The 54,650-nt window shown below is 68.9% G+C and carries 60 protein-coding genes and 1 tRNA gene; 34 read left to right on the top strand and 27 right to left on the bottom strand.

Annotation, left to right across the window (positions count from 1 at the left end; genetic code table 11):
- The first annotated feature begins 139 nt into the window (after positions 1–139).
- Entirely contained in the window at positions 140–1,534 is a 1,395-nt protein-coding gene (locus FFS56_RS13030; protein WP_046748634.1) for an AAA family ATPase, read from the top strand.
- Positions 1,535–1,541: 7 nt separating this feature from the next.
- On the opposite strand, the gene FFS56_RS20810 is transcribed toward FFS56_RS13030, so the two are convergent.
- A complete protein-coding gene (locus FFS56_RS20810; protein ID WP_046748635.1) occupies positions 1,542–2,189 on the bottom strand; it encodes a biliverdin-producing heme oxygenase in 648 nt (215 codons plus the stop codon).
- Positions 2,190–2,285: 96 nt separating this feature from the next.
- Entirely contained in the window at positions 2,286–2,600 is a 315-nt protein-coding gene (locus tag FFS56_RS20815; protein ID WP_113680122.1) for a DUF2470 domain-containing protein, read from the bottom strand.
- A gap of 96 nt (positions 2,601–2,696) precedes the next feature.
- On the opposite strand from FFS56_RS20815, the gene FFS56_RS13045 reads away from it, so the two are divergent.
- The 3 genes from FFS56_RS13045 to FFS56_RS13055 all read left to right on the top strand — a co-directional run bounded on the left by FFS56_RS13045 (position 2,697) and on the right by FFS56_RS13055 (position 5,728).
- Entirely contained in the window at positions 2,697–3,989 is a 1,293-nt protein-coding gene (locus FFS56_RS13045) for a serine hydrolase domain-containing protein (protein WP_046748636.1), read from the top strand.
- A 35-nt stretch (positions 3,990–4,024) separates the two neighbouring features.
- Positions 4,025–5,041: a magnesium/cobalt transporter CorA gene (corA, locus tag FFS56_RS13050; protein WP_046748637.1), complete on the top strand. Its 1,017-nt coding sequence runs from the start codon at positions 4,025–4,027 to the stop codon at positions 5,039–5,041.
- Between the two features lie 93 nt (positions 5,042–5,134).
- Entirely contained in the window at positions 5,135–5,728 is a 594-nt protein-coding gene (locus tag FFS56_RS13055; RefSeq protein ID WP_127012793.1) for an isochorismatase family protein, read from the top strand.
- A gap of 14 nt (positions 5,729–5,742) precedes the next feature.
- Here the strand turns inward: FFS56_RS13055 and FFS56_RS13060 are convergent, their stop codons facing one another.
- A complete protein-coding gene (locus FFS56_RS13060) occupies positions 5,743–5,958 on the bottom strand; it encodes a hypothetical protein (RefSeq protein WP_046748639.1) in 216 nt (71 codons plus the stop codon).
- The gene (locus FFS56_RS13065) at positions 5,945–7,330 is read right to left on the bottom strand and encodes an APC family permease (protein ID WP_127012792.1); all 1,386 of its coding nucleotides are present in this window, start codon (positions 7,328–7,330) and stop codon (positions 5,945–5,947) included. Before FFS56_RS13065 ends, FFS56_RS13060 begins: the two co-directional genes overlap by 14 nt.
- A gap of 240 nt (positions 7,331–7,570) precedes the next feature.
- Between FFS56_RS13065 and FFS56_RS13070 the strand changes: the two genes are divergently transcribed.
- Complete coding sequence (locus FFS56_RS13070; RefSeq protein WP_046748641.1) at positions 7,571–8,221, top strand: aquaporin; 651 nt, start codon at positions 7,571–7,573, stop codon at positions 8,219–8,221.
- 76 nt (positions 8,222–8,297) lie between these two features.
- On the opposite strand, the gene FFS56_RS13075 is transcribed toward FFS56_RS13070, so the two are convergent.
- Together FFS56_RS13075 and FFS56_RS13080 are read right to left on the bottom strand one after the other, a co-directional pair.
- A complete protein-coding gene (locus FFS56_RS13075; protein WP_127012791.1) occupies positions 8,298–9,308 on the bottom strand; it encodes an NADP-dependent oxidoreductase in 1,011 nt (336 codons plus the stop codon).
- Between the two features lie 38 nt (positions 9,309–9,346).
- Positions 9,347–10,543: an MFS transporter gene (locus FFS56_RS13080; protein WP_127012790.1), complete on the bottom strand. Its 1,197-nt coding sequence runs from the start codon at positions 10,541–10,543 to the stop codon at positions 9,347–9,349.
- Between the two features lie 115 nt (positions 10,544–10,658).
- Here FFS56_RS13080 and FFS56_RS13085 point away from each other — a divergent pair, with 115 nt between their 5' ends.
- From FFS56_RS13085 to FFS56_RS13125, 9 genes are all read left to right on the top strand, one after another.
- Positions 10,659–11,120, top strand: coding sequence for a MarR family transcriptional regulator (locus tag FFS56_RS13085; protein WP_046748644.1), 462 nt, complete (start codon positions 10,659–10,661; stop codon positions 11,118–11,120).
- A gap of 10 nt (positions 11,121–11,130) precedes the next feature.
- Entirely contained in the window at positions 11,131–11,946 is an 816-nt protein-coding gene (locus FFS56_RS13090) for a sugar nucleotide-binding protein (protein WP_127012789.1), read from the top strand.
- A 44-nt stretch (positions 11,947–11,990) separates the two neighbouring features.
- A complete protein-coding gene (locus tag FFS56_RS13095; protein WP_046748646.1) occupies positions 11,991–12,626 on the top strand; it encodes a DUF1684 domain-containing protein in 636 nt (211 codons plus the stop codon).
- A 152-nt stretch (positions 12,627–12,778) separates the two neighbouring features.
- Positions 12,779–13,297: an Asp23/Gls24 family envelope stress response protein gene (locus FFS56_RS13100; protein WP_046748647.1), complete on the top strand. Its 519-nt coding sequence runs from the start codon at positions 12,779–12,781 to the stop codon at positions 13,295–13,297.
- Positions 13,294–13,482: a DUF2273 domain-containing protein gene (locus FFS56_RS13105; protein WP_046748648.1), complete on the top strand. Its 189-nt coding sequence runs from the start codon at positions 13,294–13,296 to the stop codon at positions 13,480–13,482. Before FFS56_RS13100 ends, FFS56_RS13105 begins: the two co-directional genes overlap by 4 nt.
- On the top strand, positions 13,482–13,874 hold the full coding sequence (locus FFS56_RS13110; RefSeq protein ID WP_046748649.1) for a hypothetical protein: 393 nt from the start codon (positions 13,482–13,484) through the stop codon (positions 13,872–13,874). The genes FFS56_RS13105 and FFS56_RS13110 overlap by 1 nt, the downstream gene beginning before the upstream one ends.
- Positions 13,871–14,455, top strand: coding sequence for a DUF6286 domain-containing protein (locus FFS56_RS13115; RefSeq protein ID WP_046748650.1), 585 nt, complete (start codon positions 13,871–13,873; stop codon positions 14,453–14,455). Before FFS56_RS13110 ends, FFS56_RS13115 begins: the two co-directional genes overlap by 4 nt.
- Positions 14,452–15,066: a hypothetical protein gene (locus tag FFS56_RS13120; RefSeq protein ID WP_046748651.1), complete on the top strand. Its 615-nt coding sequence runs from the start codon at positions 14,452–14,454 to the stop codon at positions 15,064–15,066. Before FFS56_RS13115 ends, FFS56_RS13120 begins: the two co-directional genes overlap by 4 nt.
- Before the next feature lie 37 nt (positions 15,067–15,103).
- Entirely contained in the window at positions 15,104–15,307 is a 204-nt protein-coding gene (locus tag FFS56_RS13125; RefSeq protein WP_045263865.1) for a hypothetical protein, read from the top strand.
- A 27-nt stretch (positions 15,308–15,334) separates the two neighbouring features.
- On the opposite strand, the gene FFS56_RS13130 is transcribed toward FFS56_RS13125, so the two are convergent.
- Positions 15,335–16,339 (bottom strand): LacI family DNA-binding transcriptional regulator, encoded by a 1,005-nt coding sequence (locus FFS56_RS13130; RefSeq protein ID WP_046748653.1) that lies wholly within the window; start codon positions 16,337–16,339, stop codon positions 15,335–15,337.
- Positions 16,340–16,501: 162 nt separating this feature from the next.
- Here FFS56_RS13130 and FFS56_RS13135 point away from each other — a divergent pair, with 162 nt between their 5' ends.
- From FFS56_RS13135 to rhaI, 6 genes are read left to right on the top strand one after another with little or no spacing between them, the layout of a single operon-like run.
- Positions 16,502–18,028: a sugar ABC transporter ATP-binding protein gene (locus FFS56_RS13135; RefSeq protein WP_046748654.1), complete on the top strand. Its 1,527-nt coding sequence runs from the start codon at positions 16,502–16,504 to the stop codon at positions 18,026–18,028.
- Complete coding sequence (locus FFS56_RS13140) at positions 18,025–19,044, top strand: ABC transporter permease (RefSeq protein ID WP_046748655.1); 1,020 nt, start codon at positions 18,025–18,027, stop codon at positions 19,042–19,044. Before FFS56_RS13135 ends, FFS56_RS13140 begins: the two co-directional genes overlap by 4 nt.
- Positions 19,041–20,093, top strand: a complete 1,053-nt coding sequence (locus tag FFS56_RS13145; protein ID WP_046748656.1) for an ABC transporter permease — start codon at positions 19,041–19,043, stop codon at positions 20,091–20,093. The genes FFS56_RS13140 and FFS56_RS13145 overlap by 4 nt, the downstream gene beginning before the upstream one ends.
- A gap of 46 nt (positions 20,094–20,139) precedes the next feature.
- The gene (rhaS, locus tag FFS56_RS13150; RefSeq protein WP_046748657.1) at positions 20,140–21,171 is read left to right on the top strand and encodes a rhamnose ABC transporter substrate-binding protein; all 1,032 of its coding nucleotides are present in this window, start codon (positions 20,140–20,142) and stop codon (positions 21,169–21,171) included.
- A gap of 58 nt (positions 21,172–21,229) precedes the next feature.
- Positions 21,230–21,592 carry an L-rhamnose mutarotase gene (locus FFS56_RS13155; protein WP_127012788.1) on the top strand — a complete coding sequence of 121 codons (363 nt, stop codon included), beginning with the start codon at positions 21,230–21,232 and terminating at the stop codon, positions 21,590–21,592.
- Entirely contained in the window at positions 21,589–22,755 is a 1,167-nt protein-coding gene (rhaI, locus tag FFS56_RS13160) for an L-rhamnose isomerase (protein ID WP_046748659.1), read from the top strand. The genes FFS56_RS13155 and rhaI overlap by 4 nt, the downstream gene beginning before the upstream one ends.
- Before the next feature lie 2 nt (positions 22,756–22,757).
- On the opposite strand, the gene xylB is transcribed toward rhaI, so the two are convergent.
- The 5 genes from xylB to FFS56_RS13185 form a co-directional block, all read right to left on the bottom strand.
- Positions 22,758–24,155, bottom strand: a complete 1,398-nt coding sequence (gene xylB, locus FFS56_RS13165; protein ID WP_127012787.1) for a xylulokinase — start codon at positions 24,153–24,155, stop codon at positions 22,758–22,760.
- Between the two features lie 118 nt (positions 24,156–24,273).
- Entirely contained in the window at positions 24,274–25,350 is a 1,077-nt protein-coding gene (locus FFS56_RS13170) for a substrate-binding domain-containing protein (RefSeq protein ID WP_046748661.1), read from the bottom strand.
- A gap of 65 nt (positions 25,351–25,415) precedes the next feature.
- Positions 25,416–26,423 carry an ABC transporter permease gene (locus FFS56_RS13175; RefSeq protein ID WP_045263874.1) on the bottom strand — a complete coding sequence of 336 codons (1,008 nt, stop codon included), beginning with the start codon at positions 26,421–26,423 and terminating at the stop codon, positions 25,416–25,418.
- The gene (locus tag FFS56_RS13180) at positions 26,420–28,012 is read right to left on the bottom strand and encodes a sugar ABC transporter ATP-binding protein (RefSeq protein ID WP_082108680.1); all 1,593 of its coding nucleotides are present in this window, start codon (positions 28,010–28,012) and stop codon (positions 26,420–26,422) included. The genes FFS56_RS13175 and FFS56_RS13180 overlap by 4 nt, the downstream gene beginning before the upstream one ends.
- The gene (locus tag FFS56_RS13185; protein WP_127012786.1) at positions 28,009–29,055 is read right to left on the bottom strand and encodes an NAD(P)-dependent alcohol dehydrogenase; all 1,047 of its coding nucleotides are present in this window, start codon (positions 29,053–29,055) and stop codon (positions 28,009–28,011) included. Before FFS56_RS13185 ends, FFS56_RS13180 begins: the two co-directional genes overlap by 4 nt.
- A 156-nt stretch (positions 29,056–29,211) precedes the next feature.
- Here FFS56_RS13185 and FFS56_RS13190 point away from each other — a divergent pair, with 156 nt between their 5' ends.
- Positions 29,212–30,144, top strand: a complete 933-nt coding sequence (locus tag FFS56_RS13190) for a sugar-binding domain-containing protein (RefSeq protein WP_046748663.1) — start codon at positions 29,212–29,214, stop codon at positions 30,142–30,144.
- Positions 30,145–30,163: 19 nt separating this feature from the next.
- On the opposite strand, the gene FFS56_RS13195 is transcribed toward FFS56_RS13190, so the two are convergent.
- The gene (locus FFS56_RS13195) at positions 30,164–31,612 is read right to left on the bottom strand and encodes an FGGY-family carbohydrate kinase (protein WP_127012785.1); all 1,449 of its coding nucleotides are present in this window, start codon (positions 31,610–31,612) and stop codon (positions 30,164–30,166) included.
- 53 nt (positions 31,613–31,665) lie between these two features.
- Positions 31,666–32,451, bottom strand: a complete 786-nt coding sequence (locus tag FFS56_RS13200) for an SDR family oxidoreductase (protein ID WP_127012784.1) — start codon at positions 32,449–32,451, stop codon at positions 31,666–31,668.
- Between the two features lie 117 nt (positions 32,452–32,568).
- Between FFS56_RS13200 and FFS56_RS13205 the strand changes: the two genes are divergently transcribed.
- The 4 genes from FFS56_RS13205 (at position 32,569) to FFS56_RS20570 (ending at position 37,065) form a co-directional block, all read left to right on the top strand.
- Positions 32,569–33,330: a DeoR/GlpR family DNA-binding transcription regulator gene (locus tag FFS56_RS13205; protein WP_046748666.1), complete on the top strand. Its 762-nt coding sequence runs from the start codon at positions 32,569–32,571 to the stop codon at positions 33,328–33,330.
- Positions 33,331–33,432: 102 nt separating this feature from the next.
- The gene (locus tag FFS56_RS13210; protein ID WP_046748667.1) at positions 33,433–35,469 is read left to right on the top strand and encodes a bifunctional rhamnulose-1-phosphate aldolase/short-chain dehydrogenase; all 2,037 of its coding nucleotides are present in this window, start codon (positions 33,433–33,435) and stop codon (positions 35,467–35,469) included.
- Positions 35,466–36,875, top strand: a complete 1,410-nt coding sequence (locus FFS56_RS13215) for a rhamnulokinase family protein (protein WP_127012783.1) — start codon at positions 35,466–35,468, stop codon at positions 36,873–36,875. Before FFS56_RS13210 ends, FFS56_RS13215 begins: the two co-directional genes overlap by 4 nt.
- 25 nt (positions 36,876–36,900) lie before the next feature.
- Complete coding sequence (locus FFS56_RS20570) at positions 36,901–37,065, top strand: hypothetical protein (RefSeq protein ID WP_164734125.1); 165 nt, start codon at positions 36,901–36,903, stop codon at positions 37,063–37,065.
- Here FFS56_RS20570 and FFS56_RS13220 read toward each other — a convergent pair.
- Entirely contained in the window at positions 37,058–38,599 is a 1,542-nt protein-coding gene (locus tag FFS56_RS13220; RefSeq protein WP_127012782.1) for a serine hydrolase domain-containing protein, read from the bottom strand. The two genes, FFS56_RS20570 and FFS56_RS13220, sit on opposite strands and share 8 nt — an antisense overlap.
- Before the next feature lie 163 nt (positions 38,600–38,762).
- Complete coding sequence (locus FFS56_RS13225; RefSeq protein WP_338068259.1) at positions 38,763–39,242, bottom strand: DUF1295 domain-containing protein; 480 nt, start codon at positions 39,240–39,242, stop codon at positions 38,763–38,765.
- Positions 39,243–39,464: 222 nt separating this feature from the next.
- Here FFS56_RS13225 and FFS56_RS13230 point away from each other — a divergent pair, with 222 nt between their 5' ends.
- On the top strand, positions 39,465–39,899 hold the full coding sequence (locus FFS56_RS13230; RefSeq protein WP_127012781.1) for a hypothetical protein: 435 nt from the start codon (positions 39,465–39,467) through the stop codon (positions 39,897–39,899).
- A gap of 463 nt (positions 39,900–40,362) precedes the next feature.
- A complete protein-coding gene (locus tag FFS56_RS13235) occupies positions 40,363–40,806 on the top strand; it encodes a hypothetical protein (protein ID WP_127012780.1) in 444 nt (147 codons plus the stop codon).
- A 79-nt stretch (positions 40,807–40,885) separates the two neighbouring features.
- On the opposite strand, the gene FFS56_RS13240 is transcribed toward FFS56_RS13235, so the two are convergent.
- Together FFS56_RS13240 and FFS56_RS13245 are read right to left on the bottom strand one after the other, a co-directional pair.
- Positions 40,886–41,809, bottom strand: a complete 924-nt coding sequence (locus tag FFS56_RS13240) for a DUF1295 domain-containing protein (protein WP_127012779.1) — start codon at positions 41,807–41,809, stop codon at positions 40,886–40,888.
- Positions 41,810–41,826: 17 nt separating this feature from the next.
- The gene (locus FFS56_RS13245; RefSeq protein ID WP_127012778.1) at positions 41,827–43,665 is read right to left on the bottom strand and encodes an AMP-dependent synthetase/ligase; all 1,839 of its coding nucleotides are present in this window, start codon (positions 43,663–43,665) and stop codon (positions 41,827–41,829) included.
- A 150-nt stretch (positions 43,666–43,815) separates the two neighbouring features.
- Here FFS56_RS13245 and FFS56_RS13250 point away from each other — a divergent pair, with 150 nt between their 5' ends.
- A complete protein-coding gene (locus tag FFS56_RS13250) occupies positions 43,816–44,496 on the top strand; it encodes a hypothetical protein (RefSeq protein ID WP_046748672.1) in 681 nt (226 codons plus the stop codon).
- 50 nt (positions 44,497–44,546) lie between these two features.
- Here FFS56_RS13250 and FFS56_RS13255 read toward each other — a convergent pair.
- Positions 44,547–44,620, bottom strand: a tRNA-Gly gene (locus tag FFS56_RS13255).
- Positions 44,621–44,722: 102 nt separating this feature from the next.
- Between FFS56_RS13255 and dcd the strand changes: the two genes are divergently transcribed.
- Both dcd and FFS56_RS13265 read left to right on the top strand, forming a co-directional pair.
- Positions 44,723–45,328, top strand: a complete 606-nt coding sequence (gene dcd, locus FFS56_RS13260) for a dCTP deaminase (protein ID WP_045263886.1) — start codon at positions 44,723–44,725, stop codon at positions 45,326–45,328.
- Between the two features lies 1 nt (position 45,329).
- Positions 45,330–45,839, top strand: coding sequence for a hypothetical protein (locus tag FFS56_RS13265; protein WP_046748673.1), 510 nt, complete (start codon positions 45,330–45,332; stop codon positions 45,837–45,839).
- A gap of 10 nt (positions 45,840–45,849) precedes the next feature.
- Here FFS56_RS13265 and FFS56_RS13270 read toward each other — a convergent pair whose 3' ends face one another.
- Complete coding sequence (locus tag FFS56_RS13270) at positions 45,850–46,881, bottom strand: FUSC family protein (protein WP_164734124.1); 1,032 nt, start codon at positions 46,879–46,881, stop codon at positions 45,850–45,852.
- A 43-nt stretch (positions 46,882–46,924) separates the two neighbouring features.
- On the bottom strand, positions 46,925–47,329 hold the full coding sequence (locus tag FFS56_RS13275; protein WP_127012777.1) for a hypothetical protein: 405 nt from the start codon (positions 47,327–47,329) through the stop codon (positions 46,925–46,927).
- Between the two features lie 70 nt (positions 47,330–47,399).
- Between FFS56_RS13275 and FFS56_RS13280 the strand changes: the two genes are divergently transcribed.
- Complete coding sequence (locus FFS56_RS13280; protein ID WP_046748676.1) at positions 47,400–47,822, top strand: MarR family transcriptional regulator; 423 nt, start codon at positions 47,400–47,402, stop codon at positions 47,820–47,822.
- A gap of 15 nt (positions 47,823–47,837) precedes the next feature.
- Here FFS56_RS13280 and FFS56_RS13285 read toward each other — a convergent pair whose 3' ends face one another.
- Positions 47,838–48,743 (bottom strand): NAD(P)-binding domain-containing protein, encoded by a 906-nt coding sequence (locus FFS56_RS13285; RefSeq protein WP_208644279.1) that lies wholly within the window; start codon positions 48,741–48,743, stop codon positions 47,838–47,840.
- Between the two features lie 24 nt (positions 48,744–48,767).
- The gene (locus FFS56_RS13290) at positions 48,768–50,228 is read right to left on the bottom strand and encodes an MFS transporter (protein ID WP_046748678.1); all 1,461 of its coding nucleotides are present in this window, start codon (positions 50,226–50,228) and stop codon (positions 48,768–48,770) included.
- A 116-nt stretch (positions 50,229–50,344) separates the two neighbouring features.
- Here FFS56_RS13290 and soxR point away from each other — a divergent pair, with 116 nt between their 5' ends.
- Entirely contained in the window at positions 50,345–50,785 is a 441-nt protein-coding gene (gene soxR, locus FFS56_RS13295; RefSeq protein ID WP_046748766.1) for a redox-sensitive transcriptional activator SoxR, read from the top strand.
- Positions 50,786–50,812: 27 nt separating this feature from the next.
- Here soxR and FFS56_RS13300 read toward each other — a convergent pair whose 3' ends face one another.
- Both FFS56_RS13300 and FFS56_RS13305 read right to left on the bottom strand, forming a co-directional pair.
- The gene (locus tag FFS56_RS13300; protein WP_046748679.1) at positions 50,813–51,139 is read right to left on the bottom strand and encodes an NIPSNAP family protein; all 327 of its coding nucleotides are present in this window, start codon (positions 51,137–51,139) and stop codon (positions 50,813–50,815) included.
- Between the two features lie 18 nt (positions 51,140–51,157).
- On the bottom strand, positions 51,158–52,015 hold the full coding sequence (locus tag FFS56_RS13305; RefSeq protein ID WP_127012775.1) for an alpha/beta hydrolase: 858 nt from the start codon (positions 52,013–52,015) through the stop codon (positions 51,158–51,160).
- A gap of 73 nt (positions 52,016–52,088) precedes the next feature.
- Between FFS56_RS13305 and FFS56_RS13310 the strand changes: the two genes are divergently transcribed.
- Positions 52,089–52,733, top strand: a complete 645-nt coding sequence (locus FFS56_RS13310; RefSeq protein ID WP_046748681.1) for a TetR/AcrR family transcriptional regulator — start codon at positions 52,089–52,091, stop codon at positions 52,731–52,733.
- Between the two features lie 75 nt (positions 52,734–52,808).
- On the opposite strand, the gene FFS56_RS13315 is transcribed toward FFS56_RS13310, so the two are convergent.
- A complete protein-coding gene (locus FFS56_RS13315; RefSeq protein WP_127012774.1) occupies positions 52,809–53,561 on the bottom strand; it encodes a hypothetical protein in 753 nt (250 codons plus the stop codon).
- 118 nt (positions 53,562–53,679) lie between these two features.
- Between FFS56_RS13315 and FFS56_RS20820 the strand changes: the two genes are divergently transcribed.
- Positions 53,680–54,267, top strand: coding sequence for a MarR family winged helix-turn-helix transcriptional regulator (locus FFS56_RS20820; RefSeq protein WP_231589720.1), 588 nt, complete (start codon positions 53,680–53,682; stop codon positions 54,265–54,267).
- 46 nt (positions 54,268–54,313) lie between these two features.
- On the opposite strand, the gene FFS56_RS13325 is transcribed toward FFS56_RS20820, so the two are convergent.
- Positions 54,314–54,631 (bottom strand): hypothetical protein, encoded by a 318-nt coding sequence (locus FFS56_RS13325; protein WP_127012773.1) that lies wholly within the window; start codon positions 54,629–54,631, stop codon positions 54,314–54,316.
- Positions 54,632–54,650 lie beyond the last annotated feature (19 nt).

Genomic DNA, 54,650 nt, shown 5'->3' on the forward strand with positions numbered 1-54,650 from the left:
GGCGCGCTCGCACGTGCCCGGTCCATGGCGTCAGTCTAGGAGGGCGTCCTGGGGGGACGCCGAGCGTCGGCGGCCGTGCGCGGATGCCGGGACGTAGCATGGACGAGCGCCCTGTCCGTCCGCTGCCCCTGTGAGAACCGTGTCCCTTCCCGCCCTGTCCGAGGAGCAGCAAGAGCTGTTCCGGCTCATCGAGGACACCGGTGAACACGTCTTCATCACCGGACGAGCCGGTACGGGCAAATCGACCCTCCTTCAGCACTTCGCCTGGAACACGAAGAAGCAGATCGCGATCTGCGCGCCGACCGGCGTCGCGGCGCTCAACGTCGAGGGGCAGACGATCCATTCGCTGTTCCGACTTCCGATCGGCCTGATCGGAGATGCGGACATCGATCAGAACGATGCGACCCGCCGCATCCTGAACGCGATCGAGACGCTCGTGATCGACGAGATCTCCATGGTCAATGCAGACCTGATGGACGCCATCGACCGCTCGCTGCGGCAGGCACGGGGCCGCAGGGGTGAGCCGTTCGGCGGCGTGCAGGTGGTCATGTTCGGCGACCCGTATCAGCTCGCTCCCGTGCCGCCGCGCGGCGACGAGGCCCGCTACGTGCAGGACCACTACCGCTCGTTCTGGTTCTTCGACGCGAAGGTGTGGGCGGGAGGCGGCGGTGGGACCGGCGAGTCGGATCAGGACGGCCTGTTCGCTGTCGACACGCGTGCCGAGCTGCACGTGCGCGAGCTCGTGCAGATCCATCGCCAGTCCGACGACGGGTTCAAGGCCATGCTGAACGCCGTCCGCTACGGGCGCGTCACCGCCGAGATCGCCGGGGTGCTCAACACCCAGGGCGCGCGGACGCCGCCCGATCCCGAGCCGGGTGAAGTGCCGATGATCACGCTCGCCACGCGCAACGACATCGTGAACAGCATCAACAGCCGACACCTGGCTGCGCTGCCGGGTAAGGAGCAGACCGCGCGCGCAGAGGTGAGCGGAGACTTCGGGAGGGGCGAGGCCGCGCTCCCCGCCGAGTCGGAGCTGAAGCTCAAGGTCGGCGCGCAGGTCATGTTCCTGCGCAACGACACCGCGATGTCTGGCGAGCCGCCGCGCTGGGTCAACGGCACGATCGGGACGGTGGTGCGCATCCTCGGAAGTGCCGTGCGGGTCGACATCGACGGCGAGGAGGTCGACGTCGAGCCCGCCGTATGGGAACGGTTCCGCTACGCGTACGACCAGAACACCAAGAAGCTCACCCGCGACGTGGTGGCCGAGTTCACGCAGTTCCCGCTGCGGCTGGCGTGGGCGGTCACGATCCACAAGTCGCAGGGCAAGACCTATGAGCGCGCGATCATCGACCTCGGCTCCGGAGCGTTCGCACCGGGACAGACGTACGTGGCTCTCAGCCGGCTGACCTCGCTCGAGGGGCTCTACCTGTCGCGTCCGCTGCGCCCCCGCGACATCCGCGTGGACGAGGACGTGCGTCGGTTCATGCGCGACGCCTGGCTGGCCGCATCGACGCCGGAGCTGCCGAAGAGCTGAGCGCGGGTCAGGCGGCGGCGCGTGCGCGGTCGAGGTCTTCGAACAGCTCGGTGTTGAAGCGGTAGGCGAGCAGCACCTCGTCGATCACGCGCTCGCGCTCGGCATCGTCCCACGGCGCGGCGTCGAGCTGCTCGCGGTACACGTCCTTGAACGCGGCGGGGTCGGCGATGTCGTCGAACAGGTAGAAGCCGATGCCGTTGGTCTCGAAGCCGAAGCGGCGAGCCATCACGCGTCCGATGAAGATCCCGCCGGACAGGTCGCCGAGGTAGCGGGTGTAGTGGTGCGCGACGAAGCCGCCGGCCCAGGTGGCGCCGACCTGCCGGATGCGGTCGACGTAGCGCTGCGTCGTCGGCAGGGCGACGATCCGCTCGCGCCAGTCGGCTCCGAGCAGGAACTCGAGGTCGGCTTCGAGCGCCGGGAGCCGGGTGAGCTTGTCGGTGATGAAGACGGAGGCCACGGGATCCTGGCGCATGCGGTCACCTGCGGATTCGAGCGCCTCGTAGATGAAGTAGTGCTGAGCGACGAGCGAGATGTAGTCCTCGCGAGACCCTTCGCCCTTCAGGAGGTCGGACATGAAGCCGGCGGTCTCGCTGCGGGAGTGCGATCCGGACGAACGCTCGCGCAGGGCGGCGGAGAAGGAGAGGATCTCGGGCATGAGGCAAGTGTAAGGCTTGCCTTACCTCAGGGGAAGTCCGAGTCGGCAGGCGTGCGCAGTCGTGAGGCGTGCGCAGTCGTCAGGCGTGCGCAGTCGTCAGGCGTGCGGTCGGGGCTCGACGCCCAGGCGCGCGCACGCGGCGTCGTAGAGTGCCACGACCTCCCGGCGCACGGACGGGCGGTCGGCGATCGGACCGCCGGGCCACGGCACGCGCAGCTCGGTCACGATGCCGTCGCGGGTGATGTCCCATGTCCCCGCCTCGCCGTCGAATCCGGTCATGACGGAGTCCGTGATGTGCGCGTCCGAGGTGTCGGCGAAGGCTCGTGCGATGAGCAGGTTGTCGTCGGTGTGGTCGCCGTTCATGTGGCGGAGGACGGCGGTGATCACGTCTGCGTCGAAGGTGTGGGGCACGCTCCCCACCCTATGTCGACCTCCGACCCCGTCGCGGGGCCGACTTTCAGCATCGGCGCTCTAGACTCGGGAGACACGTCTTCGGGGGTTCTATCCATGCAGCTTCTCTCGTCGCGCCGGTGGCGCGCCGCAACGGCGACGGCGGCCGTGCTCGCTCTCGTCCTCACCGGATGCTCTTCCGAGGAGTCCTTCTCCTACACGCCTCCCGCTCAGGTGGACGGCTCGCTTCCCGACGACACCGTCGCCGCGATGCAGGCGGCCGTCGAGAACGCGCTCACCGCGTCCGGGGCGTCCGGCGCCATCGTCGGCGTGTGGGCGCCCTGGAGCGGAAGCTGGGTGGCGGGCATCGGCACGCAGGATCGCGAGGGTGGAACCGAGCTGTCGACGGACATGTCGTTCCGCATCGCGGACGTGACCCGTCTGATGACCTGCGACGTCCTCTACGCCCTCGCCGACCGGAAGGTGGTCGAGCTGGATGCGAACGTCGCCGACTACGTCTCCGGCGTCGCGGACATGCGCGACGAGGGCATCACGCTCCTCGATCTCTGCAACGGGACCAGCGGTGCCGGATCCTCCGAGCCGACCGTGAAGTCGGCCTGGATGAACACCCCTGACCGGGTGTGGTCCCCGCTGGAACTCGCCGGGTTCGGGCTGGCGCGCGACCGGGTCGCCCCGCACACGACCTTCCGCGACTCCGACGCCGGATACCTGCTGCTCGGCCTGGCCCTCGAGCGCGCTTCGGGCATGACGGCCTCCGAACTGATCGCCGAGTACGTCACCGATCCGCTCGGGCTCCCCGATACCTCGCTGCCGGGACCGGCCGCCGCGAAGCCGGGGACCGGAGCTTCCCTGGACGGTCACTACCTCAACGCGGTCGAGGGAGGGTTCGACTGCGCGGCCCCCGTCGACATCACCACGCTGTCCTCCAGCACGGGCTTCACCGATTCGGGCGTCGTGTCGACCATCACCGATCTCGGCCGCTACGCGCAGGCCGAGGCGCAGCAGGCTCTTCGCACCAAAGACAAGCCGGACCGCTTCGGCGCTCCGCTGCCGGTCGCCGAAGGCGCCCCGTCGTGGTACCAGGCCACCGGCGGCGCCTACCTCGTCGGCTCGATGATCGGCCAGCACGGTTGGACACCCGGTTACGCCACCGCCGCATACTCCGATCCGGCGACCGGATTCACCGTGGCCGTGGTGCTCAACGACTCGACGGGCGGCGACGTGTTCTCCCAGCGGCTCTCCTGGGAGCTCGCGGCCATCGCGTCGAAGGCTCCGGCCGCAGCAGGGCAGACCGCGCCGGAGTTCGGTCTTCCTTTCACCGCCGAGCAGTACCACCAGGCGATCACCGATGCCGCGATCCCGTGCGTCGCCCCGCCGGCTGCGGAGTGACCCGCTTCGACTGAGAGGCACGCGAAGGGGCGACGATGGCGATCATCGACAATGCGATCTACGTGGATGGCGTCCGCACCGAGAACCCGGTGACGCTCAGCGAGACCTTCGAGCGCATGCGCGAGCGCGGCGGCATGGGCTGGATAGGCCTCTACCGGCCGAGCGAGGAGGAGATCCGCGAGGTCGCCGACGAGTTCGGCATCCATGCGCTCGTCGTGGAGGACGCCCTCTCCGGTCATCAGCGCGCCAAGCTCGAGCGCTACGGCGACGTGCTGTTCATGGTGCTGCGACCCGCCCGCTATCTCGATGACGTCGAAGAGGTCGAGTTCGGCGAGGTGCACGTCCTCGTCGGGCCGGACTTCGTCGTGACGATCCGGCACGCGGAAGCCCCCGATCTCGGTCGTGTCCGTCGGCGCCTGGAAGCCGACCCTGCGCTCCTCTCCCACGGTCCTGAGGCCGTGCTCTACGCCATCCTCGACGAGGTCGTCGACGAGTACACGCCAGTGCTCGCCGGACTCGAGAACGACATCGACGAGATCGAGAGCCAGCTGTTCGAGGAAGACACCGACGCCACGCAGCGCATCTACGACCTGGGCAGGGAGGTCATCGACTTCCAGCGTGCAACGCAGCCGCTCTCGGGAATGCTCGAGGCGCTCCTGCGCGGGTCCGACAAGTACGAGGTGGGCGAGGAGCTGCGCCGCTACCTTCGCGATGTGCTGGATCACACGCTGCGCGTGAGCGACCGCGCGACCACGTTCCGCACCGTGCTCGACAACGCGCTCACGGTGGAGTCGACCATCGTCGCGCGTCGCCAGAACGAGGAGATGCGGCGGATGACGGAGCTCAGCATCCGTCAGAACGACGAGGTCAAGAAGATCTCGGGGTGGGCGGCCATCCTGTTCGCCCCGACGCTCGTCGGCACGATCTACGGCATGAACTTCGACCACATGCCCGAACTGCACTGGCTGCTCGGCTACCCCATGGCGATCGCGATGATGGTCGCGCTGGGCTTCGGCCTCTACGCCGCGTTCAAGCGCAAGGGCTGGCTCTAGGCACCGTCGCGGTGGCCGGAGCTGTCCGGAATCGTATGCTCGGCGACGGTTCCTCTCCTTGCCGACGAACCAGGCACGGGTGACGATGAGCGGATGAACGCTCACTCCGACACCGCCCTGCTCGTCGTCGATGCGCAGGAGTCGTTCCGTCAGCGCGCCGATGACTGGGCGACCACCGCGAACCCCGCCGTGCTCGAGAACATCGCGCTCCTCGTCGCGCATGCCCGTCGCGTGGGGGACGAGGTCGTCTGGATCACCCACTCCGAGCCCGGGTCCGGCGGCGTGTTCGACCCGGTCAACGGGTTCGTGCGCGTGATCGATGCTCTCGAGCCTCTCGCCTCGGAGCCGGCGTTGACGAAGACCACCATCAACGCCTTCGCGTCGACCGACCTCGAGGAGAGGCTGCGCCGTGATGGCATCCGTCGGCTGGTGGTGTGCGGCATCCGCACCGAGCAGTGCTGCGAGACGACGACGCGGGTGGCTGCCGACCTCGGCTTCGAGGTCGAGTTCATCACGGACGCCACCACGACGTCGTCGATCCCGGCGGCGGGTGCTCTGGCGGCGGTATCGGGGGAGGACATCATGCGACGCACTGAGAGCATCCTCGCCGCCCGCGGTTTCGCCACGATCGGCAGCACCCGGGAGCGGGTGGGCGCATCCGTGGATGAGGCCTCCGCCGCGCCGTGACCCTGAGCAGGGACTCAGTCCTCGGGGTCGGCCTCTGGCATGCCGGGCCCCGGGCCCGGACGCACCGGCGCCTCGGGGGCGATGTCGATGCGGGTGTTGCCGTCGTGCTCGGTGACCTCGACGCGGGGGGCGGCGTCGGCCTCGGTGGCGTCGGGGGCTGATGTCAGCTGATCGTGTCGCTTCTCCGCGCTCGTCATCTCGTCGTCCGTCGTGTGTTCAGGCGTGCTCATGGTTCTCCTTCTGGTCGCCGGCGGGCTCTCCGCCGGAGGGGGCGTTCTTCTTGTCCGCATGTCTTCTGCTCCAGCGCGCCAGCGCGTAGAGCACGCCGCCGACCGCGAGCAGGATCGCCCCGAAGAGCCACACCGCAGGTCGCCGCTGGGTGAGCAGCAGGATGCAGGAGGCGATCCCGAGCACGGGCACGAAGGTCCAGACACGGAAGTGGTCGTGCTCGACGCGGTCGCGACGCAGCACCAGCACGGAGACGTTGACGCTCAGGAAGACGACGAGGAGCAGCAGCACCACGGTCTCGGCGAGGGTGGCCAGATCGCCGACGAGTGTCAGGCCCATCGCCACGAGGGTGGTGGTGAGGATCGCGACCCATGGGGTCTTGCGCTTCGGCAGCACGCGTCCGAGAGCGGCGGGAAGCAGCCCCTGCTCCGCCATGCCGTAGGTGAGACGGCTGACCATGATCATCGTGAGCAGGGCGCCGTTGGCCACGGCGACGAGCGCGATCAGGCTGAACAGCCACGACGGGATGCCTGCTCCCGTCGCCTCGACCACGGCCAGCAGCGGGCCGCTCGACTCCTGCAGCTCGGCGGGAGGCAGGGCGATCGAGCTCGCGAGACCCACCAGGATGTAGACGGCGCCGGCGGTGATGAGGGCTCCGAACAGGGCGCGGGGATACGTGCGACGCGGGTTCTTCACCTCTTCGATCATGTTGGCGGAGGTCTCGAAACCCACGAAGGAGTAGTAGGCGATGACCGCTCCGGACAGCACGGCGATGGCGACGCCGGTCCCCTCAGGGCCCTCGACGGTGCGGGAGGCATCGCCGCCGCCGCCGAAGAAGAAGACCGCCACCACGGCGATCACGATCACCAGGCCGCTGAGCTCGATCGCGGTCATCACGAGGTTGGCGCCCATGGATTCGCGGATTCCGCGGGCGTTGAGGAGGGCGACGAGTGCGAGGAAGGCGATCGCGACAGGGATGGTGGGGAGGTCGAGGAAGGTGCCAAGGTAGTCGCCGGCGAACGCGATGGCGAGTCCGGCCGCGCTGGTCACGCCCGCCGCGAGCATGCTGAACCCCACCAGGAACGAGACGAGGGGGCTGTGGAACGCGCGCTCCGCGAACACGGCAGCGCCCCCAGCGCGAGGGTACTTGGTCACGAGCTCGGCATAGGATCCGGCCGTGAGCATGGCGAGCAGCAATGCCAGGAGCAGCGGGGCCCACAGCATCCCCCCGACCTTCTCGGAGAGCACGCCCATCAGCGCGTAGATGCCCGCACCCAGCACATCGCCGAGGATGAACGCGAACAGGAGGGGGCCGGTGATCGCTCTCCGCAGGCGGGTCGGGGATTCAACCTGCGGCGCGGTCTCGGTGGTCATGCCAGCAGGCTAAACGGGTGCTCAACGGTCCGACCACGGGGTTGACATGGCCGGACCGGACGACGAGGCAGGCGGCCGTCTTCCGTGCCTCCGCCCCGGAGCACTCAGCGGATTCACAGAAAGTCCGCGCGGCTCCCGGAATCGCGGCCGGCGCGGCGATATCCTCGGTGCCGCACGAGGGGCGGACCGGCCGGATGCGCGGGCTTCCTCTCTCGAACTCCCAAGACAAGGGGCTCTCTCATGACCGGTACCGCACGCAAGGCGCTCGCAGAAGCGATCGCCACCTTCCTCTTCGTCCTCGCGATCATCGCGGCAGTGAACAGCGACAGCCCGCTGACTCCGCTCGCGATCGGTTTCACCCTGATGGTGCTCGTGTTCTCGACGGGCCACATCTCCGGTGCTCACCTCAACCCGGCCGTCTCGGTCGGTGTCTTCCTGCGCGGCGGCCTCAGCGTCGTCGACTTCATCAGCTACCTCATCGCCCAGTTCGTCGGTGGTGCGGTCGCTGCGCTCGTCAGCATGTCCGTGTGGCCGGCGGGCGAGAAGGCCATGGTCATCGAGGTCGGCCCGGCGTTCCTGGTCGAGGCGCTCTTCACGCTGATCCTGGTGTGGGTCGTGCTCAACACGGCCACGTCGAAGGACACCGCCGGCAACTCGTTCTACGGGCTCGCGATCGGTGCGACCGTGTTCGTCGGTGCGGCGACCGTCGGATCGATCTCCGGTGGTGGCTTCAACCCCGCCGTCGCACTCGGCCTCTCGGTGAGCGGCCACTTCGCGTGGAGCTCGCTGTGGCTCTACATCGTCGCCCCGGTCGTCGGTGCCGTGATCGCGGCGATCCTGTTCCGCGTGCTCAACACGGACGACGCCAAGAAGATCGCCGCCGCGGAGTAACCACCGCTGCATGCACGAAGCGCCGCATCCTCTCCGGGGGTGCGGCGCTTCTGCGTGGGGCGGCGAGCATCCGTCGTCAGAGTCGGCCGTGCGGGGGATGCTCGTGGGGGCGACGGCTCGTAGCGGTGGTGAGCACGATCTTCCCGGACGCGCGTCCGGCGATGGATCTCGTGTATGCCGCTCTGACCTCCTCGAGCGGGTGCACCGAGTCGATCGGCATCTCGACGCGACCGTCGGCGATCAGCTGCGCGATGATCCCGAGCTCTTCGGTGCCGGCAGCCGACCCTCCGACGCCCCGGACCGGATGCCGCGCGCGGGCGTCGTAGTCGGCGATCGTGTTGATGCGGTCGGCGGGAACGCCGAGTGCGAGAGCCAGCTCGACCGAGCCGTGGCCGACCGTGTCGAGGACGGCGGTGACGCCCTCCGGCGTGGCGGCGCGGAGCAGATCCGCGAGAGCAGGCCCGTAGGGGAGAGGCTCGATGCCGAGGCGGCGCAGCAGGGGGTGATTCCTCGGGCTGGCCGTTCCGAGCACGCGGGCCCCGCGCAGCACGCAGAGCTGGGCGGTGAGGATGCCGACACCACCGGCTGCACCGCTGACGAGGACGACATCACCCGCGGTGATCCCCAGTGACCGCACGCTGGCGACGGCTGTGCGGCCGGTGACGTTGAGGGCGCCTGCTTCGACGAGACCGAGACCTGCGGGAACCTCGACCAGCACGGCGGGGTCGATCACGAGGTGGTCCGCCTGCGCGTGGTAGCGGAGCCCACCGAACACCGCATCGCCGATCCGCCAACCGCGCGCGTCGTGAGCCCGGGCTTCGCCCGCCCCATCGCCGAGCGCCTGGATCGTGCCGGAGAAGTCGTAGCCGTTGCCCGAAGGGAGGCTGCGCTCGTAGGGATCGTGCATCGGCCGTCCGCTGAACAGCTTCCAGTCCACCGGGTTCACTCCGGCGGCCGCTACGCGGACGAGCACTTCGCCGCGGGCCGGGCGCGGTACCGCTCGACGTTCGAGTTCGAGCACCTCGGGGCCGCCGAAACGGCGGAACACGACGCGTCGTGATGTCGTGTCCGCCAGTTCGGATGCCATGCGGCCAGCCTAGGAGCCGGTGAGGGTCCGGGCGCGGCTCAGTCGACGGACACGGGTGTGGTCGCGGTGGGGGTCGCCTCGCGGGTCGCGGTGCTCCGCGCACGCGCGGCGGCGACGACCATCACGATCAGGGCGATGGCGGTGAGGATCGCGCCCAGCCAGATCGGGGAGGTGTAGCCGAGTCCTGCGGAGATGCCGAGTCCGCCCGCCCAGGCGCCGAGTGCGTTGCCGACGTTGAACGCGCCGATGTTGGCCCCGGAGGCGAGGGTCGGAGCGCCTCCGGCGTACTTCATGACACGGCTCTGCAGCCCGGGAACGGTGCCGAATCCGAAGCCGCCCATCAGGAACAGGGCGATGATCGTCGCGATGCCGGACTGCGCTGACATCGCGAACACGGCGAGGACGACGACGAGTGCGGCGATGAAGATCAGGAGAGTACGGTCGATCGTGCGGTCGGCGAGTCGCCCGCCCAGCCAGTTGCCGAGCACGAGGCCGGCGCCGAAGAGCACCAGCAGCCACGGCACGGCGGACGACGCGAATCCGCTCACCTCGGTCAGCGTGTAGGCGATGTAGGTGAAGGCGCCGAACATCCCGCCGAACGCGAGGATCGTGACGACGAGCGAGAACCAGACCTGTCCCGAACGGAACGCCGCCAGCTCCCCGCGGAGGCTCACCTGTTCGGTGGGGCGGGGGAGGCGCGGCACGAGCAGGGCGATACCGATGAACGCCAGCACGCCGATGCCCGAGATCGCCCAGAAGGTCGAGCGCCATCCCAGCTCCTGGCCGAGGAAGGTGCCGAACGGCACTCCGAAGACGTTCGCGGCAGTGAGGCCCGTGAACATGATCGCGATCGCGCCGGCCTTCTTCTCGGGGGCGACCAGGCCGGCGGCGACCACGGAGCCGATGCCGAAGAACGCGCCGTGACAGAGGGCGGCGACGATGCGGCCGACCATCGCTGTGCCGAAGTCGTCCGCGAGCGCGGTGAGCACGTTGCCGATGATGAAGAGCACGATCAGACCGAGCAGCACGGGCTTGCGGGGCAACCGCGTGGCCGCTGCGGTGAGCACGAGTGCGCCGACGACGACAGCGAGTGCGTAGCCGGAGATGAGCCAGCCGGCAGCCGACTCGGTGACCCCGAAGTCTCGGGCGACGTCGGGGAGCAGGCCCATGATCACGAACTCGGTGAGTCCGATGCCGAACGCCCCGATGGCGAGGGCGATCAGTCCTAGAGGCATGACGACTCTCCTGATAGATTGGAGGGAATGTTTGCAGGCGCGGCATATTGCGCGTCGAAGGATAATGATTGCACGCGCAAGTATCCGGCGCAAGCAACTATCGCGGAGGATGGCCATGGGAATCGGTGACGACGCCGTCGAGGTGCGCGCACAGGGGTGGCGCACGCTCGCCGCGCTGCACGGGCTGATCGAGACTGCTCTCGAGCGGCGCCTGGGTGAGACGGTCGAGCTCTCCGTGGTCGAGTACACCGTGCTCGATGCCCTCGATCGCCAGGACGGGTGGCACATGCGCATGCAGCAGCTCGCCCGTGCGGCAGCCCTGAGCCCCAGCGCCACCACGCGGCTGGTGAACCGGTTGGAGGATCGAGGCCTCCTCACGCGCATCCTCTGCGCCGACGACCGTCGCGGCATCTACACCGAACTCACTCCCGCCGGCCGCGAGCTGTACGAACGCGCGCACCCCATCCACGATGCGGCGCTCGAGCAGGTGCTGGAGGAAGCAGCGGCGCAGCCCGAGCTCGCTCCCGTGGTCGATGCGCTGCACGGCGTCGCACTCCCTGTGCTGACCGCCGGCTGAGCGGAGCTCCGTGAGCACTCTCGATCCGGCACCCCGCCGCACCCTCCTCGTCGGCTACGGCAAGCTCGCCACCCGCCTCGCGCCGCTGCTTCTCGCCCGCGGCGAGGAGGTGATCGCGCTCCGACGCACCGAGGGAGCACTTCCCGACGGGGTCGGGGGCATCGCCGCCGACCTGGCGCACCCGTTGCCGACTTCTCTCGAGCGGGTCGACGCGGTGCTCGTCACGCTGCCGCCCGGCGATACCGAGACCTCTTACCGCACTGCTCTGGGGCACCTCGCGTGCGCCCTCCCGGATCCTCCCGCCCGGACGGTCTTCGTCTCCTCGACGGGGGTGTTCGAGGGGGCGGATCCCGATCATCCTCTGACGGAGGAGGACGAGCCGACGCCGACGACACCGCGATCGCGCGGACTCGTCGACGGCGAGAGGGCCGCGGTGGAGCTCTTCGACGCCGTCGTCGTGCGCCCGGCTGGCATCTACGGGCCGGGGCGGGATTTCCTGGTGCGGAAGGTGCGCGAGGGCGCGGCCGTCGATCATTCCCGCCGCACGAACCGCATCCACGAGAGCGACCTCGTGCGCGCCCTCGACCTGCTGCTGCGGATGGACGACCCGCCTCGCGTGCTGCATGCCGTCGACCAGGGCCCCGCTCCACTCGGAGACGTCGTGCGGTTCCTCGCCGCACGGCTGAATGCGCAGGTGCCGCCGGATTCGGGGCCGGCCGGACCGCGCGGCGTCGTGTACGACGGGACTCTGCTGCTCTCCCTCCTCGGTGGCCTGGAACACCCGACGTACGAGTCGGGCTACGCGCGGATGGTCGACACCGCCTGACGGGGGCCGCACCGGATCTCCGCGACGGCGTCTAGCCTGAGGGCATGACCAGCGCACCTGCACGCACCGCCCTCGAGGTCGTCGACTGGCGACGTCGGGTGTTCGCCCTGTACGACGCCGTGCGCGGCGCCGACTCCGCGGAGGAAGCGCACGAGCTCTGGCGGATCGAGCGCGACGATCTGATGCTCCACCACCCGGCGACGCCGCTGCTGCCCGAGGACCGAGCGCTGTTCGAGGGGCTGCCGATCGCCTCGTACGACGCGCAGTGGCGCTTCGAGCTGCCGATCCTCCCCGCCGACCCCGGGGGGTTCGACTTCGCGACCGGCACCGACGGCATCGTGCCCTTCGAGCGGATCGGGCGCGTGGAGGTGCCGGATGCGGGGTCGCTCGATGTCTGGCGACTGACCACCTACGGCGGCGGGCTCTTCGTGCCCGTGCGCGATGCGCTCGCCGGGGGCGTCGGCGGGACCTACGGCGGCGGACGCTATCTCGTCGACACGATCAAGGGCGCCGATCTCGGATCCGATGCGGCGCGTGGCACGATCGTGCTCGACTTCAACTTCGCCTACAACCCCTCGTGCGCCTATGACCCGGCTTGGGCGTGCCCGCTCGCGCAACCGGGCAATGTGCTCTCCGTTCCGGTCCCCGTCGGCGAGATGTACGGCGGCGCGGGCGTCTGAGTGCCCCTCGGCGGGCGCTCCCGGGCGCTGCGGAAACGACTTTGTGACGAATCCGCCGGCACATCCGTCCTATCTCCGAGCGAGCGTTTCGCTCCCGGCGGGAGTTCCACACGGGACCCACGGCCGGTCTTCAGATCGAGATGGGACACCTCATGGCAAACCAGGACCAGACCACCCCCGCTCCGGCCGAGAAGGAGCTCGCACAGGCCGCTCCGAAGGCCGCCGGCGCTTCCGCGTCGCGCGTCGACCGGTCGAGCGGATTCTCCTCTTCGCGCGTCCCCGCCGACGAGAACGCCGCGGGCAAGACCACCATCGCCGACGGTGTCGTGGCCAAGGTCGCCGGCATCGCCGCGCGTGAGGTCGCCGGCGTCTACGCCCTCGGTGGCGGAGGCGCACGCGCCTTCGGCGCCATCCGCGACGTGATCAACGCGACCGACCTCGCGCAGGGCGTGAAGGTCGAGGTCGGCGACACGCAGGCAGCGGCCGACCTGACCATCGTCGTCGAGTACCCGGCGCCCATCCAGGACGTCGCCAACAACGTCCGTGCCGCTGTCGCCGGTGCGATCAGCCGTCTGGTCGGTCTCGAGGTCGTCGAGGTCAACGTCGAGGTCAACGACGTGCACGTGCCCGGTGACGACAGCGACGACAACGAGGAGTCGCGCGTCTCATGAGCGCCACAACGGTCGGCGCCCTGATCGGCGCACTGCTGGCCCTCGCCGCCCTGCTGTTCGGGTTCTGGGGGTTCCTCCTCATGGCTCTCTTCGCGGGCATCGGGGCGCTCGTCGGCCGGATCGCCTCCGGCAAGCTCGACGTCCGCGGACTCGCCGACGTCTTCACCGGGCGGCGTACCTCCTGATGGGTGCCGACCAGCACATCGCCGGCGGCGCGCTCTCCGGAGCCGCCGCCGGCGGGGCCGCCGTCCGCGGTCGCGTCGAGGTGAAGGACCGCGTCTACCGCACCGTCACCGAGAAGGCGTCCGCGACGTTGATCGGGGTGCCTCGCAGCGACGTGAAGGTCGATGTCGCGGAGCACCCGCGCGGGGTCACCGTGCGCATCGCCACGCCCCTTCCCGTCCCGAGCCTGGACGACACGGCAGCGATCGCTCGGGCCGTGCCCGTCCTGGAGCGGGCACGCGAACTGCAGGAACAGCTGCAGCAGAACCTGAGCACGATCCTCGGGCGCAACGTCATCCGCATCAACCTCACCGTCACCGGTGCCGTCATCCCGGAAAGGAGACGAGTGAAATGAGCACCCCGGTCCTGCGCCGCGTCATCCGACGCGAGACGCACTCGCCGCGAACCGTCGCGATGTTCGTCGCGGTCGTCCTGCTCATCCTCGCCCTCGCGTACATCGGACTCGAGATCGTGCTGAGCCTCGCCGCGCAGCCCGCCCTCCTGGTCGGTCCTGCCGCAGCGGCGGGCTGGCTGATCGGCTTGCCCACGGCACAGCCCGCCGGTCTCGTGATCGCCGGCAGTGTCGTGCTCGCCCTCATCGGACTGGTCTTCATCGTGCTCGCCGTCACACCGGGACGACTGTCGAGGCATGTCCTCGATGCGGGTGGACGCGCGGTCGTCGTCGACAACGGCGTGATCGCCAGCGCCCTGGCCCAGCACCTCGCCGAGGAGACGGGACTCACCCGCGACAGCATCACCGTCGGTGTCGGACACCGCACCGTCGACGTGACCGTGCGGCCCGGCATCGGAGTGCCGCTGGACAAGGCCGACGTGCAGGCGGCGGCCGAAGCGGAGCTGCAGACGTACCGGCTGACCGACAAGGTGCGCACCCGCGTGCGCATCGAGCGTCCCACCGAGAAGGAAGACGAGCTGTGAACAACACGAATCGCGCGTTGAACCGCATCCTGCTGCTGATCATCGGGCTGCTGTTCCTCGCCCTCGGTGCGGTGGGCATCGCCATCATGAGCTGGCCCACCCTGTCGGACATCTGGACCGCGGCAGGCAAGGACGCTCGGTCCTGGCTCGACCAGGCCATCGCCGCGACCGCGATCGCCGGTGGCGGCCTGTCGTGGATCGGCATCGGCGCCGTCGCAGCGATCGTGGTCGTGATCGTGCTGCTGATCCTCGCGCTCACGAGCATCGCGGGGCGTCGGTCGAAGACGGTGCTGCGTTCCAGCGGAGCGCAGAACCCGCTGGGTCGGGTGACCGTGAACGAGTCGTTCGTCTCCGACGCCGTGAAGAACTCCCTCACCACCCGCGATGAGGTTCTGTCCGCGCAGGTCACTGCCAATGACATCCGTCGCCGCCCTGTGCTGCACGTGGCTGTGACGCCGCGTCAGAACACCGATCCGCGAGAGCTCGTCGACCACGTCGATCGCCTCCTCGCCAACCTCGCCGTGCTGACGGGGCGCGACACCGACACCTTCGTCTCGGTGCACACGAGCCTGCGGGCTCGCCTCGCCCACGACCAGCGTCGGCTCTCCTGACCCGACGCTCCTCCGCAGCCCCCAGAAAGCAGGCATCATGCGCAACAAGATCCTCCTCATCGTCGGCGTCGCCTTCGTCGCGTACGTGTTCGGGAGCAGGGCGGCGACGGTGCAGATCAACAAGGGCGAGTCGGTGAGGCATCAGCTGGTGCGGATGTGGAACGACCCGAAGGCCAGGAAGCAGCGCCGGAAGACGGCGGAGAGAGCGGCGAAGAAGGCGAAGAGAGCCCTCGGGCGCTGAGAGCCCGCCGCGGCGAACGGCTCGCTCTCAGGCCGGTCGCGCGGTCGACTCCCGCACGACGAGCTCGGGCTGGAACACCACGCGTTCCCGCCCGGCGTGACCGCCGGCTTCTCGCAGCATCAGATCGACGGCCGTGTATCCGATGAGTTCGGCGGGCTGGCGGATCGACGAGAGCGGGACCACGGCGGCGGCCGCGAAGTCGATGTCGTCGTAGCCGATGAGGGCGATCTCGTCCGGGACCCGGATGCTGCTGCGCATCATGAGTGCTTGCAGCACCCCCATCGCGAGGAGGTCGTTCGCGGCGAAGACGGCATCGGGTCGATCTTCGGGTGCACGTGCGCTGAGGGTCTCGCCGGCGGCACGGCCCGAGAGCACGCTCAGCGAATCGGTCAGGATCACTTCGAGGGAGATGCCGGCCTCGTTCGCGGCTCTGCTGGCTCCCTCCAGGCGGTCGACCACCTGTCGGATGCCCATCGGACCCCCGACGAAGGCGATGCGTCGTCGTCCCTGCGCCGCGAGATGCTGCACGGCGAGGTAGCCACCGCCGACGTCGTCGACCGATACCGAGGAGAAGCTCTCGTCGGCGACTTCCCGGTCGACGAGCACCACGGTGGTGCCGCGATCGCGCAGACGTCGCAATCGCGGGAGGTCGTCGGCGAGCGGAGAGATGAGCAGACCGGCGATGCGCTGCTCCTCGAAGAGGTCGATGTAGGCGCGCTCGCGTTCGACCTTCTCGTCGCTGTTGCCGAGTGTGACCGTCATCCGCGCCTCGGCGGCCCGTTCCTCGGCGCCGCGGGCGATGTCGGTGAAGAACGGGTTGCGCACGTCGAGCACGACCAGGCCTATCGAGCGACTGTGTCCTGCGCGCAGCTGCCTGGCGGCGTCGTTGCGCACGAAGCCGAGCTTCTCGATCGCCGCTGTGACGCGTTCGACGGTGGCGGGAGACACCTTGTCCGGGTGGTTCAGGACGTTCGAGACGGTCCCGACCGAGACGGATGCGGCGAGTGCGACATCTCGAACACTGACGACCACGGCGTGATTCCTTTCCGCGCCATCCGCGAAACATGTCCCTGAAACGTACCACCGACCAAACCGTGACTTGACAGGAAGCCAGCGAGAGTCATAAATTTCAGATGCTCCGCTCTTTAAAACGATTCAATCCGCAGGGATGATCCTGCAGCTTAGGTCCGATCGATGACGATTCCCTCTGACACCTCCGGTGCTCCGCCGGCGCTCGAACTCCGCGACATCCGCAAGTCGTTCGGCGCGGTGGTCGCCCTCCGTTCCGGGACGCTGTCGGTCGACGGCGGGTCCATCCACGCCCTGGTCGGCGAGAACGGCGCGGGCAAATCCACCCTCGTGAAGATCGTCGCCGGTCTCTACCAGCGCGACGACGGGGTGTTCCGGTTCCATGGAGAGGACGTGGACTTCTCCTCCACCGCGCAGTCCAAGAGCGCGGGCGTCGCGGTGATCTATCAGGAGCCGACGCTGTTCCCCGATCTGTCCGTCACCGAGAACATCTTCATGGGCCGACAGCCGACCGGGCGCTTCGGCCGTATCGACCGCAGGGGGATGCGCCACGAGGTCGAGCGCCTCTTCACCCGGCTCGGGGTCACCATCGATCCCGACCGTCCGGCGGAGGGTCTGTCCATCGCCGATCAGCAGGTCATCGAGATCGCGAAGGCCGTCTCGCTCGACGCGAGTCTGCTCGTCATGGACGAGCCGACGGCCGCGCTCTCCGGCGTCGAGGTCGAGCGGCTCTTCACGATCGCGCGGAGTCTGCGCGACGAGGGTCGTGCGCTCATCTTCATCTCGCACCGCTTCGACGAGGTGTTTTCACTCTGCGACACCGTCACGGTCATGCGGGACGGTGCGTACATCGCCACCAGCGCGATCGCCGACACCTCGGTCGAGGAGATCGTGCACCAGATGGTCGGTCGCGAGGTGACCGAGCTGTTCCCCAAGCAGCAGACGACCGTCGGCGCGCCGCTGCTGGTGGTCGAGAACCTCACCAGTCCCGGCGTCTTCCATGACATCTCCTTCACCGTGTGCGCGGGCGAGATCGTCGGTCTCGCCGGCCTCGTCGGAGCCGGACGCAGCGAAGTGGTGCGTGCCGTCTTCGGCGTCGACCCGTACCGCGAGGGCTCCGTCACGATGCAGGGCGCACGCATCCCCCGCAGCCGACCCACCGAGGCCATGCGTGCGGGCCTCGCCCTCGTGCCAGAGGACCGCCGCAAGCAGGGGCTCGTGATCGAATCGGGCGTCGGCGGCAACATCACCCTCTCCATCCGCCGCCAGCTCGCGAAGCTGGGGTTCCTCACCACCGGCATCGAGAACCGCGCTGCCCGGGAATGGGCGACCAGGCTCGAGGTCAAGACGCACGCCCTCGACACGGTCGCGGCGACACTCTCCGGCGGTAACCAGCAGAAGGTCGTCCTCGCCAAGTGGCTCGCCACGAAGCCGAAGGTGCTCATCATCGACGAACCGACCAGAGGGATCGACGTCGGCACCAAGTCGGAGGTGCACCGACTGCTCTCCGAGCTCGCGGGGCAGGGGATGGGGATCCTCATGATCTCGTCCGAGCTGCCGGAGGTGCTCGGCATGGCCGACCGCGTCCTCGTCATGCGCGAAGGGCGCATCACCGCGGAGATCGCCCGCGCGGAGGCGACTTCCGAGAACGTCATGTACGCCGCCACGCACGCATCGGAGCTCTCCTCGTGACCACCGCCATCCCCGTCTCGTCGGTGACGAAGAAGCTCTCCGCGCTCGGTCGGGCGCGCGAATTCGGCATCCTCCTCGCCCTGGCACTCGTGATCGTCGCAGCCACGACGAACAACTCCAACTTCCTGTTCAGCCCCGACGGCTGGCGCGACCTGCTGCTCACGCCCTCGATCCTCGTGCTGGTCGCTGTCGGGCAGGCCATCGTGCTCATCACCCGCAACGTCGACCTCTCGGTCGGCTCGGTCATGGGGCTCACCGCCTACCTCACCGGCCGCCTGTTCATCGACGTGCCCGGCATCCCCATCGTGATCGTGGTCGTGGCCGCCGTCGTCTTCGGTGCCCTCCTCGGACTCGTCAACGGGGCACTGGTCGCCTTCGCCAAGGTGCCGGCCATGGTGATCACGCTCGGTACGCTCTACGCCTACCGCGGCATCAACGTGCTGTGGACCGGCAGCGACCGGGTGAACGCGTCCGACATGCCGAAGGACTTCCTGGCCCTCGGCACCGGGCAGCTCGTGGGCATCCCGATCCTCACGATCGTCGCCCTCATCGTGCTCGCCGCGGCCGCCTGGTACATGAAGAACACGCGCGGGGGTCGGGAGTACTACGCCATCGGATCCGATCCGGCGGCTGCGGAGCTCTACGGCCTGCGCGTCACCCGTCGCGTGCTGACCGCCTTCGTCGTCTCCGGGGCGCTCGCCGGTCTCGCCGGAGTGTTCTACGCGGCCCGCTACGGCACCATCAACTCGCAGGCCGGAGCCGGGTGGGAGCTCGACGCGGTGGGTGCCGCCGTGATCGGCGGCGTCGCCATCACCGGCGGAATCGGCTCCGTGTGGGGCGCGGCGATCGGTGCGGTGCTGCTGCTCACGATCAACCGGGCGCTCCCCATCCTCGGCATCCCCGACTTCTGGCAGCGTGCCGTCGTCGGCCTGCTGATCATCGGCGCGATCGTGCTCGACCGCGTGCTCGCCGTCCGCCAGAAACGACGGCTCATCGAAGCGAGGGACAAGTCATGACCGCCGCGACCACGACCGCGACCACCCGGGTCATCCGCGACTTCGACAAGCCGCTCTGGCGCCGCGTGCTCCTCACCAGGGAGATGGCGATCGTCGCCCTGCTGATCGTCGTCATCATCGTCTCCGCGAGCACCGTACGCGGGTTCGGGCAGCCGATCACGCTGACGTACCTGCTCCTCGACATCGCGCCGATCCTCCTGATCGCCCTGCCCATGACGCTGGTGATGATCACGGGCGAGATCGACCTGTCGGTCGGCAGCATGGTGGGCCTCTCCAGCGTCGTCACGGGGGCTCTCGTGCAGGGCGGGATCCCCTTCGAGGTCGCGGCTCTCGCGGCGCTGCTCGTCGGTCTGGTCGGCGGCGCCTTCAACGGATTCCTCGTGACCGTCGTCGGTCTGCCGTCGCTCGCCGTGACCATCGGAACGCTCGCGCTGTTTCGCGGCCTCGCGGTCGGCCTGCTCGGAACGACGGCGGTCACCGAGTTCCCGGAGTTCTGGACCGATCTCGCCAAGGCGAAGCTCGCCGGCACCACGATCCCCGTCATCATGATCCCGTTCCTGCTCCTCCTGGTCGCGTTCATCCTGCTGCTGCACTACACACCGTTCGGTCGTGGCGTGTACGCGATCGGCCTCTCGAAGGACGCCGCACGGTTCTCGGGCGTGCACGTGGAGCGCACGAAGTTCATCCTCTTCGTGCTCTCCGGAGTGGTCGCCGCGTTCGCCGGGATCTTCTACACCCTCCGCTACGGCAGCGCGCGGGGCGACAACGCCACCGGCCTCGAACTGCAGGTGATCGCGGCGGTCGTGCTCGGCGGCGTCTCGGTCTTCGGCGGCCGGGGCAAGATCTACGGGGTCGTCGCGGCGGCGCTGCTCATCGGCTCGCTCGCCAGCGCACTGCGTCTGATGAACGTGACCTCCGACGTGATCAACATCATCACCGGCGCCCTCCTGGTCATCTCGGTGGTGGCCGCGAGCTTCCTCGCCTGGCTGCAGAAGGCTCGTCGCAGACCGGGACGATCGACCACCGGCGCCGCACCCACAGCTTCATGACGCCGACGCCGCGGTTGCGGCACACCCTCACGAAAGGAACAGAACAATGATGTTTGCACGTAAACGCGTGACCGCTGTCGCTGCGCTCGCGGTCGCCGCCGCGGTCGCCCTGTCCGGATGCACGAGCACCGGTGGCGATGGCGGCGGAGGCGACGGCGGTGACGGCAACCTCGCCGTCACCTTCCTGCCCAAGAACCTCGGAAACCCCTACTTCGACACCTCCAGCAAGGGTGGCAAGGCCGCCGTCGAGGAGTTCGGCGGCACGTTCGCCGAGGTCGGGCCGGCCGAGGCGACTCCCGACGCCCAGGTCAGCTACATCAACACCGCGACGCAGCAGGGCGTCGGGGCACTCGTCGTCTCGGCGAACGACCCGAAGGCCATCTGCGACGCGTTGAACGAAGCCCGCGACGCGGGGGTGAAGGTCGTCACCTTCGACTCCGACACCAACCCGGAGTGCCGCGACGTCTTCGTCAACCAGGCGGATTCGGAGGGCATCGCGAAGGCGCAGGTCGACCAGATCGCCGAGCAGATCGGCGGTGCGGGAGAGATCGCCGTCCTCTCGGCCTCGGCGAACGCGACCAACCAGAACGCCTGGATCGACCTGATGAAGGACTACCTCGCCAGTGACTACCCCGACATCACCCTGGTCGAGACGGTCTACGGCGATGACGACGACCAGACGTCGTTCGACAAGACCGCGGCCCTGCTGCAGACCCACCCGAACCTGAAGGGCATCATCTCGCCCACGACGGTCGGCATCGCCGCAGCCGCCCGCTACCTGTCCACCTCGGACTACAAGGGCAAGGTCGCGCTGACGGGCCTCGGCACGCCGAACCAGATGCGCGAATACGTCGAAGACGGCACCGTCACGTCGTTCGCCCTGTGGAACCCGGAGGACCTCGGCTACCTGGCGGCCTTCGCGGCGCAGGCGCTGATCGAGGGCGACATCACCGGCGAGAAGGGCGACACCTTCACCGCCGGCGACCTCGGTGAGTACACGGTCGGGGAGGACGGCGTCGTGGTGCTCGGCGATCCGTTCGTGTTCAACGCCGACAACATCGGCGAGTTCGACTTCTGATCACCTTCGGGCGTCCGGCCGGCACGAGTGTCGGCCGGACGCCCACGGAAAGGTCCCCATGATCCGCGTATGCGTGAAGCTCCAGGTGCGTCCGGAGCTTCTGGACGAGTACCGCGAGCGTCACGCGCCGGTGTGGCCGGAGATGCTCGCCGAGATCGCCGCGGCCGGTCGCCGCAACTACTCGCTGTTCCTCGCTCCCGACGGTGAGCTCATCGGCTACTACGAGACCGAGGACGATGTCGCGGCGCAGGCATACCTGGCCGCGTCGCCGGTCGCCGCCCGCTGGGAAGCCGAGATGGCCCGCTTCTTCGTCGGCCTCGACGGCCGCCCTGACCAGGCGGCACCCACACTTCCCGAGGTGTTCAACCTCGAAGACCAGCTCTCCACCTCCGGTCTCCCCAACGAAAGCAGCGCATCGTGAGCATCCTCAGTCCCTCGAACCTCGCCATCCTCGCCCAGCAGGGCATCGAGCTTCCCAGCTGGGCCTTCGGCAACTCCGGCACGCGTTTCAAGGTGTTCGGCACTCCCGGCACCCCGCGGGACCCGTGGGAGAAGATCGCCGACGCCGCACAGGTGAACCGCTACACGGCACTCGCGCCGGCGGTGGCGCTGCACATCCCGTGGGACGTGGTGGATTCGTACTCCGACCTGCGCAAGCACGCCGAAGACCACGGGGTGACCCTCGGCACCGTGAACTCCAACACGTTCCAGGACGACGACTACAAGTTCGGTGCCCTCACGCACGAGGACGCGGCGATCCGGCAGAAGGCGATCGACCACCACCTCGCCTGCATCGACGTGATGGATGCGACCGGCAGCCGGGACCTCAAGATCTGGCTGGCCGAGGGGTCGAACTATCCCGGGCAGGCCGACATGCGGGGGCGTCAGGATCGACTGCAGGACTCGCTGCAGAGGATCTACGACCGCCTCGGCGACGACCAGCGCCTGGTGCTCGAGTACAAGTTCTTCGAGCCGGCGTTCTATCACACCGACGTTCCGGACTGGGGAACCTCCTACGCGCAGGTCAGCTCCCTCGGTGACAAGGCGATGGTCTGCCTCGACACGGGCCACCACGCGCCAGGCACGAACATCGAGTTCATCGTGATGCAGCTGCTGCGCCTCGGCAAGCTCGGCTCGTTCGACTTCAACTCGCGTTTCTACGCCGATGACGACCTGATCGTCGGAGCCGCCGACCCGTTCCAGCTGTTCCGCATCCTGTTCGAGGTCATCCGCGGCGGCGGGCTGAACAACCCCGACGTCGCGTTCATGCTCGACCAGTGCCACAACGTCGAGGACAAGATCCCCGGCCAGATCCGCTCGGTGCTGAACGTGCAGGAGATGACCGCCCGAGCGTTGCTCGTCGACCGCGACGCCCTCACCGCCGCGCAGAAGTCCGGGGACGTGCTCGGAGCGAACGCCGTCTTCATGGATGCGTTCTACACCGACGTGCGTCCGGCCCTCGCCGAGTGGCGCGAGACGCGCGGTCTTCCCGCAGATCCCATGGCCGCGTACCTCGCATCCGGATACCAGGAGAAGATCGCCGCCGAGCGTGTGGGCGGTGTGCAGGCCGGCTGGGGCGCCTGAGCTCAGCTCCGCGCGGCGTACTGCTCGCGGATGATCGGCCGATGGTCGACCGCGAATGCACGTGCCTCGCCGTCGTGCCACGACGGACGCTCGCCGGTGAGCGCCCACGCCGCCTGCACGGCAGCACCGCGGGCGACCGCCTCGTCGATTCCCGGCACCACGATCGGCACGTCGAAGACCTGCGCCGCGATCCGCGAGACCGCCGGGTTGCGTGCGGCGCCACCGATGAGCAGGATGCGCGAGGCCGGTACCCCGCACCGGCGGATGGCGTCGAGGCCGTCGGCGAGCCCGCACAGCAGTCCTTCCACCGCGGCACGCGCCAGCGTCTCCCTGCGCGTGGAGGCGAGCGACATGCCGAACAGCGTGGCCGTGGCATCCGGACGATTCGGGGTGCGCTCTCCCTCGAAGTAGGGCTGCAGCACCAGTCCGCCCGCACCCGGCTCTGACTCCAGCGCCAGGCGTGCGAGTTCGGCGTGGTCGACGCCGAGCAGACCCGCGACGGCATCGAGCACCCGCGCCGCGTTGAGCGTGGCGACGAGGGGAAGATGGTTCCCGCTCCCGTCAGCGAAGCCGGCGACCGCTCCGGTGGCGTCGGCGATCGGGTGTTCGGACACGGCGAAGACCGTGCCGCTCGTGCCGATCGAGATCACGGCGTCGCCCGGTCGGGCATCGAGTCCGAGCGCGCCCCCGGCGTTGTCCCCCAGACCCGCGCCGACCACCGTGCCCGTGGGGGTGACGCCCATCCTCTCGGCAGGTCCGAGCACCTTGGGGAGGCGCGGGACGCGACCGAACGCCCGCGCGAGCAGATCGAGATCGTAGGCACCGGTCGAGGCGCTCCAGTACGCAGTGCCGCTGGCATCGGAGCGGTCCGTCGCGAGCGCCTCCAGGTCGGGGCCGAGGTCGCTGGCGCCGGTCGGCCCGAAGCCGCGCAGCCGCCAGGAGAGCCAGTCGTGGGGCAGGGCGACGGCAGCGACCCTGGCCGCATTGGCCGGCTCGTGCTCGCGCAACCACCGCAGCTTCGCGCCCGTGAACGACGCCACGGGCACGACTCCGACCCGGCGCGCGTATTCCTCGGCACCGACTTCGGTCACGAGCGCCGCCGCGGCCTCGGCGCTGCGGACGTCGTTCCAGAGCAGGGCGTCACGCACCACGCGCCCCTGCACGTCGAGCGCCACGAGCCCGTGCTGCTGGGCGGCGACCGAGATCGCGGCGACGTCGTGCAGTCCGCCGGCATCGACGATCGCGCTCTGGAGTGCCGACCACCAGGCCTCGGGGTCCACCTCCGTGCCGGACGGATGCGCCGCCCGGCCGGAGCGCACGATCTCTCCCGTCTCCAGGTCGTGCACACTCACCTTGCAGCTCTGCGTGGACGAATCCACCCCGGCGACGTATGTCGGCATCCGCTTCTCCCTCATCCGTGAACGACCAGTCCGTGGAACACCAGTGCGTGAGACACCAGTCCGCCGAACACCAGGGCCGCGAAGACACCGAAGCATCTCCGCGGCCCTGGCGCTGCTGTCACTCGGACTGGCCGGTGAGACCCTCGTAGGCGATGTTGCCGCTCTTGAGGTTCTTGTTGGTCATCTCGCTCAGGTTCTTCAGGAACGCGTCGCGCTCCGTGACCACGTGACCGATCGCCTCGTCGACGTTGTCCTTGGTGATCGCGGGCATCAGGTAGACGGGGTTCTCCTTGACGTCCTCGCCCCGCACGATGGCGGCGGCGTAGGCGACACCGGCCGACAGCTCGACCGTGCCGTTCTGCAGCGAGGTTCCGATGAAGTCACCGTTCTTGACGGCCTCGAGGCCGTCGGCGATCCCGTCGATGCCCACGATCGGCACGTCGGTCATGCCGGCTTCCTTGAGCGCCTGCAGTGCACCGAGGCCCATGTCGTCGTTCTGGGCGATCACGCCGTCGATGTCATCGCCGAAGGCCGAGATCCAGTTGCTGACCTTGTTGACGGCCTCATCGCGCTTCCAGTTCGCGGTGTCCTTGGCGAGCACCTTCACGTCGGGGTTCTCGGCGAGCACGTTGTCGATGCCCTTTCCGCGGTTGATCTCGCCCGAGCCTCCGAGCGGTCCCTGCAGGATGATGACGTTGCCCTTCCCGTCGAGGGCGTCCATCATCATCTGCGCCTCCTGCTCACCCGCGGCCACGTCATCGGGCTGCACCGAGCCGGTGAGGTCTTCGCTGTTGAGCGAGGCGTTGACGTCGAAGAAGGGGATGTCGGCGGCCTTCGCGGCGGCGATCTGCGGCTGCAGCGAGTCGGCCTGCACGGGGATGACGACGATCGCGTCGACACCGGCCGTCACGTACTGGTCGACCTGGCTGGCCTGGGTGTTGACGTCGAGGCCCGCGGAGTTCCACAGGATCTCGATGTTGTTCTCGTCGGCGTAGCGCTCGATGCCCTCTTTGCCCTCCGTGACGAAGGACGACATGTCGTAGACGCTCACGCCGATGGTGATGCGCTCCTGACCGCTGTCGTCTGCGCCGCCGGCGTTCGCGTTCGGGTCGCCGGCGCCGCACCCGGCGAGCATCAGTGCTGCGACGGAGGTGACGGCGAAAGCCGCGGCGATGCGGCTCCTCTTGGTGAACATGGGATTCCTCTCGTTGGGTGGTGCGATGAAGCAGGGTCTTCTTCGTCGGGGTGGTCGTCGGTGTGCTAGCGGCTTCGTCGTCGGGTCGCCCACACGTCGACGGCCACCGCCGCGACGATGAGCACGCCCTTGATGACCTTCTGCCAGTACGCGGGCACGGTCAGGATGTCGAGACCATTGTTGAGCGTCTGGATGAGGAGCAGGCCGAGGGCGGTTCCCCAGATCGAGCCGCGACCGCCGAGCAGGCTCGCCCCGCCGATCACGACGGCAGCGATCGCGTCGAGCTCGTACCCGACGCCGAGGTTCGGTGCGCCGAGGGTGACACGGCTGGCGAGCATGACGCCGGAGATCCCCGCGAGCATGCCGGAGATGGCGTACACGCTGAAGATGGTGCGGCCCACGTTGATGCCGGCGATGCCCGCGGCGATCGGGTTGCCGCCGATCGCGTACACGCGCATGCCCCACGTGGTGCGGCGCATGATGATCGCGAGTCCCAGGATGCCGACGATCATCAGGATCACCGGGAGCGTGAGCCCGCCGAACTGCGCGTTGGCGATGCGGGAGAAGTCGGCGGGCAGCCCGGTGATGGGGGCGCCGTTGCCCGCGACATAGGCGACGCCGGATGCGAGAGTGAGCATCCCGAGCGTCGCGATGAAGGGTGGCACTTTGATCACCGAGACCACGAAGCCGTTGATCGCGCCGGCGATGAAGCCGACGACGACACCGGCGACGATCGCGAGCCAGATCTGGTCGGGGAAGGCCTTCGCGGTGAGGCTGCCGAAGACGGCGGATGCGGCGATGACACTGCCGACCGACAGGTCGATGCCGCCGGTGAGGATCACGAGCGTCTGTCCGAGGGCGATCAGGGCGAACGGTGCCGCGGCGACGAGGATCGTCTGCAGGTTGTCGACCGTGCCGAAGCGCGCGCTGCGGTAGAGGAAGAAGGCGATGATGAGCACCATCACGATCACCATCGCGTAGCGGATGGCGAGGTCGCCGAACCAGGTGGGGCTGAAGCGCTTCACTTCCGACTCGGGCACGAAGGTCTGCGCGGCGGTGCGGGTGTCGGTCATCGGTCGTCCTTTGCGGAGGGGGCGGTGCTGCTGGCGGGGGCCTCGGAGATGTCGAGTCCACTCGCGAGGCGGAAGATGCGGTCCTGCACGTCGGGCTGCTGGAGGGCGGCCCGGTCGAGCTCGGCGACCACGCCCCCGTCCTTGAGCACGAGAGCGCGATGCGACAGCGCGAGGATCTCCGGCATATCGCTCGAGGCCATGACCACGGCCATGCCGGAGGCGGCGAGGTCGGTGATGATGCGGTAGATCTCGCTGCGGGCGCCGATGTCCACGCCGCGGGTCGGCTCGTCGAGCAGGAGGACCTTGACCTCGCCGGTGAGCCAACGCGCGAGCACGACCTTCTGCTGGTTGCCGCCGGACAGCGTCTCCATGAGCTGCCCGAGGCCGCGGCTGCGCAGCCTCACCGAACTCATGACCTCGGAGACCGCGTCGACGCGGCTGCGGCCCTTGAGCCATCCCGCGACGGAGAACTGATCCATGCGCGGCAGGGTGGCGTTCGCCAGGATGTCCATGCTGAGCACGGCGCCAGCGCCCTTCCGGTCCTCCGGGACCAGCGCCATGCCTGCGGTGATCGCGTCGGCAGGGCGTCCGCGGCGGACGCGACGGCCCCCGACGGCGATCTCGCCGGCGGTCGAGGAGCGCACTCCGAACAGCGCCTCGATGAGCTCGGTGCGTCCGGCGCCGACGAGCCCCGCGAGTCCGACGATCTCGCCGCGGCGCACCTGCAGGTCGACCGGCTGCGGAGCCGGCGTGTAGTCGAGGCCGCGCACCGAGAGGGCGATGTCGTCGGACGCGGGCGGCAGGTCGGGGAAGAGGTCTTCGAGCTCGCGGCCGATCATCGCGGTCACGATGTCGTCGTCGCTGAGTTCCGAGAGCGGCGCGTCCGCCACGAGGCCGCCGTCGCGGAGGACCACGACACGATCGGCGATCGCGCGGATCTCCTCCATCTTGTGCGTGGTGAAGAGGATCGCGACGCCGCGGTCGCGCAGCATCCGCATGTTCTCGATCAGACGGGCCACCTCGCGTTCGGCGATCGCGCTGGTCGGCTCGTCCAGCAGCAGCACGCGAGCGCCGGTGCTGGTCGCCTTGACGATCTCGACGATCTGGCGCAGGCCCACCGGCAGGGACCCCATCCGCGTGGATGGGTCGATGTCGACGCCGAACTCCGCGAGCATCTCCTTGGCCTCTCTGGCCATGCGACGACGATCCACGAGCCCGAGGCGCCCCCGCAGCTCCCGTCCGACGAAGATGTTCTCGTACACCGTGGTGTCGAGGATCGAGGCGAGCTCCTGAGGCACGATGGCGATGCCGCGCTGGTGGGCGTCACGTGCCGATCCCGCGGCCAGCTCCTCGCCCCGGACCAGCACCTGACCGGCGTCCGCCTTCATCTGGCCGGAGGCGATCTTCATGAGCGTCGACTTGCCTGCGCCGTTCTCGCCCGCGAGCGCGGTCACGGTGCCCGGCTCGAGATGCAGCCCGACGCCCTTGAGCACTGGTACCCCGCCGAACGCCTTGCGGATGTCGATGCACGCGAGCATGTCGGGCTGCTCGTCGAGGGTGATGCTTCCCGTGCGCTCGAGGTCGGTCATACGTCCCCCGCGTGCTCGCGGCCGGGGCGCACGATGCTCTTCAGCGTCGAGGGCTGCGCGGCGGAATCGAGTGCCTCCCGGACCTCGGCGATACCGAACGTTCCGGTCACGAGGGCGTCGAGGTCGACGGCGCCGGAAGAGACGAGCTCGATCGCGGTCGGCCAGGTGTTCGCGTAGCGGAAGATGCCGGTGACGACCAGCTCGCGGTTCTGGATGGTGGAGACGGGGAGGGCGATCTCGTCGGCACCCATGCCGACGAGTACGGCCACGCCGCCGGGCTTCAGCGCGGAGATGCCCTGCTTCACGGCGACAGGGGAGCCCGAGGCGTCGACGAAGGAGTCGTATCCCGAGCCGAGGGGACCTGCAGCGGGGTCGACCGCCTCTGTCGCGCCGAAACGCAGGGCGACCTCTCGGCGTTCCGCCATCGGATCGCTGATCACGATCTCGGTGGCGCCGAAGGCCCGTGCGGTCTGCGCGGTGACGATGCCGATGGGGCCGGCCCCGGTGATCAGCACCCGGCTGCCCGGGCGCACCCCCGCCTTCTGCACGGCGGCGATGGCGACGGACAACGGCTCCATGAGCGCCGCGGCGTCGTCGCTCACGGAGTCGGGCACGGCGTAGGCGAAGTCGCCCTGGATCGCGACGTACTCGGCGAAGGCGCCATCGATGGGTGGGGTGGCGTAGAACTCGATCTGCGGGCAGAGGTTGTAACGGCCGCTCCGGCAGAACTCGCACACACGGCACGGGCGCTGCGGTTCGATGGAGACGCGCTCGCCGAGGCGGGAGTCGTCGATGTCGGCGCCGACCGCGACGATGGTGCCGCCGGCTTCGTGGCCGAGGACGAGCGGCTCCTCCACGACGAAATCGCCGATGCGTCCCTCGTGGAAGTAGTGGACGTCGGAGCCGCAGATGCCGACCGCGTTCACCCGGACGATCACCTGATCGGGGGCGGGGGCCGGCACGGGGCGGGTCTCGATCGTCAGCTCGCCGGCTCGGACCAGCACGCTCGCACGCATGGTCGTCGGCAGTTCAGTGCGCTTCATCGGGCTCCTCGTGGTGCGTGTGCAGTCGCGCGGTCGTGATTGCTCGACCGACATTAGCCATGCGTGACGGATGAGACAACCAGGTGCTCAGATGAGCGCAAGCGGTCGGATCCGGATATGCTGATCGGACTTGGTGGCGTGAGAGGAAGAGGCGACATGGGACCCGATGAGCTGGTGCGGATCTCGCACGTCGCACGCCGGCATTACCTCGAAGGGCGGACGAAGATCGAGATCGCGGAAGAGCTCGGTCTCTCGCGCTTCAAGATCGCCCGGATGCTGGAGGATGCGCTCGAGCAGGGGCTGGTCAAGATCACGATCGAGGCGCCGGACTCGCTCGATCTCGACCTGTCGATGCAGCTGCGCGCTCGGTTCGGCCTCACACGCGCTCTCGCGGTGATCACCCCGGGGACGACGCCCGAGCTGATCCAGGACCGATTGGGTCGTGCCGCCGCCGACCTGCTCAGCGAGATCGTCACCGACGGCGACGTGCTCGGGCTCACGGCCGGTCGCACCCTGACCGCGATGGCCGGGCACCTGCGCACCCTGGCGACGTGCGAGGTCGTCCAGCTCGCCGGGGTCGCCGCGCCGACGCCCGAGAACGGCGTCGAGGTGATCCGCCAGGTGAGTCGGATCTCGGGCGGTCGCTCCCGCGCCATCTTCGCGCCCCTGCTCGTGGAGACCGCAGCGACCGCCTCCGCTCTGCGGCGCGAACCCGGCATCATGGAGACCTTCCGCCGGTTCGACTCGGTGACCAAGGCCGTCGTCGCGGTCGGATCGTGGAGTCCGCCCGACTCTCAGCTCTACGACAATGCGGGGAGGGCGGGCGCGCTCGACGAGTTGCTCGCCGCCGGCGTCAAGGCGGAGATCTGCGCGACGCTCATCGACGAGAACGGAGCCGTGGTGGGGTCGGTGGCCGAGCGGTCGCTCGCGGTGTCCACCGAGCAGCTGCGGCACATCCCCGAGGTGATCGCGGTGGCCGGCGGCCCGTCGAAGACAGGTGCCGTCATCGCCGCGCTGCGTTCCGGGATCGTCGACTCCCTGGTGACGGACGCGGCTCTCGCCCGACGGCTGCTCGAGTCGCCGGTCTGAGCGCGACCTGCGCACCGCATCAGCGCGGGGCGGGTTCGTAGTTCCGCAGCTCGGTGGAGGCGCGCACCATGCGGCGCAGGTCGGCGAGGCCTCCGTGCACTGCGCCGTGCGCACGGGCCTGCACCAGGAGGTTCCCCATCGATGTGGCCTCCGATGGCCCGGCCGTCACCGTCCGACCGGAGCGATCCGCGACCGCCTGGGCGAGGATCGACGACTCGGAGCCGCCCCCGACCAGATGGATCACCCGCACGTCCACGCCCGAGAGCGTCGCCGCTTCCTCGACCTGCCGGGCGACGAAGGCGCCGAGGCTCTCCAGCACCAGCCGCACCACTCCGGCGCGGTCGGTCGGCATGCGTCCGCCGGACTCGGCCACGAGTTCGGCGATGCGCGCGGTCATCTGCCCCGGTCTCAGCAGGCGGGGGTCGCCGGTGTCGACCAGCACTCCGGCGCTCGGGGCGGCGTCCGCACGGGCCAGCAGGTCGCGACGGGCGGCTGTGCTGCGCGCCCCCCAGCCGTCGAGCCCCCATTCCCGCATGCACTCGTTGACGATCCAGAGTCCCGCGGCGATGCGCAGGAACCGTACGGTGCCGTCGAGGCCGAGCTCGTTCGTGAAACCCGCTTCGCGGGCCCGGTCGCTGGTGATGAGGTGATCGACCTCGACGCCGGTGAGGATCCAGGTGCCGCACGAGACGTACGCGAAATCCTGATCGCGGGCGGGCACGGCGATCACCGCGCTCGCGGTGTCGTGTGAGGCCACGGCGGTGATGTCGGTCGCGTCCCCGGGAGCGAGGATCCCCTCGGAGACACGGCCGGTCACCGTGCCGGGGGAGACGACGTCGGGGAAGATCCTCGACGGCAGGCCCAGAGCCTCGATCCGGCTGACATCCCAGCCGCCGCCGCGGGGGAGTGCGAGGCCGGTGCTGGAGACGTTCGTGGCCTCGGCGACGTCCGCGGCGCCGAGCCAGCGTCCGAGCAGATCGGGCATCAGCAGCATCTGCTGCACGGTGTCGAGGCGTCCGGCCTCCCGGTCGGCCGCCAGCTGATAGATCGTCATGATGGGGAGCGCGGTGACCCCGGTCGCGCGGAAGGCTTCGGCGGCGGGCAGGATCTCCTCGACGATCGGGAAGCTGCGCTCGGTGCGGGCGTCGCGCTGATGGAAGGGAGCATCGAGGAGACCGTCGTAGCCGAGCAGGCCGTAGTCGCCCGACCACGCGTCGACGCCGATGCTGGTGAAGGCCGGCCCCTCCCTGCGCAGCCGGGTGAGGCCGACGAGTGCATCTCGATACAGCCGTTGCGCGTCCCACCGCAGGCCGAGCTCATCCGTGAACGCACGGTTGCGGAACCGGTGCACCCCGTCGATCCGCAACCGGTCGCCGTCGACGGTCGCGCTCACGACACGACCGCTGGACCCGCCGAGATCGACGGCGGCAGCTCGGAAGGTCGCCGAGCCGAGGGGCAGTTCGGGCATGCCACTCAGCCTATGGCCGGGCCTCTGGTTCGGGCCTATGGTCCGGTGAGCCCTCAGACGCTGGTGTATCCCCCGTCGATGAGGATGCTCTGCCCCACGACATAGCTCGAGCGCTCGCTCGCGAGATAGACCAGCAGGTCGCCGAGCTCTTCGGGTTGTCCCATGCGCCCCGCCGGGATGCGCCGCACCCACTCGTCGGCCATCTCGGGGTTCTCCGCCACGAAGTCCCTGGTCATGTCGCTGGCGAAGTATCCGGGGGCGATCGCGTTGACGCGGATGCCGAGAGGCCACCATTCGATCGCCGCGCTCTTCGTGAACATCGACACCGCGGCCTTCGAGGTGTTGTAGGCGGCCTGGGTCTGCGGGATGTTCACGGCGAACGCCGACATCGACGACACGTTGACGATGCTGGCCGGGTTGCCGCGGTCCGCCTCGACGTGCCGGCGTGCGAACTCACGGCTCGTGACGAAGGTGCCGGTGACGTTGACGTCGAGCACCCGCCGCCAGTCGTCCGTGCTGGTGTCGAGGAGGGGCGTGCCCGATGTGATGCCGGCGCTGTTGACGAGCACGTCTGCCGCGCCCAGCCGCTCGCCGATGATGTCGAAGGCGGCGGCGACGGATACCTCAGAGGCGACATCGACGCTGACGCCCAGGCAGCGTCGACCCGAAGCGGACTCCAGGGCATCGGCGGCTTCGGCGACGGTGTCGAGGCGGTCGAGGAGTGCGACCTCGGCGCCCCCGGAGGCGAGGGCCTCGGCCATGGCGTAGCCGAGGCCCCGCGCTCCGCCGGTGACGACGGCCACGCGGCCGAGGAGTGGTTCCGTGGTGTTTCCGAGCATGAGCAGAGCCTAGCGGGGGCGCTCAACCTGGAACACTCACCGCTCATATGAGCGCACGCGATCGAGATCGCTGGTCGCGCGATCCGTCTCATCGCGCGCACCGGATAGATTCCTCCCATGGCTCTTTCCGGCAATCTCGAGGCGCAACGACGCCGAGACGAACTCGTCGAACTCGCCAACGGCCCCCAGGGTGTGATGATCGAGGTTGCGGCCGAGCTCTTCGCGGTGTCGTCGATGACGATCCGTCGAGACCTGCTCGAACTCGAGGCCGAGGGTCGTGTGCGCCGCGTGCGTGGCGGGGCGACGGCGGCGCCGCGCGCCCGCCCCTTCGATGCGCGTCGGGCCATCAGGGCCAGCGCGAAGCGAGCGATCGCCGAGAAGGCCCTGCGCCTCGTCCCCGCCCAGGGGAGTGTCGCCTTCGATGCCTCCTCGACGGTCAACATGCTCGCGTCGGCGATCGGGCCGCGCGCAGGGCTCACCGTCTACACGAACTCGTTCGAGTCGTTCCAGGTGCTGCAGCCGTTCGACGGCGTCACCGCGGTGATCTCCGGCGGCACGGCCGAGCCCACCACGGGCAGTCTCGTCGGGCCGATCGCCCGCCGGAGCATGCGCTCGGTCTACTTCGACGCGTTCTTCTCCTCGGCGGATGCGCTCGACGGTGCCGACGGCACGTCCGAGGTGTCGGTCGAAGAGGCCGAGCTGAAGCAGGCGATGGCCGCGAACGCCGGAACGACGGTCGTGTGCGTCGACTCCAGCAAGCTCGGCCGTCGCTCGGTGGCCCGCGCGCTCGACGGCGATGAGATCTCCGTGCTGATCACGGAGCTCGATCCCGCGGACGAGCGGCTCGATGCCTTCCGAGGGCTTGCGGACATTCTCTGATCACCGGAACCCTTCTCCTTGACGTCGGTTCGTGTTATCTTTCACATGAAGTAACAGTACGAGTGTGCACGGTCGTGTGCACCGCCCCTGTCTTGGAGAGTCATGACCAACGCCACCGCCGCCGCTCTGATCGCCCGGTCGAACCGCCTCGGCGCCGACCCGAAGAACACCAACTACGCCGGCGGGAACACCTCCGCGAAGGGCACCGAGATCGATCCGGTGACGGGGCAGCCGGTCGAGCTGATGTGGGTCAAGGGTTCGGGTGGCGACCTGGGCACGCTGACCGAGCAGGGCCTCGCGGTGCTGCGCCTCGACCGCATGCGCGCTCTCGTCGACGTGTACCCCGGGCTCGACCGCGAGGACGAGATGGTCGCCGCGTTCGACTACTGCCTGCACGGCAAGGGCGGGGCTGCGCCGTCGATCGACACCGCCATGCACGGCCTGGTCGACGCCGCCCACGTCGACCACCTGCACCCCGACTCGGGCATCGCGATCGCCACCGCGGCCGACGGAGAAGCGCTGACCGCGAAGATCTTCGGTGAGAAGGTCGTCTGGGTGCCGTGGCGGCGGCCCGGCTTCCAGCTCGGACTCGACATCGCCGAGATCAAGAAGCAGAACCCGCAGGCGATCGGCTGCATCCTCGGCGGACACGGCATCACCGCCTGGGCCGACACCTCGGAGGAGGCGGAGGCGAACTCCCTCTGGATCATCGACACCGCAGCCGCCTACATCGCGGAGAACGGCAAGGCCGATCCGTTCGGCGGCGTCCGCTCGGGCTTCGAGGCCCTCCCGGCTGGGGATCGGCGTGGGCGCGCGGCGGCCCTCGCCGGCACGATCCGCGGCATCGCCTCGACCGACAAGCCGATGGTCGGGCACTTCACCGATGCCGACGTGGTGCTCGACTTCGTGGCCTCCGAGAAGGCGCCGACGCTCGCCGCCCTCGGTACCAGCTGCCCCGACCACTTCCTGCGCACCAAGGTCAAGCCGCTGATCCTCGACCTGCCGGCCACCGCATCCGTCGAGGAGCAGATCGCCCGCCTGCACGAGCTGCACGCGCAGTACCGCACCGACTACCAGGCCTACTACGACGCGCATGCTACGGCCGAGTCGCCCGCCATCCGCGGCGCCGACCCGCTCATCGTGCTGATCCCCGGCGTGGGCATGTTCTCGTACGGGGCCAACAAGCAGACCGCCCGCGTCGCCGGCGAGTTCTATGTGAACGCGATCAACGTGATGCGCGGCGCCGAAGCGCTCTCGACGTACGCTCCGATCTCGGATGCCGAGAAGTTCGACATCGAGTACTGGGCGCTGGAGGAGGCCAAGCTGCAGCGGATGCCGAAGCCGAAGTCGCACCAGGGACGCATCGCCTTCGTCACCGGTGCCGCCTCCGGCATCGGCAAGGCCATCGCCACCCGTCTCGCCGCCGAGGGTGCGTGCGTCGTGATCGCCGACCTCGACCTCGAGAAGGCGCAGGCGGCGGCCGCCGAGCTGGGGAACACCGATGTCGCGATCGGCATCGCCGCGAACGTGGCGGATGCCGACGCTGTCCAGGCCGCGTTGAACGAGGCTGTGCTCGCCTTCGGCGGCGTCGACCTCGTGGTCAACAACGCCGGGCTCTCGCTGTCGAAGCCGCTGCTGGAGACCACGGAGAAGGACTGGGATCTGCAGCACGACGTGATGGCGAAGGGGTCGTTCCTGGTCTCGAAGGCCGCCGCTCGGGTGCTCATCGACCAGAAGCTCGGCGGCGACATCATCTACATCTCGTCGAAGAACTCGGTCTTCGCAGGACCCAACAACATCGCCTACTCCGCGACCAAGGCCGACCAGGCACACCAGGTGCGGCTGCTCGCGGTCGAGCTCGGCGAGTACGGTATCCGTGTGAACGGCATCAACCCCGACGGCGTGGTCCGCGGCTCGGGAATCTTCGCCTCCGGGTGGGGTGCGAACCGTGCCGCCACCTACGGGGTCAAGGAGGAAGACCTCGGTCAGTACTACGCCAACCGCACGATCCTCAAGCGCGAGGTCGTGCCCGAGAACGTGGCGGACGCGGTGTACGTGCTGACCGGTCCCGAGCTCAGCCGCACCACGGGCCTGCACATCCCGGTCGACTCCGGCGTCGCCGCGGCGTTCCTGCGATGAGCGTGCGCGCGGTCGCGGCCGTCGATCTCGGGGCGACCAGCGGCCGCGTGATGATCGGGCGGATCGGGGAGGGGCGGCTCGAGCTCGAACTCGTGTCCCGCTTCCCGAACGGTCCCGTGGAGCGGGAGGACGGACTGCACTGGGACTTCGACGCCCTGTACGCGCACGTCGTGGACGGGCTGGCGGAGGCGGTGCGGCGGGAGCCGACGATCGAGAGCATCGGGATCGACTCCTGGGCCGTCGACTACGGCCTGCTCGCGGACGGCGTTCTCCTCGCCGAGCCGTTTCACTACCGCGACTCCCGCACGGCTCAGGGCGTCGCCGAGGTGCACGCCATCGTGCCGTTCTCTGAGCTGTACGCTCGCAACGGCCTGCAGTTCCTGCCGTTCAACACCCTGTACCAGTACCGGGTGGACGAACGGATGACCGCGGCCGACACCGTGCTCCTCGTCCCCGATCTGGTCGCATTCCTCCTCACCGGTGCCAGCGTCGCCGAGCGCACGAACGCCTCCACGACGGGGCTGCTGAGCATCGACGACGGTGATTGGGACACCGACCTCGCGACGCGCATCGGCATCCCGCCGCGTCTCCTGCCTCCGTTGGTCGACCCCGGCGCGGTGATCGGGTTGCTGCAGCCCGAGCTCGCCGAACTCGTCGGCAAGGCTCTCCCGGTGATCGCCGTCGGGTCGCACGACACCGCCTCTGCCGTCGTCGCCGTCCCCATGGCATCGCCCTCAGCCGCCTACATCTCGTGCGGCACGTGGGGCCTGGTGGGTCTGGAACTGGCGGAGCCCGTGCTGACGGATGCGGCGCGCGAGGCGAACTTCACGCACGAGCTCGGCGTAGACGGTCGATACCGCTTCCTGCACAACGTCACCGGCCTGTGGCTGCTGAGTGAGAGCGTGCGGGCGTGGGAGGCTCAGGACGGTGCACGCATCGACCTGACCGAGCTGCTCGCGGAGGCGGCCGCCGTATCGGACGACGTACCGCTGTTCGATGCGAACGATCCTTCGCTCAGTGCACCCGGCGACATGCCCAGCCGCATCGCGACGCTGGTCGAGGCGTCAGGAGCATCCGCTCCGACGGAGCGAGCCGTGTTCACGCGCAGCATCGTGGAGAGTATCGCCGCGGCGTTCGCCGAGACCGTGCGCGCGGCGTCCGACCTCTCCGGGCGTGAGGTCGACGTGATCCACCTCGTCGGCGGCGGATCCCTGAACGCGCTCCTCTGCCAGGCCATCGCCGATCGTTCGGCCCTGCCGGTGCTGGCCGGCCCTGTCGAGGCGACCGCGCTCGGCAACGTGCTCGTGCAGGCGCGTGCGCTGGGCGCAGCGGTCACCGACCTGGAGGGGCTGCGCGAGCTGGTCGCCGCCACGCATCCGGTCCGTCGGTTCGAGCCGCGCGGCTGACCGCTCCGCTACCGCGCGGCTGACCGTGCGGCTGACCGCTCCGCTGACCGTGCGGCTGACCGCTCCGCTGACCGTGCGGCTGACCGCTCCGCTGACCGTGCGGCTGACCGCTCCGCTGACCGCGCGGCTGACCGTGCGGCTGATCGCGCGGCTGACTCGATGGCGCCCTGACGGGCGCGACGTCAGATGACGTGCGTGTTCGGCAGCGAGCTCACGGTCGGGCGGGCGTAGGCGCGGCGCCGGGCGGAGATGTCGGTCGGGCGGGCGGCGCGCGGAACGCTCCGATCGACCGCCACGACCTCGAACTCCTGGATCTGCGCCGGCCGAACCGGGGTGAGGTGGATCATGCAGATCAGCTCGCCGCGCTCGCCGGGGATCGACCAGGTGATGTCGGCCGGTGTCGCCGCGGAGACGACTTCTGGCGTGCCGAGGTCGTCGCGCAGCGGACCCACCAGGGCGAAGAGCTCCTCGATCGCGGCCCGGCGCTGGAGGAGCGGGCGGTCGAAGTCGATGTTGTCGGCGAAGATCGCGGCAGCGGCGTCGTCATCCCAGGACCGGATCAGCGCGTCGGCCGCGGACATCAGCCGACGTGTCTCCGGCCACGGCTGCACGGTGCGGGCGGGGGCGTCGTGAAAGGCGAGTGCGCGGAACAGCGCCTCCTCCGAGAGGGCGACCGGGTTGCTCCGGTGGCTGTTCGTCAAGACGACGATGCCCATGCCGGACCCCGCGTGCCACACCATGTTCAGGATGAACCCCGGGAGGCCGCCGCTGTGCGTGACGATGCGTCCGCGGTGCAGGTCTTCGCGCACGAAGAGGCCGAGCGCGTAGCCGCCGGCGACGAACTTCCAGGAGCCGTCGGGGCGGGCCTGCAGCGAGGGGATGTCGACCTGATGGATGCGCTGCAGCTCTCGTCGTGAAGCCCGGCTCACCACGGCATCGTCGCTGCCAGGCAGTGTCGATGCCGCGAGGAACCTGACCCAGACACTGAGGTCGTTGATGGTCGACTGCATGCCACCGGCCGCGGCCATGGCGTCGGACACTTCCGACGGGAAGCCCACCCAGTCGCCCGCGCTGTCCAGCGAGTAGCCGACAGCCCTCGCGAAGCCGCCCTCCGGGGCGCGGTTGTCGAACCACGTGCTGTTCATCCCCAGCGGGCGCAGGATCTCATCGGTGACCCAGTCCTCGACACGGCGGCCCACGGCTGTGCCCACCGCGAGACCGGCCATCGTGAAGCCGATGTTGGAGTACTCGAAGGCGCTTCCGGGGTGGGTGCTGTAGTTGAAGCCGGGTCTGATCCGTTCGACCATCTCCGCTTCGGAGAGGCCGAGGAACGGGTCGACCCAGGAGTTGTCCTCGGTGAGACCGCCGCCCATGCTGAGCAGCTGTCGCAGGGTCGGAGCGATCGCCGGTTCCTCGCCCACGGTCCCGTGCCATTCGGGGTAGAAGTCGGTGATGGGCGCCTCCAGGTCGAGGAGGCCGCGGTCGCGGGCGAGCAGGGCACCGAGCGCGACGAAGCTCTTGGTCATCGAGGCGATCGGGAAGACGGTGTCGGCGTCGGGAGACGTGCCTTCGTCGTCGGCGGTGCCGAACCCGCGCGTGTGCTCCAGGCCGTCGGGTCCGACGAGGCCGTACACCAGACCAGGCGACTGACCCGCGGCCGTGTACTGCCCGAAGAACGCGTCGAGCTGATCGACGAGCGGCACGACGAGGGTTTCGCTGGACATGGAGACTCCCTTGTTCTCGCGGTCGGCATTCGGCCGTCGCGCTGGTTCGTCTCCACACTCTCGTGTGCCGGGCTCGAAGTCATGTCCGCGGGCACCGAGTGTCGGCTCCTGCTTGTGCGAGGTGACGAAGAAGCGGCTCGGAGTGGGCTGGCCGGGACCCCGTCTACCCGGCCGTCTCCCGCATCGCGGGCCGGGTGAGCTTCGGGATCAGTACCGGAGTCTGTTCGCGGTAGGCGACGTAGTCGGCCTGGTCGCCCCACTTCTTCTCGGCGCGGGCTTCGAGCAGCGGGATGCCGCTGACGCGCGTGAGCAGCAGGATCACGAACAGGGGCGAGAGCAGCGCGATCCACTGCCATCCGACGAGCACGGGGGCGGCGGTGACGAACACGCCCACCCAGATGACGATCTCGCCGAAGTAGTTCGGGTGACGGGACCGCGACCACAGGCCGGTGCGGATGAACTCGTCCCGGTTGCGCGGGTCGGCGCGGAACGCCGACTTCTGGGCGTCGGCGACGATCTCGATCACCATGCCGAGGGCCCAGACGACGATGCCGACGACGGTCAGCCATCCGATCGGCGCGCGGGAGGAGGCATCCGCACTGATCGCGATCCAGGAGGCTGGGCTAAGGAATTGTCTAAACACCCACGGCGCCCGCCCGGCTCCTCTGCCTTGACAGAGTCCGTTCGGCTGACCACTCTTGATGAAGGGTAGGCCTCTTGGCTAGACGAGACCTGTAGATTGCGAGAGCAGACAATGCGCAGACCATCGCGATCGATGGGCGTCGGTGTAGCTATCCTGGGTGCTTTGACAGCACCGTGGCTGAGCGCAACATCGGTATCGGCCCAGGTCCCAAATGGTGTAGGTATGGCGACGTCGAGCGACCGCGACCCCTCAGAGAATGCGATTTTAGAAGAGCCCGCAGCGGATATCGCTTTACAACTAGCCCGACTGGCAACGCTCGCTGAAGAGACATATCCAACGGAATTCTCCTATGCGAGTCTTGCTGAGGGGGGTTCAAGCGGCTATATCGCATTTCGCGACGCTGTTCCCGCCCAGATCCAACTTGAGTCTCAGGCGATAGAGACGATTACCTTCGTTCCCAACCTCGGCTATACGAGTACGGAGTTGCAGGAGTACGCCGCTGCGCTCTCGCAAAGCGTTAATTCCGACGAGCTAGACAACCGGAGGCAGAAGACGGCGGCCGCACATTGGCCGGAACCTGTACCGGCGCCTTTCCTGTTAAGCGCGATGCAGGATCCGAGTTGGGTGTTCTCACGGCTGGTCACTGCCCAGGCGTAGGCTCATACGGTAGCACTTCCAACATGTTTTATCCCGTCTTCCCATCGTCAATTAGCACGAGCTACAGTTCGGCCACAGGCGGTGATTTCCGGTGGAACCACAGTCGTTACATGTTGAGCGGGTCGACGAGCCTAGGAACTGGAGGCCAGCGGAAATTTGCCTCAGCGTCCAATTCTGTCTATGGGGGTACCGTGTGTGGATACGGAAAGACGACTGGGCATAAGTGTGGATCAGTGTGGAGTGTTGGATCTACGGCGACGATCTATGTCCCCGCGGGCAACGCCCACTACACAGTGGGGCCTCTAGCTTGCACGGTCAATCACGTCACAGACGGAGGAGACTCGGGTGGCCCCTGGTATCTGAAAGGGAGCTCGGTTGCGACCGGAATTCACTCTGGCCACTACAACGGGGCTTCGTGCTGGAGTTCCGTCCGCAACGCTATGCGTGCGTTCGGAGTGAGCCTATGGACGGGATGATGCGCAGAGCTGCCTGGGGGACAGTGCTGGGAGTCGCGGTCCTTGGCTCCCTGGCTGCTTGTTCATCGGCAGGTGGATCGATCGAGGAGATCATCACGGGTCGCATGCCCATAGACCAGGAGATCCAGACGGTCAGCGGCACGCTCGTCGATGAAGACGGGTGTGCAAGCCTCTTCCTGAACGACGAGGAAACATACCCGATCATCTGGCCGCTCGGGTTCGAAATTTATGAGGATGGGTCAGCTGTCGGCGATGTGAACGGACAGGTCGTACTTGGTCAGGCGCTGTCGGGGAGGGGCTTCTACTTCGAGAGAGAAGCCTTCGACAGCCTTGTTGACGTCCCGGAGATCCACGGCCTGGACCGATGCTCGCCCGGGGCAGACACCCTGATCGTGTTCACACAGGTAGAGGATTTCGATACGGCAGAGTAGGACTCGGTCGCTCGCGTTCGTCGTGGGGCTCTGTTCACATATGCGCTGTCGGTTCCGAGCATTCCAGCCGGGACCCCGTCTACCCGGCCGTCTCCCGCATCGCGGGCCGGGTGAGCTTCGGGATCAGTACCGGAGTCTGTTCGCGGTAGGCGACGTAGTCGGCCTGGTCGCCCCACTTCTTCTCGGCGCGGGCTTCGAGCAGCGGGATGCCGCTGACGCGCGTGAGCAGCAGGATCACGAACAGGGGCGAGAGCAGCGCGATCCACTGCCATCCGACGAGCACGGGGGCGGCGGTGACGAACACGCCCACCCAGATGACGATCTCGCCGAAGTAGTTCGGGTGGCGGGACCGCGACCATAGGCCGGTGCGGATGAAATCGTCCCGGTTGCGCGGGTCGGCGCGGAACGCCGACTTCTGGGCGTCGGCGACGATCTCGATCACCATGCCGAGGGCCCAGACGACGATGCCGACGACGGTCAGCCATCCGATCGGCGCGCGGGAGGAGGCATCCGCACTGATCGCGATCCAGGCGGCGGCCGCGGTCAGCGACACCCACGCACCCTGGATCACCCACACCTGCAGGAACCGCAGCGGCGACCCCTTGATCTGGTCGAAGCGCCCGTCGGATCCGGCCTTGTGCACGCGCAGGGCCAGGAACGAGCCGAGGCGCGCGGCCCACAGCATGACCATCGCCGCCAGGATCCAGCTCCGCGGGTCGGGCATCGGCGCCAGCAGGACGAGTGCTGCGGAGATCACGAAGAACGTGAGGCTGCCCGTCAGGTCAAAGAACCGTTCGGTCTGCAGCAGCATCGCGGGGATGAACGCGATGACCTGGATCGCGAAGGCCGCAGCGACGGCGAGGGCGAACAGCGGCACGCCGCCGATGGTCGCACCGCCCTGGCTGCCGGCGATCGCGACGAGCGCGCCGACCACGAGGGCGACGACGATCGCGATGAGAGAGGAGCGCGAGGAGGTCGGACGGGTGGGGGTGGGGGAGGACATGGTGTGCTTTCCGATTCTCAGAGGTACAGGTCTTCGACGGCGAAGGCCGCGCGATCCAGCACGACGCTCCGCTTCAGCTTCATGGTGGGGGTGACGAGTCCACGGTCGTCGAGGTCGGCGAAGACCACGCTGAACCGGCGGACCTGCTCGCTGCGCGCGACGAGCGCGTTGGCCTCGTCGACGGACCGCTGCAGGTGAGCGTGCAGGGCCGGGTCGTCCACCGTGCGGATGTCGGTCGGGCTGGTCGTGCTAGTCGACGGGATGCGGCTGCCCTGCGCTTCGGCCCAGGCGCCGGCCTGCTCCGGATCGAGCACCAGCAGCGCGGAGAGATACGGCTTCCCCTCGCCGACCATGACCGCATGCGAGACCAGCGGATTCGCCTCGACCGCGCTCTCCCAGCGGGTCGGCACGATGGTCTTGCCGTTCGAGGTGACGATCACGTCTTTGAGCCGTCCGTCGAGGATCAGCCTTCCCTTCTCGTCGAGCCGCCCGAGATCACCGGTGCGGAAGAAGCCGTCGATGAACGCACCGTCGTCGTGCGCGGGGTCCCGGTAGCCGTCGAAGACGCCGATGCCGCGAGCGAGCACTTCGCCCTCGTCGCTGATGCGGACCGTGAGCCCTGGCAGCGGTGCGCCGACGGTTCCCGAGGCTATGCGCCCTGGCAGGTTGCCGGTGAGCGGTGCGGTCGTCTCGGTCAGTCCGTAGCCCTCGATGACGGGAACCCCGATGCCGCGGAAGAACAGCGAGAGGTCGGCGTCGAGGGCGGCGCCGCCCGACAGGATGTAGCCGACCCGCCCGCCCATCACCGTGCGAAGGCGGCCGTAGAACAGTGCATCGAAGAGGCGGTGGCGCAGGCGCAGGCCGACGGTGCGTGCGGCGCCACGACCGGCATCGACTCGCTCGGCGCTGCGGCCCCACGCGATGGCCGTCGCCTCGGCATGCGCCCAGATCTTCGTGAGTCCCTTGTCGGCGGCCTTGCCCGCGGCGGCCGCCTGGATCTTCTGCAGCACCCGTGGCACGACCACCAGGAACGTCGGTCGGAGGGTGTCGAGCGTGGCGACCACGGTCGAAGGGTCGGACAGGTGCGCGATGCGCATGCCGCTGGCAAGGCAGATCAGCTGCAGGCCGCGCGCGAGCACGTGAGCGAGCGGGAGGAAGATGACCGTGTTGCCGGACTCGTTCACGATCTCGCGGTAGGCCGCGGCGATGTTCAGCACCTGACCGAGGAAGTTGCGATGCGTGAGCACGACGCCCTTGGGCTCGCCCGTCGTTCCCGAGGTGTAGACGATCGTCGCGGGGTCATCCTGCGTAGCTGCCGTCCTGCGGGCCTCGAGCTCCTCGTCGGTCACGTCGACCCCGCGTGCGGCCAGGTCGAGGAGGGTCCACGGCGAGGTCTCGGCACTCATCACCCACGCGCCGAGAGTGACTCCGCCGGCGTGCGAGAGCGCCGACTCGAGCAGCGCCGCATGTTCGGTCGTACCGCCGATGGCCAGGCGCACACCGGCATCCGCGACGATCGCGTCCACCTGTGACCCCGACGAGGTCTCGTAGATCGGCACGACGACAGCACCGGCGTACCAGGCCGCGAGGTCGGCGACGGCCCATTCGTAGCGGGTGGGCGCCATGATCGCGATGGGGTCGCCGACTCGGATGCCCTGGGCGATGAACCCCTTCGCCAGAGCGCGCACCTCGTCCTCGAACGCTCGGGTGGTGATCGGCCGCCAGGAGCCCGTCGACGCGTCCTCGACCTCGAACGCCACATGGTCCGGGGCGGCGGCGGCCCGCGCAGCCAGCAGGTCGGTGACGTTGCGGTGGCCGTCGAGGGCGGCGAGCGGTGGTGTCGACGATTCGATCATCGGGGCTTCTCTCGGTCGTGCGGACGGCGCGGAGGGCGCACGAAATCGCCCTTCCTGTCTCTGTTCGGAACCGATGACGATTCGGATGGGATGCTTTTCCGCGGCCGCCCAGGCATCGAGAACGGGAAAACGATCTGCCAGTATGGCGTCATGTCCGGCACGCAGAAGGTCGCCCCTGCGCTCGTCGTGATCGGTGTGACCGCCGCAGTGCTCGTCGGGTGCACCTCGCCGGTGGCAGTCCAGACGCCCGAGGCATCCGCTCCTGCGGTCGACCTCCGGACGGCGGCCGAGGCTGCCTCGACGCCGAAACCGACGGAACCGGAAAGATGCTCCGGCATGTCAGAGGTCTACAGCGACGGCGACGGTCTGTATTGGGAGCGACACGGAACGCTCCGTGATCTCGGCGCGCGCGAGTTCGCGCGGGGCGAGGTGACAGTCGATGAGGACGGCACCCCGGTGACGTATACCGTCGAGCCCGGCGACGTCGAAGCCGTGGTCGCTGAACGGCTCTGCGCGTACCCGAACCTCGGCTCGATGAACCACCGGCGGGATATCCACCCTGGGCAGGTGCTCTGGCTCACGCCCGACCCCGATCTTCCCTGGGTGCCGTACTACAACCCTCATGACGCCCCCGGTGGGTTCCAGCAGATTCCTTACCAGCAGGCCATCGAGTCCGCGGGCGCGGCGGTCGATGCCGGTGACGTGGACACCGTGCGGGCGATCTGGAACGGCACGCTCAAGGGCATGTTCGCGACCCAGGAGACCATCGACGCCGTCCAGAAGGTGGTCGATTCCGGCGACCTCGAAGCGCTCCGCCAGCTCTTCTCCTGACGCGGCTCGGTCACGCACCCTTCGGCGGGGAGAGCTCGGGAAGTCACACGTGGAGGGGCTGACGGGAATCGAACCCGCGCTGTCTGCTTGGGAAGCAGAAGTTCTACCATTGAACTACAGCCCCGTACCCGCATCCGAGGAGCGGGCGAACGCCAGCCTACCCGTCCGGTGCCCTTTGGCCAAAGCAGGCACGGCGTCGGAAGCCCCTGGCAACTAGGCTGGTGCCGTGCTTCTCAGCGACCGCGACATCAAGGCAGAACTCGCATCCGGCCGCATCGGCCTCGACCCGCGTGAAGACGGGATGATCCAGCCGTCGAGCATCGACGTGCGTCTGGACCGGTACTTCCGCCTGTTCGACAACCACAAGTATCCGTTCATCGATCCGTCGGTCGACCAGCCGGAGCTCACGCGCCTGATCGAGGTCGACCCCGACGAGCCGTTCATCCTGCACCCCGGCGAGTTCGCGCTCGGGGCGACGTTCGAGCAGGTCACGCTGCCCGACGACATCGCGGCACGTCTCGAGGGCAAGTCGTCGCTCGGACGCCTCGGACTCATCACGCACTCGACCGCGGGTTTCATCGATCCCGGCTTCACAGGGCACGTCACGCTCGAGCTCGCGAACGTCGCGACCCTGCCGATCAAGCTGTGGCCGGGCATGAAGATCGGTCAGCTGTGCTTCTTCCGGCTCACCTCTCCCGCCGAGAACCCCTACGGATCCGGCCCCTACGGCAACCGGTACCAGGGACAGCGCGGACCGACGGCCTCCCGCTCGTTCCAGAACTTCCATCGGACGGATGTCGGCACCACCGACGTCGGAGCAGTCGGAGGCTGAGATGACCGACGCGAGCGGTACCCAGCCGGAAGAGCCCGTCATCCCGGAGCAGACGCCCTCCCTGGAGGAGCCGCGCTCGTCGGAAGGGCTCGATCTTCCGGACGAGTCGCTGATCCCGCCCGCCGACGTCGTGATCCCGCCGCCTCCGCCCGAGATCCCGATCCCGGACGGGCTGCTGACCCCGCCGCCGTCTGACCTCCCGTCCGCCGACACGGTGATCCCGCCGCCTCCGCCCGCGACGCGGCGCGGCGACCGTGCCCGTCCGACTCCCGCCATCCTCGAGGGGGAGCCGCCCGCCGCGGTGGCCGATGACTGGGCGCTGCCGTCCGTCGCACCCGAGGTGCCGACGTCGGGTGGCTACCGCGTGCTCACCATCGTGATCTTCGCGTTCCTGTTCCTGCTCCTCGTCGCCGCGATCGTCGTGGGCGTGTACCTGCTGAACACCACCAGCTTCCCGTTCGCGGGCGCCGACGTCGCAGCGTCGTCGATCTCAGGCGTTCCGCTCCTGTGACCTGCTGAGCTCAGGAGCGTTTCGGGGCCGTCCTGCGTCGAAGTGCTGCCGAGGCGACGGCGACGACCGTGCCGACGGCCACCCCGATCACGGTCTCGATCGCGCGGTCCTGCAGCAGCATGTCGACGGGCGTGGGTGCGGCCAGGTGCACCATGAGCAGGGCAAGCGGGGTGATGAAGATCATCGCGATGCCGTAGTTGCGGCCGACGAACAGCTCGGCGGCGGCCTGCAGCACGACCACGAGGGCGATCACGGCGAGTGGGGGCAGGTCGATGGCGAGGATGCCGGCGGCGACGAGCACTCCGAGCAACGTGCCGACAAGGCGCTGGATGCCGCGGATCACGCGGGCGTTGAGCTGAGGTCCGCTCACGGCGGCCACCGCGCCGACCGCCGCCCAGTACCAGTGCGAGTCCATGATCAGCAGCCCGGCGAAGCCCGCGCCCAGGATCGCGACTCCGACCGACGCGGCCATCTCGCCCGCGATCGGGCCGACGGGCTGCAGGGTCTTCGGCGGCACGTCGTCGGTGCTGCGGGTGAGGATGCCGATGAGGGCGGTGATGGCCAGGCCGAACAGCACGCTCGGTCCACCGACCAGCAGCACGTCCCCGAAGGAGGCGGCTGTGGCGGGGATCGTCGCGCAGGCTCCGACCGCGAACACCGGGAACAGCGGCCCCGGCGGGTGCCACCGCATCGTGTAGGCGAGCAGGGTGACGGCCGACGCGATGACCGCGACCACGAGGATGCTGGCCGGGGCCGGGGCGGCGAGGACCGACAGTGCCGTGCCGACGAGCATCGAGGCGAGGATCACGCCACCGGCGCTCGCCTGCATGCGGATGCGGTCGCGGAACACGTCGTGCCGCCCGTAGAGGGCGGCGAAGGCGCCGAAGCTGGCGTAGATGCTGAGGTCGAGGCGTCCCAGTGCCCAGAGCACGAGTAGGGGGACGGCCACGCTGACCGCGGCGCGCAACGCCACCCGGTGGTCGCCGCGGTGCGGCTCGACGCGCAGAACGCCGGTCCACACCCTTCCCCGCGAATCCGCCACTGATCCAGCCTACGTCCGACTCCCGACCGCCTCCGTCGCCGGGTCAGACTGCCGAGGCGCGTAGGAGCAGCCGGGCCTTCTCCAGGATGTGGTTCAGTGCTCGTGTGGCGGCGAGCGCGTCGTCGTGATCGACCTCGTCCCAGATGGGGCCGGAGACGCGTGCGATCTCGCGGCTGATCTCGGCCACCAGTGTCGTGCCCGTGGGGCTGAGGTGAGAACCCTCGACGAGTCCCCGCTCCTGGAGGGCGCGGAGGAAGAGCGCGGAGTCGGGGTCGTGTAGACGGTCAGCGACGAACCTGTCCACGCTGCCCTCTCCCTCGAACTGGGAGACGAGGCGCAGTGTCACCCATTCCCGTTCCGACAGGGCGTGGGGGAAGAGCAGGGTGAGCAGGAGGGCGTTCAGCGCCTTCTCCGTCTGGCCGATGAGCTGCGGGCCGAAAGGGATCATGAGGGCTCCATATCGTTGGTGCGGCCAACGGTAGCACATCATTGGTGATACCAACGAGTAGCATCGGTTCATGGATCGACTCGAACACAGGGCGACGTGGTGGGTCAGTCGGGCGCACCTGCGCTCCCACGCGCTTCTGCAGGAACTCTTTGCCGACGTGGGCGCTCGCGCGTACCACTACCGGCTGCTCGCGGCAGTGGAAGAGGCGGGCCCGATCAGTCAGGCCGACCTCGGACGCGCGACCGAACTCGACCGCAGCGACGTCTCGGTGGCACTGGTCGTGCTGGAAGAGGGCGGGTTCGTCGCGCGTGCCCCTCATCCGTCCGACCGCCGCCGCAACGTCGTCAGCCTCACCGCAGCAGGCCGCGCCGAGCTCGCCCGGCTCGATGCGGTGGTCGATCAGGCCCAGGAGCAGTTCCTGGCGCCGCTGACCGCAGACGAGCGTGCCGTGTTCCTCGACCTCACCCGCCGGGTCGCTGTCGCGACCGATTGATCGCCCTCCGGCGGGTCACTCGTCTTCCGCCTCGTCGCGGTGGGGCCGCTCGTCGTTCAGCACCTCGAACAGGCTGGAGAACCCCTGGTCGCCGTGGCCGTCGGAGATCCGGCGATCCATCAGCCGCCTGATCTCCCGCATGCGCACCGTGTCCATGCCGAGCGCTTCGCGATGGCTGACGAGGTCGTCCATGAGTGCTCTCTGCACGTGCAACGAACCCAGGTCGGGCCCGTACTCTCCTGCGGCCACGGCCTCGCCGAAGCTCTTCACCAGCGGCACATATCCCTCGACGGTCCCCGCGACGCGCTCCGCGAACCCCACGACATCGGCCCCCTCGGCCGTGATCAGTGCGAACGTATGCAGCAGTCCGATCAGGAACTCGTAGCCGATCGCCACCTGAGCGAGGAACTCGACGGCCGCGTGGCCCGCATCCTCTCCGTGGTATCCGACGGTGCCGAGGCCCTCCAGCGCCCCGCGGTGCGTGTCGAAGCCGACGCGATCTCCGCTGAAGGAGAGGAGCACCTCGGGCGACCCCACGGCGGCGGGGTCGCCCATGATCCCGCCGTCGACATATCGCGCGCCGTGCGTCTGCGCCCACTCCCCGGCGGCTCTGGCCTGGGCAGGAGAGCCACTGGTGACGTTCACGATCACCTTTCCTCGTGCCGCCCCGGCGATCGTCTCGAAGACAGCCTCCACGGCGGTGCCGTCGAGCAGGCACACGATCACGAGCGGGCTCGCGGCCACCGCATCGGCGGCCGTCCGGGCGACATCGGCACCGAGCGCAGCCAACGGTGCCGCTCTGCTCCCGGTGCGGTTCCACACGGTGGTCGGGTGGCCGCGTCCGACGAGCGTCCTCGCTATGGCTGTTCCCATCTCGCCGAGGCCGATGACGGTGACGGGCGTCCTCGGGTTCTCATCCACGTTCATCCTTTATGTCTCTCTCGTTCAGTCGGTGGCGGGTTCGGTGGCGGGAGTGGGAGCGAGGGGTGGGTCGTCGTCCGTCGAGGAGAGGCCGATGCCCCAGCTCGCGCCGCGGGCGACGAAGACTCCGAGCGCCGTGACGGCCGCGAACGCGAGCATGAGCAGTCGGGCGGCATCGACGACGTCGGGCATGGCGAGGTTCACGAGCACGCCGGCCATCGCCGAGCTGAACGCACTCGCGATGATGAAGACGGTGTTGACGGCCGCGGCGGCCTTGGCGCCCTCCTCTTCGCCCGAGGTGCTGCCGAGCGCCGCCACGGTCAGGTGGGGGAAGCCGATGCCGATGCCGGCTCCGGCGAGGAACAGTGCGATGAACCACAGGGCGATGACGAGGACGGAGGGGCCCTCGTGCTGGAGCAGGCCGTAGGCGGTCAGCCCGGCGGCGACCACGAGCGGACCGAGGGTGATGAGCGTGCGCCGGGACCGGATGCCCATCGCGTTCGCGCTGAACACCTGTGTCACCGACCATCCGAGGGACAAGGCTGCGCCGAGGAGCCCGGCGACGAACGGGGCGAGCCCGCCGATCTCCTGCCCGAACAGCGGGATGAATGCCTCGGTGCCGATCGCGAAGGCCAGCACGGCGACCGTGACGTAGACCCACCCGAGCGATGATCCGTGCGCGAAGGTGACGCGCGGCAGGATGCCGGTGCGACCGCGACGCTCGTGGCGCAGGAACCAGGCACCGAGAACGACACCGACGGTGATGGCGACCCCGGTGCCGAGGCCGCTGGGGACGACGCTCGCGATGCCCACGGCGGCGACCCCGCCGGCCAGCAGCAGGAGCGAACCCCAGGGGAGTGACTCGCTCGACCGCGTGCGAGCGGTCCGCGGCAGTGCGCGGACCACGACGATGCCGATCAGCGCGGAGACCACGGCCAGTCCCACGAAGGTCACCCGCCAGGCATCGAGCTGCGCGAAGATGCCGCCCACGACGGGGCCGACGATGTTGCCGACGCCCCACATCGCCGAGACGAGCGCCGCGCCCCGCGCCCAGAGCCGCTCGGGGAGTGCGCGCTGGATGAGCGCGTAGCCGAGTCCGGCGAGAAGTCCGCCTCCGAGGCCCTGCACCGCCCGCCCGGCGAGCAATGCCCACATCCACGGACTCGCGGCGCAGAGCAGCGACCCGAGAGCGAACAGGCCGAGGGCGAGCAGGTACGCCCGGACGGCGCCCTGCTGGGTGAGAACACGGCTGACCATCATCGAGCTCACCACGGAGGCCAACAGGAAGGTCATCATCGTCCAGGCGTAGAACTCCGCCCCGCCGATGTCTCCCACGATCGTGGGGAGCAGGCTGGTCGTGAGGTAGACGTTGCTCGCTTCGAGGAGCACACCGCCTGCGAGCACGGCGGCGGTCGGTGCGTAGCGGCGGCCGAGGAGTTCGCGCCAGCTGCCGGCGGGGGCGGTGCGTTGCGGAGTCTGGGTCATCGGGGGTGCCCTTCGTGGCGTCGATGGGGCGGGAGAGCCGCCCGGCGGCGCCGTGTCTCGGCGGCCGTTCGTCACGCTAATACCTCGAGTAAACTCGAGGTCAAGAGGAGGCGATGATGTCTTTGGAGCCCGACGATCTGCTGGCGATCGGCGAAGTCGTGCGACGCTCCGGCGTTCCCGCGACAGCGCTGCACTTCTACGAGCAGCTCGGCCTCATCGCCTCGACACGGACCTCGGGCAACCAGCGCCGCTACCGGCGCCACATGCTGCGTCGGATCTCCCTGATCGTCGTCGCCAAGCGGCTGGGCATCCCGCTCACCGATGTGCACGAGGTGTTCCAGAGCCTCCCGGTGGACGAGCCGCCATCGCAGCGGGACTGGCAGCGGGTGGCGAAGCTCTGGCGCGCACAGCTCGACCTCCGGCGCACACAGCTCGAGCATCTGCGCCGCGAGCTCACGGGGTGCATCGGCTGCGGGTGCCTCTCCCTCAAGGCGTGCCGACTGCTCAACCCCGAGGATGCACTCGCAACGGACGGTCCAGGACCGCGCCGCATCTGACGGCGGGCGCAAGCCGTTCGGGCGCCGTCAGTCCTCCGGATCGAGGTCTGTCGGCAGCAGCGGTCGCATGAAGGTGCGTTCGTAGCGCAGCACGCACCCGCTCTCGTCGCGGATACGGTCCGCCTCGATGAACTGCGGATCGACCCCGAAGCCCTTCCGGTACACCTCGTAGTCAGCGAGCGACGGGAAGGTGAACAGTGCCAGGGCCTGATCGCTCGCTCCCTCGGAGGGAAGGAAGTAGCCGTGATGTCTGCCGCCGTGATCATCGACCAGCCGCATCCAGGCGCGCGCGAACTCTTCGAAGGCGTCGATCTTGTCCGGATCGATCGTGTACGTCACGACGCAGGTGATCACGAGGTCAGGTTACCCCGGTCACCGCACGTGCGGAGAGGCCGTCAGCGCGATGACGGCATCGAGCGTCGCATCCGCCGACAGCACCCTCGTGTGTCCCTGGCCCTCTGTGCGCACCAGACGCGACCGTGCGCCGTGGGCGTCGTGCAGACGGAGCGAATCGTGGTCGGGCATCCTCCGGTCGCCGCGGTCGTGCACCACGAGCAGGGCGGTGTCGGCGGGGAGAGGGCGCTTCACGGCGTCGTATCGTGCGGTTACGGCGGACTGATCCATGTGCAACCTCCTGCGGAATCGCTCCGACAGACGGGCGGTCGTCGCGGCGTCGAGGTGCAGGTCTGTGGCGAACTGTGCGAGGAAGGCGTCGGGGGCGGCGGCGCCGGCGATCACGGCGACGGCCGGAACCGGAACGGTCGAACGGGCTGCGGTCAGTGCCGCCAGCGCCCCGAACGAGTGGCCGACGATCACCACGAACGGCCCGTGCTCGGCCTGCAGCTGCTCGGCCGCGTCGATCCAGTCGCGGATGTCGGTGCTCCGCCCGGACGATGAGCCGTGCGCAGGAGCGTCGAACGCGATCACCCGGAACCCCTCGGAGCGCAGTTCCCGCACCAGCGGCGCGAATTGCGAGGCTCGCCCTCGCCAGCCGTGCAGGAGCAGCGCGGTGTGAGGTCCGGTGCCCCATTCGTAGGTGACGACCTCGTGACTGCGTACCGTGAGCCGGCCCCGTCGGGCGTCGGCGTGCGTGGGAGCGTCCGCTTCACTCACGCGCATCCGCGGCGACGTCGTGAAGAACAGTCGATAGGCGATGTCGCCGGCGAGCGTCGGTGAGACAGCGGCGGCGAGCGGGATGCTGCGAGCGAGCAACGCGGGCACGGACGGCATGGAGGCTCCTTCGCCGGAACAATACGAACGATCATACGTATAGTAGGCGAACGATCGTTCGTATACTAGGTGTGTGACCGAGAGCGCTGTTCTGGATGGGCGGAGGGCCCGTGGTGATGCCTCGCGCCGCATCGTGCTGCAGAGCGCGACCGACCTCGCATCGGTCGAAGGGCTCGACGGACTGAGTATCGGACGGCTGGCTGAGGCCTCGGGGTCGAGCAAGAGCAGCATCGCCACGCTGTTCCAGAGCAAGGAGGGGCTGCAGCTCGCAACCGTCGCCGCCGCCCGCGAGATCTTCACGGCGCGGATCGTCGAGCCGGCGCGAGTCCATCCGCGCGGGCTGCACCGTCTCGCCGCGCTGCTGCACAACTCGCTGTCGTACTCGCGGGACCGGGTGTTCACCGGCGGATGCTTCTTCGCGGCGACGGCCGCCGACGTCGACTCGAAGTCCGGACCGGTGAGCGATGCGGTGCGGTCGGCGCTGGTCGACTGGTACGGCTATGTGGAGGCCCAGCTGCGTCACGCCGTGGATGCCGGAGAGGTCGAGGCCGACCCCGAGGTGCTCGCGTTCGAGCTCGTCGCCCTGAACGAAGAGGCCAACTCGCGCTCCCTGCTGCTCGATGACGCCCGGCCGTACGCGATCGCCGCCGCCGCGATGCGAGCGCGGCTGCGTGCCGCCGGGGCGACCGAGTCGGCCCTGCTGCTGCTCGACCTCTGACTCTCGGGCGCTGAGAACGCGAAACGCCCCACCCGAGTGTCGGGTGAGGCGTCTCGCAGTGTTGCGGGGGGGGGATCAGGCGTCGCGCCCGCGGGTGAATCCCGCATCGAAACCGCGCTCGAAGGCGTGCTGGGCGATCCGCTCCGCACGGTGCGGACTGTGTCCACGACCGCGTCCGTGACCGTGCTCGCCGTGACCGTGCTCGCCGTGACCGTGCTCGCGGCTGTGCGCGTGCCCGTGCTCGCATGCGTGTTCGCGGTCGAAACCGTGCTCCCGGTCGTGTTCGAAACCCCGCTCGACTCCCGCGCCGAAGCCACGACCGAAGCCGCGTCCGAAGGGTCGTCCGAAGCCGTGGCCGAATCCGCGACCGTGGCGGGGTCCGCCGAAGCCGTGACGGCGTCCGCGGGGAAGAGGGGTCTCCTCGTCCCATCCGAACGCGCGGGCGATCTTCTCGAGCGAGGCGAGCGTGGTGGCCATGTCCTCAGGGGAGACGGCTTCCTCCACCTTGGTGCGGATGTCGTCGACGATGGCGCCGAGGCGATCCTTCGCGGCGCGACCGTCGTCGGTGATCGCCCAGCCGTCGCCCTCGGGAGAGACCCAGCCGCGCTCGACGAGCCGATGCAGCTTGTGGCCGTTCAGTGGGCGGTCGGACGGGACGGTGCCGTCGACGATGTTGAGGATGCGCCAGTCGCGACGACTCGCGTGTTCGCCGTCGAAAGCGGCGGCGAACTCGGCCGCCATCAGGCGGTCGGCGGCCTTCAGCCAGTAGCCGAAGGGGCGGGAGGTGTTCTGTGATTCAGAGGTGTTCTGTGATTCAGAGGTGTTCATGAGAAGTCCTTTTGTCGGAGTGACGTAGTTGTCAATGTGCATGTGTATGTCACAGTGCATGTACATGTAGTGTGACATGAAGTTCTGATGCATGTCAAGTCGCATGTAAAATCGAGCCATGGCCACCGAACCGAACGATCCCGCCGAAGCCATCGCGCAGGCGCTGTCCCGTCTGCGCGGACGGCGTCCCGGCGAGCGCGGCCCGGGGGGAAGAGGTGGTCGCGGTCACGGCGGCCCCCACGCGTGGCAGGACGGCCCGCACGGCGGCCCCGGCGAGGGGCACGGTGGCGACGATCCGCACGACCACTTCGCCCATCACCGCGGTCACCCTGGGATGCCCCCGTGGATGGCCGACCCCTCGGGGCGCCTCGGCGGCCCCGCCCGCATGCGGATGCTCGAGGCGCTCGCCGCCGCGTCCGCCCCACTCAGTGTCAGTGACCTCGGCGCGGCGATCGGTGTCGACCAGCCCCGCGCCTCACGGCTCGTCCAGCAGGGGGTCGAACGCGGATTCGTGCGCCGCGAAGCCGACCCCGACGACGCGCGGCGCACCCGCATCGCGCTGACCGACGAAGGACGCCGCCTCGCCCGCGGCATGCGCGGCGAGCGTCGCGAGATGCTGACGACCGCGCTGACCTCGTTCACCGAGGAGGAACGCGTCGAGCTCGCCAGACTGCTCAACAAGCTCGCCGACAACTGGCAGCGCTGAGGGGAGCCTTGAAGCGGCGGCGTTAGCGGCTGAGTTAGCGGCGGATTTAGCGGCGGAGGCCCGCGACGTCGGCGGCGACGTCGATGACGGAATCCACCGGGATCGCCGTGTCGGCTGATGCCGAGAGCAGCATGTCGGTGGCCACGATCGTCACCGTGCCGCGAGGGGAGAGCAGCTGAACCGAACCCACCTCGCCGAGAGTTTCGCCGTCGCCCAGCAGCAGCACCCGTCCATCGAGAGCTGCAGCGCGCGGATCGTCGATCGCCCCCTGGAGCGTGCTCAGCTCGTCCGTGCTCCAGGTCGTCTCATCGATGCCTACCGCGAGGGAGGCGTAGTCCTCGAGAGCGGTGGACGCGGAGGCCACCGCGTCGTTGATCCAGACA

The sequence above is a fragment of the Microbacterium sp. Beta genome (assembly GCF_005502545.1).
GTDB lineage: Bacteria > Actinomycetota > Actinomycetes > Actinomycetales > Microbacteriaceae > Microbacterium > Microbacterium oxydans.

Bases quoted from the DNA above. Each gene is read 5' to 3' on its own strand.
- FFS56_RS13055 (WP_127012793.1), top strand. From the start codon at position 5,135: ATGAACGCTCACTCCGACACCGCCCTGCTCGTCGTCGATGCGCAGGAG.
- FFS56_RS13275 (WP_127012777.1), bottom strand. From the start codon at position 47,329: ATGATCCCTTTCGGCCCGCAGCTCATCGGCCAGACGGAGAAGGCGCTG.
- FFS56_RS13230 (WP_127012781.1), top strand. From the start codon at position 39,465: ATGGCGACGTCGAGCGACCGCGACCCCTCAGAGAATGCGATTTTAGAA.
- FFS56_RS13205 (WP_046748666.1), top strand. From the start codon at position 32,569: ATGGCTCTTTCCGGCAATCTCGAGGCGCAACGACGCCGAGACGAACTC.
- FFS56_RS13305 (WP_127012775.1), bottom strand. From the start codon at position 52,015: ATGCCGTCCGTGCCCGCGTTGCTCGCTCGCAGCATCCCGCTCGCCGCC.
- FFS56_RS13110 (WP_046748649.1), top strand. From the start codon at position 13,482: ATGGGTGCCGACCAGCACATCGCCGGCGGCGCGCTCTCCGGAGCCGCC.
- FFS56_RS13185 (WP_127012786.1), bottom strand. From the start codon at position 29,055: ATGAAGCGCACTGAACTGCCGACGACCATGCGTGCGAGCGTGCTGGTC.
- FFS56_RS13250 (WP_046748672.1), top strand. From the start codon at position 43,816: ATGTCCGGCACGCAGAAGGTCGCCCCTGCGCTCGTCGTGATCGGTGTG.
- FFS56_RS13135 (WP_046748654.1), top strand. From the start codon at position 16,502: ATGACGATTCCCTCTGACACCTCCGGTGCTCCGCCGGCGCTCGAACTC.
- FFS56_RS13200 (WP_127012784.1), bottom strand. From the start codon at position 32,451: ATGCTCGGAAACACCACGGAACCACTCCTCGGCCGCGTGGCCGTCGTC.
- corA (WP_046748637.1), top strand. From the start codon at position 4,025: ATGGCGATCATCGACAATGCGATCTACGTGGATGGCGTCCGCACCGAG.
- FFS56_RS13125 (WP_045263865.1), top strand. From the start codon at position 15,104: ATGCGCAACAAGATCCTCCTCATCGTCGGCGTCGCCTTCGTCGCGTAC.
- FFS56_RS13195 (WP_127012785.1), bottom strand. From the start codon at position 31,612: ATGCCCGAACTGCCCCTCGGCTCGGCGACCTTCCGAGCTGCCGCCGTC.
- FFS56_RS13155 (WP_127012788.1), top strand. From the start codon at position 21,230: ATGATCCGCGTATGCGTGAAGCTCCAGGTGCGTCCGGAGCTTCTGGAC.
- FFS56_RS13280 (WP_046748676.1), top strand. From the start codon at position 47,400: ATGGATCGACTCGAACACAGGGCGACGTGGTGGGTCAGTCGGGCGCAC.
- FFS56_RS13105 (WP_046748648.1), top strand. From the start codon at position 13,294: ATGAGCGCCACAACGGTCGGCGCCCTGATCGGCGCACTGCTGGCCCTC.
- FFS56_RS13265 (WP_046748673.1), top strand. From the start codon at position 45,330: ATGACCGACGCGAGCGGTACCCAGCCGGAAGAGCCCGTCATCCCGGAG.
- rhaS (WP_046748657.1), top strand. From the start codon at position 20,140: ATGATGTTTGCACGTAAACGCGTGACCGCTGTCGCTGCGCTCGCGGTC.
- FFS56_RS13315 (WP_127012774.1), bottom strand. From the start codon at position 53,561: ATGAACACCTCTGAATCACAGAACACCTCTGAATCACAGAACACCTCC.
- FFS56_RS13100 (WP_046748647.1), top strand. From the start codon at position 12,779: ATGGCAAACCAGGACCAGACCACCCCCGCTCCGGCCGAGAAGGAGCTC.
- FFS56_RS13180 (WP_082108680.1), bottom strand. From the start codon at position 28,012: ATGACCGACCTCGAGCGCACGGGAAGCATCACCCTCGACGAGCAGCCC.
- FFS56_RS13175 (WP_045263874.1), bottom strand. From the start codon at position 26,423: ATGACCGACACCCGCACCGCCGCGCAGACCTTCGTGCCCGAGTCGGAA.
- FFS56_RS13170 (WP_046748661.1), bottom strand. From the start codon at position 25,350: ATGTTCACCAAGAGGAGCCGCATCGCCGCGGCTTTCGCCGTCACCTCC.
- FFS56_RS20820 (WP_231589720.1), top strand. From the start codon at position 53,680: ATGGCCACCGAACCGAACGATCCCGCCGAAGCCATCGCGCAGGCGCTG.
- FFS56_RS13190 (WP_046748663.1), top strand. From the start codon at position 29,212: ATGGGACCCGATGAGCTGGTGCGGATCTCGCACGTCGCACGCCGGCAT.
- FFS56_RS13045 (WP_046748636.1), top strand. From the start codon at position 2,697: ATGCAGCTTCTCTCGTCGCGCCGGTGGCGCGCCGCAACGGCGACGGCG.
- FFS56_RS13215 (WP_127012783.1), top strand. From the start codon at position 35,466: ATGAGCGTGCGCGCGGTCGCGGCCGTCGATCTCGGGGCGACCAGCGGC.
- FFS56_RS13240 (WP_127012779.1), bottom strand. From the start codon at position 41,809: ATGTCCTCCCCCACCCCCACCCGTCCGACCTCCTCGCGCTCCTCTCTC.
- FFS56_RS13290 (WP_046748678.1), bottom strand. From the start codon at position 50,228: ATGACCCAGACTCCGCAACGCACCGCCCCCGCCGGCAGCTGGCGCGAA.
- FFS56_RS13075 (WP_127012791.1), bottom strand. From the start codon at position 9,308: ATGGCATCCGAACTGGCGGACACGACATCACGACGCGTCGTGTTCCGC.
- FFS56_RS20810 (WP_046748635.1), bottom strand. From the start codon at position 2,189: ATGCCCGAGATCCTCTCCTTCTCCGCCGCCCTGCGCGAGCGTTCGTCC.
- FFS56_RS13210 (WP_046748667.1), top strand. From the start codon at position 33,433: ATGACCAACGCCACCGCCGCCGCTCTGATCGCCCGGTCGAACCGCCTC.
- soxR (WP_046748766.1), top strand. From the start codon at position 50,345: ATGTCTTTGGAGCCCGACGATCTGCTGGCGATCGGCGAAGTCGTGCGA.
- FFS56_RS13080 (WP_127012790.1), bottom strand. From the start codon at position 10,543: ATGCCTCTAGGACTGATCGCCCTCGCCATCGGGGCGTTCGGCATCGGA.
- FFS56_RS13245 (WP_127012778.1), bottom strand. From the start codon at position 43,665: ATGATCGAATCGTCGACACCACCGCTCGCCGCCCTCGACGGCCACCGC.
- FFS56_RS13145 (WP_046748656.1), top strand. From the start codon at position 19,041: ATGACCGCCGCGACCACGACCGCGACCACCCGGGTCATCCGCGACTTC.
- FFS56_RS13220 (WP_127012782.1), bottom strand. From the start codon at position 38,599: ATGTCCAGCGAAACCCTCGTCGTGCCGCTCGTCGATCAGCTCGACGCG.
- FFS56_RS13065 (WP_127012792.1), bottom strand. From the start codon at position 7,330: ATGACCACCGAGACCGCGCCGCAGGTTGAATCCCCGACCCGCCTGCGG.
- FFS56_RS13095 (WP_046748646.1), top strand. From the start codon at position 11,991: ATGACCAGCGCACCTGCACGCACCGCCCTCGAGGTCGTCGACTGGCGA.
- FFS56_RS13070 (WP_046748641.1), top strand. From the start codon at position 7,571: ATGACCGGTACCGCACGCAAGGCGCTCGCAGAAGCGATCGCCACCTTC.
- FFS56_RS13060 (WP_046748639.1), bottom strand. From the start codon at position 5,958: ATGAGCACGCCTGAACACACGACGGACGACGAGATGACGAGCGCGGAG.
- FFS56_RS13115 (WP_046748650.1), top strand. From the start codon at position 13,871: ATGAGCACCCCGGTCCTGCGCCGCGTCATCCGACGCGAGACGCACTCG.
- xylB (WP_127012787.1), bottom strand. From the start codon at position 24,155: ATGCCGACATACGTCGCCGGGGTGGATTCGTCCACGCAGAGCTGCAAG.
- FFS56_RS13235 (WP_127012780.1), top strand. From the start codon at position 40,363: ATGGACGGGATGATGCGCAGAGCTGCCTGGGGGACAGTGCTGGGAGTC.
- FFS56_RS13085 (WP_046748644.1), top strand. From the start codon at position 10,659: ATGGGAATCGGTGACGACGCCGTCGAGGTGCGCGCACAGGGGTGGCGC.